General features: G+C 72.2%; 54 protein-coding genes and 1 pseudogene (1 of these 55 running past the window's edge). 25 read left to right on the top strand and 30 right to left on the bottom strand.

Going from position 1 to position 57,253, the window contains the following annotated elements:
• Positions 1-33: 33 nt before the first annotated feature.
• Both L6E12_RS22280 and L6E12_RS22275 read right to left on the bottom strand, forming a co-directional pair.
• Complete coding sequence (locus L6E12_RS22280; RefSeq protein WP_236229852.1) at positions 34-555, bottom strand: hypothetical protein; 522 nt, start codon at positions 553-555, stop codon at positions 34-36.
• A 60-nt stretch (positions 556-615) separates the two neighbouring features.
• A complete protein-coding gene (locus L6E12_RS22275) occupies positions 616-2,178 on the bottom strand; it encodes a deoxyguanosinetriphosphate triphosphohydrolase family protein (RefSeq protein ID WP_236229851.1) in 1,563 nt (520 codons plus the stop codon).
• A gap of 117 nt (positions 2,179-2,295) precedes the next feature.
• Between L6E12_RS22275 and L6E12_RS22270 the strand changes: the two genes are divergently transcribed.
• Positions 2,296-3,459: a lycopene cyclase family protein gene (locus L6E12_RS22270; RefSeq protein ID WP_236229850.1), complete on the top strand. Its 1,164-nt coding sequence runs from the start codon at positions 2,296-2,298 to the stop codon at positions 3,457-3,459.
• On the opposite strand, the gene mug is transcribed toward L6E12_RS22270, so the two are convergent.
• The 9 genes from mug to L6E12_RS22225 form a co-directional block, all read right to left on the bottom strand.
• A complete protein-coding gene (mug, locus tag L6E12_RS22265; protein ID WP_236229849.1) occupies positions 3,392-3,934 on the bottom strand; it encodes a G/U mismatch-specific DNA glycosylase in 543 nt (180 codons plus the stop codon). The genes L6E12_RS22270 and mug overlap by 68 nt on opposite strands.
• Positions 3,935-4,293: 359 nt before the next feature.
• Complete coding sequence (locus tag L6E12_RS22260) at positions 4,294-4,719, bottom strand: metal-sulfur cluster assembly factor (protein ID WP_181400134.1); 426 nt, start codon at positions 4,717-4,719, stop codon at positions 4,294-4,296.
• Positions 4,716-5,162 (bottom strand): Fe-S cluster assembly sulfur transfer protein SufU, encoded by a 447-nt coding sequence (gene sufU / locus L6E12_RS22255; RefSeq protein ID WP_236229848.1) that lies wholly within the window; start codon positions 5,160-5,162, stop codon positions 4,716-4,718. The genes L6E12_RS22260 and sufU overlap by 4 nt, the downstream gene beginning before the upstream one ends.
• Positions 5,163-6,458, bottom strand: a complete 1,296-nt coding sequence (locus L6E12_RS22250) for a cysteine desulfurase (protein ID WP_236229847.1) — start codon at positions 6,456-6,458, stop codon at positions 5,163-5,165. It lies immediately after the preceding gene.
• A gap of 51 nt (positions 6,459-6,509) precedes the next feature.
• Positions 6,510-7,283, bottom strand: coding sequence for a Fe-S cluster assembly ATPase SufC (gene sufC / locus L6E12_RS22245; protein WP_236229868.1), 774 nt, complete (start codon positions 7,281-7,283; stop codon positions 6,510-6,512).
• Positions 7,284-7,307: 24 nt separating this feature from the next.
• Positions 7,308-7,622, bottom strand: a complete 315-nt coding sequence (locus L6E12_RS22240) for a non-heme iron oxygenase ferredoxin subunit (protein ID WP_236229846.1) — start codon at positions 7,620-7,622, stop codon at positions 7,308-7,310.
• Complete coding sequence (sufD, locus tag L6E12_RS22235) at positions 7,619-8,779, bottom strand: Fe-S cluster assembly protein SufD (RefSeq protein WP_236229845.1); 1,161 nt, start codon at positions 8,777-8,779, stop codon at positions 7,619-7,621. Before sufD ends, L6E12_RS22240 begins: the two co-directional genes overlap by 4 nt.
• Entirely contained in the window at positions 8,780-10,228 is a 1,449-nt protein-coding gene (gene sufB, locus L6E12_RS22230) for a Fe-S cluster assembly protein SufB (protein WP_236229844.1), read from the bottom strand.
• A complete protein-coding gene (locus tag L6E12_RS22225) occupies positions 10,225-10,989 on the bottom strand; it encodes a helix-turn-helix transcriptional regulator (protein ID WP_374201925.1) in 765 nt (254 codons plus the stop codon). Before L6E12_RS22225 ends, sufB begins: the two co-directional genes overlap by 4 nt.
• 96 nt (positions 10,990-11,085) lie before the next feature.
• Here L6E12_RS22225 and mptB point away from each other — a divergent pair, with 96 nt between their 5' ends.
• From mptB to L6E12_RS22210, 3 genes are read left to right on the top strand one after another with little or no spacing between them, the layout of a single operon-like run.
• Positions 11,086-12,696 carry a polyprenol phosphomannose-dependent alpha 1,6 mannosyltransferase MptB gene (mptB, locus tag L6E12_RS22220; RefSeq protein ID WP_236229843.1) on the top strand — a complete coding sequence of 537 codons (1,611 nt, stop codon included), beginning with the start codon at positions 11,086-11,088 and terminating at the stop codon, positions 12,694-12,696.
• Positions 12,697-12,707: 11 nt separating this feature from the next.
• Positions 12,708-13,634, top strand: coding sequence for an ABC transporter ATP-binding protein (locus L6E12_RS22215; protein WP_236229842.1), 927 nt, complete (start codon positions 12,708-12,710; stop codon positions 13,632-13,634).
• Positions 13,635-13,687: 53 nt separating this feature from the next.
• Positions 13,688-14,404, top strand: a complete 717-nt coding sequence (locus tag L6E12_RS22210; protein ID WP_236229866.1) for an ABC transporter permease — start codon at positions 13,688-13,690, stop codon at positions 14,402-14,404.
• A gap of 200 nt (positions 14,405-14,604) precedes the next feature.
• Here the strand turns inward: L6E12_RS22210 and L6E12_RS22205 are convergent, their stop codons facing one another.
• The 5 genes and pseudogenes from L6E12_RS22205 to L6E12_RS22185 all read right to left on the bottom strand — a co-directional run bounded on the left by L6E12_RS22205 (position 14,605) and on the right by L6E12_RS22185 (position 18,614).
• A complete protein-coding gene (locus L6E12_RS22205; RefSeq protein ID WP_236229841.1) occupies positions 14,605-15,003 on the bottom strand; it encodes an NUDIX domain-containing protein in 399 nt (132 codons plus the stop codon).
• 27 nt (positions 15,004-15,030) lie between these two features.
• Positions 15,031-16,300, bottom strand: a pseudogene (locus tag L6E12_RS22200) (IS256 family transposase).
• A 197-nt stretch (positions 16,301-16,497) separates the two neighbouring features.
• A complete protein-coding gene (locus L6E12_RS22195; protein ID WP_236229840.1) occupies positions 16,498-17,589 on the bottom strand; it encodes an MAB_1171c family putative transporter in 1,092 nt (363 codons plus the stop codon).
• Positions 17,579-18,121: an ImmA/IrrE family metallo-endopeptidase gene (locus L6E12_RS22190; RefSeq protein WP_236229839.1), complete on the bottom strand. Its 543-nt coding sequence runs from the start codon at positions 18,119-18,121 to the stop codon at positions 17,579-17,581. The genes L6E12_RS22195 and L6E12_RS22190 overlap by 11 nt, the downstream gene beginning before the upstream one ends.
• Before the next feature lie 40 nt (positions 18,122-18,161).
• Positions 18,162-18,614: a helix-turn-helix domain-containing protein gene (locus L6E12_RS22185; protein ID WP_236229838.1), complete on the bottom strand. Its 453-nt coding sequence runs from the start codon at positions 18,612-18,614 to the stop codon at positions 18,162-18,164.
• 343 nt (positions 18,615-18,957) lie between these two features.
• On the opposite strand from L6E12_RS22185, the gene L6E12_RS22180 reads away from it, so the two are divergent.
• A complete protein-coding gene (locus L6E12_RS22180) occupies positions 18,958-19,923 on the top strand; it encodes a heme A synthase (protein ID WP_236229837.1) in 966 nt (321 codons plus the stop codon).
• On the opposite strand, the gene L6E12_RS22175 is transcribed toward L6E12_RS22180, so the two are convergent.
• Together L6E12_RS22175 and L6E12_RS22170 are read right to left on the bottom strand one after the other, a co-directional pair.
• Positions 19,894-22,629 carry a transcriptional regulator gene (locus L6E12_RS22175; protein WP_236229836.1) on the bottom strand — a complete coding sequence of 912 codons (2,736 nt, stop codon included), beginning with the start codon at positions 22,627-22,629 and terminating at the stop codon, positions 19,894-19,896. The two genes, L6E12_RS22180 and L6E12_RS22175, sit on opposite strands and share 30 nt — an antisense overlap.
• 45 nt (positions 22,630-22,674) lie before the next feature.
• Positions 22,675-22,941, bottom strand: a complete 267-nt coding sequence (locus tag L6E12_RS22170; RefSeq protein ID WP_236229865.1) for a hypothetical protein — start codon at positions 22,939-22,941, stop codon at positions 22,675-22,677.
• Between the two features lie 194 nt (positions 22,942-23,135).
• Between L6E12_RS22170 and L6E12_RS22165 the strand changes: the two genes are divergently transcribed.
• Entirely contained in the window at positions 23,136-24,107 is a 972-nt protein-coding gene (locus L6E12_RS22165) for a zinc-binding dehydrogenase (RefSeq protein ID WP_236229835.1), read from the top strand.
• Between the two features lie 448 nt (positions 24,108-24,555).
• On the opposite strand, the gene L6E12_RS22160 is transcribed toward L6E12_RS22165, so the two are convergent.
• Positions 24,556-24,963 (bottom strand): MarR family winged helix-turn-helix transcriptional regulator, encoded by a 408-nt coding sequence (locus tag L6E12_RS22160; RefSeq protein WP_236229834.1) that lies wholly within the window; start codon positions 24,961-24,963, stop codon positions 24,556-24,558.
• Between the two features lie 65 nt (positions 24,964-25,028).
• Positions 25,029-25,592, bottom strand: a complete 564-nt coding sequence (locus L6E12_RS22155; RefSeq protein ID WP_236229833.1) for an FKBP-type peptidyl-prolyl cis-trans isomerase — start codon at positions 25,590-25,592, stop codon at positions 25,029-25,031.
• 226 nt (positions 25,593-25,818) lie between these two features.
• Between L6E12_RS22155 and L6E12_RS22150 the strand changes: the two genes are divergently transcribed.
• From L6E12_RS22150 to L6E12_RS35490, 5 genes are all read left to right on the top strand, one after another.
• Positions 25,819-26,787 (top strand): hypothetical protein, encoded by a 969-nt coding sequence (locus tag L6E12_RS22150; RefSeq protein WP_236229864.1) that lies wholly within the window; start codon positions 25,819-25,821, stop codon positions 26,785-26,787.
• 34 nt (positions 26,788-26,821) lie between these two features.
• On the top strand, positions 26,822-27,415 hold the full coding sequence (locus L6E12_RS22145; protein WP_236229863.1) for a hypothetical protein: 594 nt from the start codon (positions 26,822-26,824) through the stop codon (positions 27,413-27,415).
• A 50-nt stretch (positions 27,416-27,465) separates the two neighbouring features.
• Entirely contained in the window at positions 27,466-28,104 is a 639-nt protein-coding gene (locus L6E12_RS22140; protein WP_236229832.1) for an HD family phosphohydrolase, read from the top strand.
• Positions 28,035-28,637 carry a GNAT family N-acetyltransferase gene (locus L6E12_RS22135; protein WP_236229831.1) on the top strand — a complete coding sequence of 201 codons (603 nt, stop codon included), beginning with the start codon at positions 28,035-28,037 and terminating at the stop codon, positions 28,635-28,637. The genes L6E12_RS22140 and L6E12_RS22135 overlap by 70 nt, the downstream gene beginning before the upstream one ends.
• A gap of 92 nt (positions 28,638-28,729) precedes the next feature.
• A complete protein-coding gene (locus L6E12_RS35490) occupies positions 28,730-29,476 on the top strand; it encodes an HNH endonuclease (protein ID WP_236229830.1) in 747 nt (248 codons plus the stop codon).
• Here the strand turns inward: L6E12_RS35490 and L6E12_RS22125 are convergent.
• A complete protein-coding gene (locus tag L6E12_RS22125) occupies positions 29,473-30,456 on the bottom strand; it encodes a heme o synthase (RefSeq protein WP_374201927.1) in 984 nt (327 codons plus the stop codon). The genes L6E12_RS35490 and L6E12_RS22125 overlap by 4 nt on opposite strands.
• 282 nt (positions 30,457-30,738) lie before the next feature.
• Here L6E12_RS22125 and tkt point away from each other — a divergent pair, with 282 nt between their 5' ends.
• The 8 genes from tkt to L6E12_RS22085 all read left to right on the top strand — a co-directional run bounded on the left by tkt (position 30,739) and on the right by L6E12_RS22085 (position 41,625).
• A complete protein-coding gene (gene tkt / locus L6E12_RS22120; RefSeq protein WP_236229828.1) occupies positions 30,739-32,859 on the top strand; it encodes a transketolase in 2,121 nt (706 codons plus the stop codon).
• Positions 32,856-33,962 (top strand): transaldolase, encoded by a 1,107-nt coding sequence (tal, locus tag L6E12_RS22115; protein ID WP_236229827.1) that lies wholly within the window; start codon positions 32,856-32,858, stop codon positions 33,960-33,962. The genes tkt and tal overlap by 4 nt, the downstream gene beginning before the upstream one ends.
• Positions 33,963-34,036: 74 nt before the next feature.
• Complete coding sequence (locus tag L6E12_RS22110; RefSeq protein ID WP_236229826.1) at positions 34,037-35,665, top strand: glucose-6-phosphate isomerase; 1,629 nt, start codon at positions 34,037-34,039, stop codon at positions 35,663-35,665.
• A complete protein-coding gene (gene zwf / locus L6E12_RS22105) occupies positions 35,662-37,197 on the top strand; it encodes a glucose-6-phosphate dehydrogenase (RefSeq protein ID WP_236229825.1) in 1,536 nt (511 codons plus the stop codon). The genes L6E12_RS22110 and zwf overlap by 4 nt, the downstream gene beginning before the upstream one ends.
• Positions 37,194-38,297 (top strand): glucose-6-phosphate dehydrogenase assembly protein OpcA, encoded by a 1,104-nt coding sequence (gene opcA / locus L6E12_RS22100; RefSeq protein ID WP_236229824.1) that lies wholly within the window; start codon positions 37,194-37,196, stop codon positions 38,295-38,297. Before zwf ends, opcA begins: the two co-directional genes overlap by 4 nt.
• Positions 38,294-39,022 carry a 6-phosphogluconolactonase gene (pgl, locus tag L6E12_RS22095; protein ID WP_236229823.1) on the top strand — a complete coding sequence of 243 codons (729 nt, stop codon included), beginning with the start codon at positions 38,294-38,296 and terminating at the stop codon, positions 39,020-39,022. Before opcA ends, pgl begins: the two co-directional genes overlap by 4 nt.
• A gap of 191 nt (positions 39,023-39,213) precedes the next feature.
• Positions 39,214-40,056, top strand: a complete 843-nt coding sequence (locus L6E12_RS22090; RefSeq protein WP_236229822.1) for an ATP-grasp domain-containing protein — start codon at positions 39,214-39,216, stop codon at positions 40,054-40,056.
• A 42-nt stretch (positions 40,057-40,098) separates the two neighbouring features.
• The gene (locus L6E12_RS22085) at positions 40,099-41,625 is read left to right on the top strand and encodes a hypothetical protein (RefSeq protein ID WP_236229821.1); all 1,527 of its coding nucleotides are present in this window, start codon (positions 40,099-40,101) and stop codon (positions 41,623-41,625) included.
• Positions 41,626-41,637: 12 nt separating this feature from the next.
• Here L6E12_RS22085 and L6E12_RS22080 read toward each other — a convergent pair whose 3' ends face one another.
• The gene (locus L6E12_RS22080) at positions 41,638-42,816 is read right to left on the bottom strand and encodes an MFS transporter (protein WP_236229820.1); all 1,179 of its coding nucleotides are present in this window, start codon (positions 42,814-42,816) and stop codon (positions 41,638-41,640) included.
• 96 nt (positions 42,817-42,912) lie between these two features.
• Between L6E12_RS22080 and L6E12_RS22075 the strand changes: the two genes are divergently transcribed.
• Positions 42,913-43,221, top strand: coding sequence for a helix-turn-helix transcriptional regulator (locus tag L6E12_RS22075; RefSeq protein ID WP_236229819.1), 309 nt, complete (start codon positions 42,913-42,915; stop codon positions 43,219-43,221).
• A gap of 10 nt (positions 43,222-43,231) precedes the next feature.
• On the opposite strand, the gene L6E12_RS22070 is transcribed toward L6E12_RS22075, so the two are convergent.
• Positions 43,232-44,494: an MFS transporter gene (locus L6E12_RS22070; protein ID WP_236229818.1), complete on the bottom strand. Its 1,263-nt coding sequence runs from the start codon at positions 44,492-44,494 to the stop codon at positions 43,232-43,234.
• 115 nt (positions 44,495-44,609) lie between these two features.
• Positions 44,610-45,434: an alpha/beta fold hydrolase gene (locus L6E12_RS22065; RefSeq protein ID WP_236229817.1), complete on the bottom strand. Its 825-nt coding sequence runs from the start codon at positions 45,432-45,434 to the stop codon at positions 44,610-44,612.
• A 66-nt stretch (positions 45,435-45,500) separates the two neighbouring features.
• Here L6E12_RS22065 and L6E12_RS22060 point away from each other — a divergent pair, with 66 nt between their 5' ends.
• A complete protein-coding gene (locus L6E12_RS22060) occupies positions 45,501-46,496 on the top strand; it encodes a sigma-70 family RNA polymerase sigma factor (protein ID WP_236229816.1) in 996 nt (331 codons plus the stop codon).
• 10 nt (positions 46,497-46,506) lie between these two features.
• On the opposite strand, the gene pabB is transcribed toward L6E12_RS22060, so the two are convergent.
• Positions 46,507-48,558 carry an aminodeoxychorismate synthase component I gene (gene pabB, locus L6E12_RS22055; RefSeq protein ID WP_236229815.1) on the bottom strand — a complete coding sequence of 684 codons (2,052 nt, stop codon included), beginning with the start codon at positions 48,556-48,558 and terminating at the stop codon, positions 46,507-46,509.
• A gap of 136 nt (positions 48,559-48,694) precedes the next feature.
• Here pabB and L6E12_RS22050 point away from each other — a divergent pair, with 136 nt between their 5' ends.
• Positions 48,695-50,089: a sensor histidine kinase gene (locus L6E12_RS22050; RefSeq protein ID WP_236229814.1), complete on the top strand. Its 1,395-nt coding sequence runs from the start codon at positions 48,695-48,697 to the stop codon at positions 50,087-50,089.
• A 63-nt stretch (positions 50,090-50,152) separates the two neighbouring features.
• Here the strand turns inward: L6E12_RS22050 and L6E12_RS22045 are convergent, their stop codons facing one another.
• Entirely contained in the window at positions 50,153-50,494 is a 342-nt protein-coding gene (locus L6E12_RS22045) for an RNA polymerase-binding protein RbpA (RefSeq protein ID WP_035287678.1), read from the bottom strand.
• A 90-nt stretch (positions 50,495-50,584) separates the two neighbouring features.
• Entirely contained in the window at positions 50,585-50,824 is a 240-nt protein-coding gene (gene secG, locus L6E12_RS22040) for a preprotein translocase subunit SecG (protein WP_035287676.1), read from the bottom strand.
• A gap of 246 nt (positions 50,825-51,070) precedes the next feature.
• On the opposite strand from secG, the gene L6E12_RS22035 reads away from it, so the two are divergent.
• The 3 genes from L6E12_RS22035 (at position 51,071) to L6E12_RS22025 (ending at position 55,079) form a co-directional block, all read left to right on the top strand.
• On the top strand, positions 51,071-52,207 hold the full coding sequence (locus L6E12_RS22035) for a beta-1,3-glucanase family protein (RefSeq protein WP_236229813.1): 1,137 nt from the start codon (positions 51,071-51,073) through the stop codon (positions 52,205-52,207).
• Positions 52,208-52,400: 193 nt separating this feature from the next.
• Positions 52,401-53,759 carry a helix-turn-helix domain-containing protein gene (locus tag L6E12_RS22030; RefSeq protein ID WP_236229812.1) on the top strand — a complete coding sequence of 453 codons (1,359 nt, stop codon included), beginning with the start codon at positions 52,401-52,403 and terminating at the stop codon, positions 53,757-53,759.
• Between the two features lie 9 nt (positions 53,760-53,768).
• Complete coding sequence (locus tag L6E12_RS22025) at positions 53,769-55,079, top strand: serine hydrolase (protein ID WP_236229811.1); 1,311 nt, start codon at positions 53,769-53,771, stop codon at positions 55,077-55,079.
• A 52-nt stretch (positions 55,080-55,131) separates the two neighbouring features.
• Here L6E12_RS22025 and tpiA read toward each other — a convergent pair whose 3' ends face one another.
• The 3 genes in view from tpiA to gap are tightly spaced (at most 11 nt apart) and all read right to left on the bottom strand, a layout consistent with a single transcriptional unit that may run on beyond the window.
• Positions 55,132-55,917, bottom strand: coding sequence for a triose-phosphate isomerase (gene tpiA, locus L6E12_RS22020; RefSeq protein WP_236229810.1), 786 nt, complete (start codon positions 55,915-55,917; stop codon positions 55,132-55,134).
• Entirely contained in the window at positions 55,917-57,104 is a 1,188-nt protein-coding gene (pgk, locus tag L6E12_RS22015) for a phosphoglycerate kinase (RefSeq protein WP_236229809.1), read from the bottom strand. The genes tpiA and pgk overlap by 1 nt, the downstream gene beginning before the upstream one ends.
• 11 nt (positions 57,105-57,115) lie before the next feature.
• Positions 57,116-57,253: the 3' portion of a type I glyceraldehyde-3-phosphate dehydrogenase gene (gene gap / locus L6E12_RS22010; RefSeq protein WP_236229808.1), read on the bottom strand. The gene runs 867 nt beyond the window's last position; 138 of the gene's 1,005 nt are visible here — the last part of the coding sequence; its start codon lies beyond the right edge, outside the window — the gene reads right to left on this strand; it ends in the stop codon at positions 57,116-57,118.

Here is a 57,253-nt window from a genome sequence, read left to right as displayed (position 1 = left end):
TGCGGGCGGGGTGTGGCGGGGCGGGGTGTGGGGTCAGCCGGTGGTGGTGCTGGGAGCAGTGGAGGGTGGGGCGGTCGGGGTGCCCTGGCGGGGTGGGCGGGCCGGGCCTTGGCCGCCGCGGTCACCCGGGCGGTCGAAGCGGCCGGGGCCGCGGTCGCCGGGGCCCCGGTTGTCCTGGCTCCGCTCGTGGCGGGCGTGGCCGCCGTGCCTGCCGTGGTCGTCGCCCGCGGCGCCGATGGCGAAGCCCGCGATGCCGCCGACGAGCAGCAGGGTCGCGCTGAGCAGGGCGGCGACCAGGAGGCTGACGGTGCGCGGCGGCGTGGAGCCCGTCGCCGTGGTCGTCGGCGGTGCTGCGGCCGGGAAGAACGCCTGCTGGGCGGTGGGGCCCGGGGCAGGTGTGCCGGGTCGGGCGGCACCGGGCTGGGCGGAGTCCGGCCGGGTCGGGCCGGGCTCGGCACCGCCGGGCGTGGCGGAACCGGGCTCGGTGGGGGTGGGGACCGGGAGCGGTGGGGTGGGGTCGGACCGCTCGGGGCCGGGGTTCGGGGTGTCGGCCATGTCCCATGGTGCGCTTCGGGGTTGTGTGGTCTCCGTATCGGGGGCGTGGTGGGGGGCGGATCAGAGGACGAAGGTGTCGGACCAGGGTTGGGCGGTGCGGCCGGAGAGGGCCTCCAGGAGGGAGGCCGCCTGGCCGTCGGTGAGGGAGGCGACGAAGTCGATGACCGCTCGGCCCCTGGCCAGGGCCAGGACGCCGGAGCGGCCCGCGGGGGCCTCGCCGGTGGCGCCGATGAGGGTTTCCGGGCGGTCGGCGGCCAGGGCGCTGTACTCGGCGTGGGCCAGCTCCACCAGGTCGTTGAGGCGGCGGGGGAGGCGGTCGGCCTCGAAGCGGTCGTCGAGCCACTGGTCGAGGGCCTCGACGAGCTTGGTCAGGAGGCGGGCCTGGCCGCGCTGGTAGAGGGCGAGGTCGGGGCGGAGGAGGACGAAGCGGCGGTGCACGAACTTGAGGACCTGCACCTCGTGCCACTGGGTGCGGCCGAGCAGGACGTGGCCGGAGCGGGTCGGGGGATCCGGTAGGACGTGCATCCCGGCGACCAGGCGCGCGGTCCAGCCCGAGGAGAAGCGGCCGAAGGCCTGCTCGGCGTCGACCGAGCCGTCGAACGGGACGGCCAGGAGGGAATCGACCAGTTCGGCCCGGACCCTGGACACGGCCTCGCCGAACGCGTCGTCGTCGACCATCCAGCCGTCGCGGGCGTGCAGGCGCCTGCGCAGGACCTCCAGGGAGCGGCCGGGGCGGCGCTCGTCGGAGTGCAGGGCCGCGTCGTCGAGGGCGGCGAAGCCCGCGCGGTCGGCCTCCCACTGGCCCAGTTCGGCGGAGACCGGGGCGTGCTGCAGGACGCCGATGCGGTGGAAGTCCTCCAGGTCGTGGATGGCGTAGGCGATGTCGTCGGCGTTGTCCATCACCGATGCCTCGACGGTCTGCTGCCAGTCGGGGACGCGCCCGGCGAACGGGAGGCGGGCGCCCGCGTGGTCGTCGAGCTCGGTGACGTAGACGGAGAACTTGCTCGACCCCGTGCCAGGGGCGTCCTTGGGCTCGGCGGCGCCGCGCGGCGGGTCGGGCAGGGCACTGGGGTGCGGCGGCGCCCCGACCAGGCGGGCCCACGGGTACTTGAGCACCGCCGCGCGCACCGCCGCGGTGAGGTCGAGGCCCGCGGCGCGGGGACCGCGGGTGTCGGTGGTGGTGATGATCCGGAAGCTCTGGGCGTTGCCCTCGAAGCCGTCGGGGAGCGCGAACCGGTGCCGGGCGATGCGGTCGAGGACCTGCTCGCCGAGGTGCCCGAACGGCGGGTGCCCCAGGTCGTGCGCCAGCGCCGCGGCCTCCACCACGTCCGGGTCGCAGCCGCCCAGCTTGTCCAGCAGCGGGACCAGGTCGGCGTCCGCGGCCAGCCGCTCGGCGATGGCCCTGGCGACCTGGGCCACCTTGAGGCTGTGGGTGAGCCGGTTGTGCAGCAGGCCCGACCCGCTGACGCTGACCACCTGCGTCACCCCGCCCAGCCGGGCGAAGAACGGTGAGGCGACGATGCGGTCGCGGTCGGCGCGGTACGGGCTGGCGGCGAGGTCGGCCGCGCCCGCGCCGCGGTCGCGGCGGGCTTCCCTGGCCGGGGTGTCGGCTGGTTCGGACATGCCGCAGAGCTTAGGGCGCGGCACCGACACGGGTCGGGAACTGTCCACAGGCCCTCGGTGCCCCCCGGTCCGGGGGCGGGATCGGCGGCGGCGGCCGGGGTGTGGTCGGATCGGGGCATGGACGTCGTGGTGGTGGGATCGGGTCCGGCGGGGTGGGCCGTGGCCGACGCCTGCGGCAGGCGCGGGCTGGAGGTGGCGCTGGTGGCGCCCGCTCCGCTGACGCCGTGGCCCGCGACCTACGGGATGTGGGCCGAGCAGGCCGCGGTGCTGCCCGACGGCGCCGCGACGACGGCCGCCACCGGCGTGCGCGCGGCCGGGCGGCTCCTCGACCAGGGGTACGTCGTCCTCGACAACGCCGCCACGCAGGCCGCCTACGCGCGCGGGTCCGTGACCCCCGTCGCCGACCGGGTCGCCTCGGCCGACCACGGGCCGCGCGGGTCCACGGTGGTGCTCGCGTCCGGGCGCAGGCTGGCGTGCCGGGTCGCGGTGGACGCCAGCGGCGCGCTGCGGGTGCTCTCGGGTGGACGGCCCGGTGGCCACCGCGCGGAGCAGACCGCCCACGGACTCGTGTTCCCGGCCGAGGCGGTCGCCGGTCTGGTCCCGCCGGGGCAGGCGGTCTTCATGGACGACTGGTCCACACAGGACGGCCTGGCCACCTTCCTCTACGCCGTCCCGCTCCCGGGAGGACGGACCCTCGTGGAGGAGACCTCCCTCGTCGCCAAGCCCGGGGTGCCCGTGGAGCGGTTGCGGCAGCGGCTGATCGCCCGCCTGCGCGCCGCCGGGGTGGACCCGGGGACCGCGACGGCGGCGGAGAACGTCCGCTTCCCCATGGACCTCCCCCGGCCCCGGACCGTCGCCATCGGCGCCGCCGCGGGCATGGTCCACCCGGCCACCGGCTACAGCGTCGCCGATTCCCTCGCCGTGGCGCCCCGGCTGGCCGACGCGATCGCCGCGGGCGGGACGGGGAGGGACGTGGTGTGGACACCGGCCGCCCGGGCCGTGCACGCCCTGCGCGCGCACGGCGCCCGGGTGCTGCGGTCGCTGCCCGCCGCCGCGCTGCCGGAGTTCTTCGACGCCTTCTTCGCGCTGCCCACCGAGGCGCGCCTGCCGTACCTGACCGGGCGGGAGGACCTCGCGGGGACGGCCGGGGCGATGACCGAGCTGTTCCGGGCGGCGCCGTGGCGGTTGCGGGCGGCGATGGCGGTGGGCGGGTTCACCGGAGCGCTTCGCGGAGCAGCCGGAACTCCGCCGCCAGCGCCTCCAGTTGGTAGTGGGCGTTGAGCCCGCTCGGGTTCGGCAGCACCCAGACCCCCGCGTCGCCGATCGTGGTGTCCTGGCGGCCGATCGTCGCCTTGGGCACGCCGAAGGCCGTCCGGTAGGCGGTGATCCCGACCACGGCCAGCATCCCGGGCCGGTACCTCCGGACCACCTCGACCAGCCGCTTCCCGCCCGCGCGCAACTCCTCGTCGGACAGTTCGTCGGCACGCGCGGTCGCTCGCGCCACCAGGTTGGTCAGCCCCAGGCCGAACGAGGTCAGTTCCTGCTGCTCGGCGGGCCGCAGCAGCCGGGGGGTGAAGCCGGAGGCGTGCAGGGCGGGCCAGAAGCGGTTGCCCGGCCGGGCGAAGTGGTGACCGGTGAAGCCGGAGTACAGGCCGGGGTTGATGCCACAGAACAGGACGTCCAGGTCGGGGGCGAGGACGTCCGGGATGGTGCGGTCGTGGGCGGCGGCGAGTTCGTCGCGAGTGGGTCTGGGCACGCACCCATGGGAGCAGAAGTCGATCACGGCTGCCACCGGGTGGGCCGGACTGGTCCGAACCTGTCGTCCGCCGACGAACGGGTCACCCCACCGGCGGGACACCTTTTGTCATGAAAAGGCAATCCACGCGGCGGCCGCTTCCTTTGCTTCCCGGCCACCGCTTCGCCCCCACTCCCCCATGTGGATTCCGAGCATCCCCCGCCCCCGGTTCCCACGCCGCCCCCTACGCAGGTTCCCGCTCCGGCTCTCCGCACCGACGTCTGGACCGGTTCGACGATCTGGTTATCTTTATAGTGAATAGATCATGGTTGATATATGGTCAGAAGAAAAGCCCCGGGGCGTACCCGAGGCGTTTCCTGTCAGACGGTGAAGCCGAGGGCGCGCAACTGCTCGCGCCCGTCGTCGGTGATCTTCTCCGGGCCCCACGGCGGCATCCAGATCCAGTTGATCCGGAAGTCGTCGACGACCCCGGACCCGCTCAGCGCGACCCGGGTCTGCTCCTCGATCACGTCGCTGAGCGGGCACGCGGCCGACGTCAGCGTCATGTCCAGGGTGGCGGTGTTGTCGTCCTCGACCCGGATGTCGTACACCAGGCCCAAGTCGACGACGTTGATGCCGACCTCGGGGTCGACCACGTCGCGCATGGCCTCCTCGACGTCCTCCACCGAGGCCACGTCGGCGCGCGGGGCGGCGACCTGGTCGGTCATCCCGGCGGCGCCGCGCACGACCTCCTCCGCGGAGACCTCGGGCACCGTGTCCGTGTCCTGCGTGCTCTGCTCGGTCATGCTCGACCCTCCCCTTCGGCGCGGACGACCGCGTCCTTGAACGCCATCCAGCCCAGCAGCGCGCACTTGACGCGCGCCGGGTACTTGGCGACACCGGCGAAGGCGATGCCGTCCTCCAGCACGTCCTCGTCCGGCTCGACCTTGCCGCGCCCCTGCATCAGTTCCACGAACGCGTCGAGCTTCTTGAACGCCTCCCCCACCGGCTTGCCGACCACCAGGTCGGTCAGCACCGACGTCGAAGCCTGGCTGATCGAGCAGCCCTGCCCGTCGTAGGAGACGTCGGCGACCTGCTCGCCGTCGAGCCGCACCCGCAGCGTGACCTCGTCCCCGCAGGTCGGGTTGACCTGGAAGGACTCGGCGTCGTACGGGTCGCGCAGGCCGCGGCCGTGCGGGTTCTTGTAGTGGTCCAGGATGATCTCCTGGTACAGCGACTCCATCTGCACCTAGACCACCCCGAAGAACCGCTGGACCTCGCGCACCCCGGCGAGGAACGCCTCGACGTCGGCGAGGTCGTTGTAGACGTAGAAGCTGGCCCGCACGGACGCCGGGACGCCCAGGCGCCGGTGCAGCGGCCACGCGCAGTGGTGGCCCACCCGCACCGCCACACCCTGGTCGTCGAGGACCTGCCCGACGTCGTGCGGGTGCACCCCGTCGACGACGAACGCCACGGCCCCGCCCCTGTCGGTCGCGGTGCCCGCGGCGTCCAGCGCCGGGCCGAGGACCCGGATGCCCGGGATCTCGGCCAGACCGGCCAGGGTCGCCACGGTCAGGTCGTGCTCGTGCCGGGAGACCTGCGCCATGTCCAACGCGGACAGGTAGTCCACGGCCGCGCCGAGGGCCACCGCCTGCGAGGTCATCGGCGTGCCCGCCTCGAACCGCTGCGGCGGCGCGGCGAAGGTGCTGGCCTCCATCCGGACCGTCTCGATCATCGAGCCGCCGGTCAGGAACGGCGGCAGCGCGGCCAGCAGCTCGCGGCGCCCGTAGAGCACGCCGAGGCCGTACGGGCCGAGCATCTTGTGGCTGGAGAAGACCGCGAAGTCCACGTCCAGGGCCCGCAGGTCGACCGGCTGGTGCGGCACCGACTGGCAGGCGTCGAGCAGCGTGAGGGCGCCGACGGCCTTGGCCCGCGCGACGATCGGCGCGGGCGGGTTGACCGTGCCGAGCACGTTCGACTGGTGGGTGAACGCCACCAGCTTCGTGCGCTCGTTGACGATCCCGTCGAGGTCGGACAGGTCGAGCCTGCCCTCGTCGGTCACCGGGAACCAGCGCAGGGTCGCCCCGGTGCGCTGCGCGAGCTGCTGCCAGGGCACCAGGTTCGCGTGGTGCTCCATCTCGGTGGTGACGATCTCGTCGCCGGGGCCGAGGGCGAACCGCGCCGCCTCCGGCCCGGAGGTGGCCGCGTTGCCCATGGCGTAGGCGACCAGGTTGACGCCCTCGGTGGCGTTCTTGGTGAACACCAGCTCGTCGGCGTCGGTGCCGACGAACGCGGCGATGCGCGCCCGGGCGGCCTCGTAGGCGTCGGTGGCCTCCTCGGCGAGCTGGTGCGCGCCGCGGTGGACCGCCGAGTTGTGCTGTTCGAGGAACTCGCGCTCGGCGTCGAGGACCTGCCTCGGTCGCTGCGAGGTGGCGCCGGAGTCCAGGTACACCAGGCGCTTGCCCTCGCGGACGGTGCGGCCCAGGATCGGGAAGTCGGCGCGGAGGGCGTCGACGTCCAGCGGTGCGGAGACTGTGGTGGTCACCTGACCGGCACCTCCTTGTCTGTCAGTTCGGGTGGCTACTCGGGTGCAACGTCAGGAGGCGGTCGTGGCTTCCTGGATCGCGGCGTACTTGACGTAGCCCTCGTTCTCCAGGACGTCGGCCAGCTCGGCGCCGCCGGACTCGACGATGCGCCCACCGGCGAAGACGTGCACGAAGTCCGGGGTGATGTGGCGCAGGATGCGGGTGTAGTGCGTGATCAGCAGCACACCGGTCTCCCCGGAGGCCTTGTACCGGTTCACGCCCTCGGACACCACGCGCAGCGCGTCGACGTCGAGGCCGGAGTCGGTCTCGTCCAGGATGGCGATCTTCGGCTGGAGCAGCGCGAGCTGCAGGATCTCGTGGCGCTTCTTCTCACCGCCGGAGAAGCCCTCGTTGACCGAGCGCTCGGAGAAGGCCGGGTCGATCTCCAGCTCGCCCATCTGCTGCTTGACCTCCTTGACCCAGGTCCGCAGCTTGGGGGCCTCGCCGCGGACCGCGGTGGCGGCGGTGCGCAGGAAGTTCGACATCGACACGCCGGGGACCTCGACCGGGTACTGCATGGCCAGGAACAGGCCGGCGCGGGCGCGCTCGTCGACGGACATGGCGAGCACGTCCTCACCGTCGAGGGTGATCGTGCCCGAGGTCACCTCGTACTTGGGGTGGCCCGCGACCGCGTAGGACAGCGTCGACTTGCCGGACCCGTTGGGGCCCATGATCGCGTGCGTCTCGCCCGCCTTCACGGTGAGGTCGACGCCCTTGAGGATCTCCTTGGGACCGTCCTCGGTGGCGACCGAGACGTGCAGGTCCTTGATCTCCAGGGTGGCCATTCTCTTCATCTCTCCAGTGGTGGTTCAGTTCAGGGTGGTCGTGACGTCGACCGACACGTCGTCACCTTCGACGGTGACCGGGAAGACCTCGACCGGGTCGGTGGCCGGTGGGGAGGACGGGGCGCCGGTGCGCAGGTCGAAGCACGACCCGTGCAACCAGCACTCCAGGCCCTTGCGGGTCAGCTCGCCCTCCGACAGCGACACCTCGGCGTGGCTGCACGAGTCGCGCAGCGCGTGCACCTGCTCGCCCCGGCGCACCAGCACCACGGGCACGTCGTCGACCTCGACGGCGAACGGCTTGCCGTCGTCGAGGTCGGTCAACGCACACGCGCGGATCATGCGCCGACGGCTTCCAGCTCCGCCTCGATCGCCGCTTCCAGGCGCTCGCGCACCTCGGGGACGGCGATCTTGTGGATCAGCTCGTGGAAGAAGCCGCGCACGACCAGGCGCCGGGCCTGGCCCTCGGGGATGCCGCGGGCCTGCAGGTAGAACAGTTGCTCGTCGTCGAAGCGGCCGGTCGCGCTGGCGTGGCCCGCGGAGACGATCTCGCCGGTCTCGATCTCCAGGTTCGGCACCGAGTCGGCGCGGCACCCGTCGGTGAGCAGCAGGTTGCGGTTGAGCTCGTAGGTCTGGGTGCCCTCGGCGACCGCGCGGATGAGCACGTCGCCGATCCAGACGGTGTGCGCGCCCTCACCTTGGAGAGCACCCTTGTACGTCACGTTCGACGTGCAGTTCTCCTGGTTGTGGTCGACGAAGGTGCGGTGCTCGAAGTGCTGGCCCGCGTCGGCGAAGTACACACCGGACAGGTCGACCTCGGCGCCCTTGTCGGCGAACTTCGCGGTCGGCGAGACCCGCACGACGTCGCCGCCCAGGGTGACCACGGTGTGCTTGAACACCGCGTCGCGGCCGATCTGCGCGTGGTGCGCGGAGACGTGCACCGCGTCGTCGGCCCAGTCCTGGATGGACACCACGGCGAGCTTGGCGCCGTCGGCCAGCACGAACTCCACGTTGTCGGCGTAGACCCCGGAACCCCGGTGGTCGAGGACGACCGTGGCCTCGGCGAACTGCTCCGCGCGGATCTGCAGGTGCCCGTAGGCGACCTGGCCCGCGCCGGGGCCGGTGATCGTGACCGAGACCGGCGCCGAGGCGACGGCCTCCTTGGTCACGGTCAGCACGGTGGCCTCGGTGAACGAGCTGTAGGCCTGCGCGGCGATCCGGTCGGCCGGGACACCGCCCGCGCCGAGGCGGGCGTCGTCGCGACCGACCGTCTCGTGGGTCACCTCGGCCGGGGTGTCGACCTCGATCACCGCGGAGCCGGTCGCCGCGGTACCGGTGTGCAGCCCGGCGAGGCGCTTCATCGGGGTGAAGCGCCAGATCTCCTCCCGGCCGGTGGGCACCTCGAACGCGTTGACGTCGTAGGAGGTGAACCACTCGGCCCGGGAGGACTCCGGGACGACAGCCCCGTGGGAGTGGGGCTTCTGAACAGACGCGGTCATTTAACCGACCGCTCCTTCCATCTGGAGCTCGATGAGACGGTTGAGTTCGAGGGCGTACTCCATGGGGAGCTCGCGCGCGATGGGCTCGACGAACCCGCGCACGATCATCGCCATGGCCTCGTCCTCGGTCAGGCCGCGCGACATCAGGTAGAAGAGCTGGTCGTCGCTGACCTTGGACACGGTGGCCTCGTGGCCCATCGACACGTCGTCCTCGCGGATGTCGACGTACGGGTAGGTGTCCGAGCGGCTGATCTGGTCGACCAGCAGCGCGTCGCACTTGACCGTGGACTTCGAGTGGTGCGCCCGCTTGTTGACCTGGACCAGGCCGCGGTAGGAGGTCCGGCCGCCGCCGCGCGCCACCGACTTGGAGATGATCGTCGAGGACGTGTGCGGTGCCATGTGGACCATCTTGGCACCCGCGTCCTGGTGCTGGCCCTCGCCCGCGAAGGCGATGGAGAGCACCTCGCCCTTGGCGTGCTCGCCCATCAGGAACACGGCCGGGTACTTCATGGTGACCTTGGAGCCGATGTTGCCGTCGATCCACTCCATGGTCGCGCCCTCTTCGGCCTTGGCGCGCTTGGTGACCAGGTTGTAGACGTTGTTCGACCAGTTCTGGATGGTCGTGTAGCGGCAGCGGCCGCCCTTCTTGACGATGATCTCCACGACCGCGGAGTGCAGCGAGTCCGAGGAGTAGATCGGCGCGGTGCAGCCCTCGACGTAGTGCACGTAGGCACCCTCGTCGACGATGATCAGCGTGCGCTCGAACTGGCCCATGTTCTCGGTGTTGATCCGGAAGTAGGCCTGCAGCGGGATCTCGACGTGCACGCCCTTGGGGACGTAGATGAACGAGCCGCCGGACCAGGTGGCACCGTTGAGCGCGGAGAACTTGTTGTCCCCGTGCGGGATCACCGAGCCGTAGTACTCCTCGAACAGCTCCGGGTGCTCGCGCAGCGCGGTGTCGGTGTCGAGGAAGATGACACCCTGCTTCTCGAGCTCCTCGTTGATCTTGTGGTAGACCACCTCGGACTCGTACTGGGCGGCGACACCGGAGACCAGGCGGGCCTTCTCCGCCTCCGGGATGCCCAGCTTGTCGTAGGTGTTCTTGATGTCCTCGGGCAGGTCCTCCCAGCTCGCGGCCTGCTTCTCGGTGGAGCGCACGAAGTACTTGATGTTGTCGAAGTCGATCCCGGAGAGGTCAGAACCCCACGTCGGCATCGGCTTCTTGTCGAAGAGGCGCAGCGCCTTGAGGCGCGACTCGAGCATCCACTCGGGTTCGCTCTTCTTCGCGGAGATGTCCCGCACGACGGCTTCCGAGAGGCCGCGCTTGGCGCTCGCGCCAGCGAAGTCCGAGTCGGCCCAGCCGTACTCGTAGCGCCCGAGTGAGTCCAGGGTCTGCTCCTGGGTCATCGGGGTCGCTGTGGTGGTTCGCTGCTCGGCAGCGGCAGTCATAGGGACTTCCCTCCATCCGGAACTTCTCGAGCTGTGGTGCGCCGCGCGCGCTGCTGGTCCGGCACGTGCGGGACGTGCGTGGTGCACGCCGCGTCGCCGTTGGCGATGGTCGCCAACCGCTGCACGTGCGTACCGAGCAGGTCCGCGAACACCGCCGTCTCGACCTCGCACAGCTGCGGGAACTCCGCGGCGACGTGCGCGACCGGGCAGTGGTGCTGGCAGAGCTGCTCACCGATGCCGACGCTGCGCGTCGAGGCGGCGTAGCCCTCGCGCGTCAGCGCCGTGGCCAGGGCCTCCGCGCGGGCCGCGGGGTCCTCGAACGCGGTGACGGCCTCGCGGTGCGGGTCGACCAGGGTGGCCACCCGGCGCTCGGCGAACGCCCGCACCGCCTGCTCCCCGCCGGACTCGGCGAGGAACCGGAGGGCGGAGATCGCCAGGTCGTCGTAGGCGTGGCCGAACCGGGCGCGCCCGGACTCGGTCAGCAGGAAGAGCTTGGCCGGGCGTCCGCGGCCCCGCTGGCCGCGGCGGGGGGCGTCACGGGTGTACGCCTCCCCGTCCGCCACCAGGGCGTCCAGGTGCCTGCGGACGGCGGTCGGGCTCAGCCCCAGCGCCTCGGCGATCGCGGCCGCCGTGACCTCCCCGCGCTCCAGCAGCAGTCGGGCCACACCGTGCCTGGTGCGACCGTCGACCTGCTGACCTGCGCCGACGGGACCGGGGACGGTCACCCCCGGGGCGGGCTGAGCGGGTTCGGTCTTTTTCACAACACAAGTGTGTCTTATTTCCCGGAGGCCCGCAAAGGCACCCCCCGATCGCGTGACCGGCCTCACCCTCGCGGCCGCCCCGCTACCCTTCGCCACGTGGTGGCAGCGGACACGCAGGAGCAGGCGGAGCGCGGTCGCGCACCGGGGGAATCGGCACCGCTGGACCGGGTGGAGCGCGCGCAACTGGACACGGTGCGCCGGTTCGGCACGGTGGGCTCGCTGCTGCTGACCATCGGTTCGCTCGGCGCGGGGGCGGCCCCGGTGTTCAACCCGGTGTTCCGGCTGCCGGTGCTGGGGCTGTTCAGCCGGATGACGACGGTGGCGCTGGCGTTCGCGTTCACCGGCGTGTTCATGATCGTGCTGGCCTGGCTGGCGCTGGGGCGGCTGTCGCGGCCGGGGCGGGCGCGGGCGGTGTCGGTGCCGCAGATGGGCCGCACCCTGGCGATGTGGATCACCCCGCTGGTGTTCACCGTGCCCAGCTTCAGCCGCGACGTCTACAGCTACCTGGCGCAGAGCGAGATCGTGAACCTCGGCCAGGACCCGTACACCGTCGGCCCGGCGCAGGCGCTCGGGCTGAACAACCCGCTGACCCTGGGCGTGCCGACGATGTGGCGGGAGACCCCGTCGCCGTACGGCCCGCTGTTCCTGACCCTGGGCAAGGCGGTGAGCTGGCTCACCGGGGACCACGTGGTGATGGGCGTGGCCGCGCACCGGCTGATCGCCCTCGTCGGGCTGGCGATGATCGTGTGGGCGCTGCCCCGGCTGGCCCGCCGGTTCGGGGTGAGCCCGGTCAGCGCGCTGTGGCTGGGCGCGGCCAACCCGCTGGTGCTGTTCCACCTGGTCGTCGGCGTGCACAACGAGGCGCTGGCGATCGGGCTGATGCTCGTCGGGTTCGAGCTGGCGCTGCGGAACATGCCCAGGGTGACCCCGGACGGGCCGTTCCCGCCGTGGCAGCGCGGCGAGCTGCTCTGGTACGCGATCGGCGCGGCGGTGATCACCCTCGGCGCGGCGGTGAAGATCCCGGCGGCGCTGGCCCTGGGGTTCCTCGGGGTGATGATCGCCCGGCGGATGGGCGGCCGGTGGTCGCACCTGTTCGCCACGGCGGGCGGGCTGTTCGTGGTGTTCGCCGTGGTGCTCAGCGCCTGCTCGTTCGGCAGCGGCCTGGGCTACGGCTGGGTGGCCACTCTGAACACCGCCTCGACGATCAAGAGCTGGATGGCGCCGATGACCGCGCTGGGCTTCGGCGCGGGCGGGCTGGGCGTGCTGCTGGGCCTGGGCAACCACATCGAGGCGGCGATCACCGTCAGCCGGGCCGTCGGCGGGGTCCTCGGGCCGCTGCTGGCGGCGAAGCTGCTGCTGGACTCGTTCCGCTGGCGGCTGCGCCCGCTGACCGGGCTGGGCGTCGGGATGGGCGCGGTGCTGGTCCTCGGCGCCACCGTGCAGCCCTGGTACCTGCTGTGGGCGGCGGTCCCGCTGGCCGCCGCGGCGGGCAACACCAAGTTCCGCACCGCGGCCACGATCATCAGCGCCGGGCTGGCGGTCGCGCTGGCGCCGACCGGGCAGACCTTCGACGGCCGGGTGTTCGTGCTGCCCTACGCCATCATCGGCGCCGTCGTGGTGACGGTGGTCGCCGTGGTGGTGGTCCGCAGGCGGATCCCGCGCAGCGAGTGGCTGCCCGGGCGGCGGGTGACGGCAACCACGCCCTAGGCTGCACAGTCGTGAGCGCCCCCGCCGTCGAGGTGTCCGACCTGGTCAAGAGATACGGGTCCACCACAGCCGTGGACGGTCTGTCGCTGCGGGTCGAGCGCGGCACGGTCCTGGGGCTGCTCGGCCCCAACGGCGCGGGCAAGACGACCACGGTGGAGACCTGCGAGGGCTTCCTGCGGGCGGACTCGGGCACCGTGCGGGTGCTCGGCCTCGACCCGGTCGCCGACGCGGCGGCGCTGCGGCCCCGGATCGGCGTGATGCCCCAGGGCGGCGGCGCGTACCCCGGCGTGCGGGCGGCGGAGATGCTGGACCTGGTCGCCGCGTGCGCGGCGAACCCGCTCGACCCCGCCTGGCTGATCGACGTGCTGGGCCTGTCCGGCGCGGTGAAAACCCCGTACAAGCGGCTCTCCGGCGGCCAGCAGCAGCGGCTGTCACTGGCCTGCGCCCTGGTCGGCCGCCCGGAGCTGGTGTTCCTCGACGAGCCGACCGCGGGGATGGACCCGCAGGCCCGGCGCCTGGTGTGGGACCTGGTCGCGGCGCTGCGCGCGGACGGCGTCAGCGTGCTGCTCACCACGCACCTGATGGAGGAGGCCGAGTCGCTGGCCGACCGGGTGGTGATCATCGACCACGGCCGGGTGGTGGCCGACGGCACACCCGGCGAGCTGACCGCCGAGCGCCCCGACGACCAGCGGCTGCGGTTCCGCGCCAAGTCGGGCATGGACACCGCGCTGCTGCTGGCCGCGCTGCCGGAGGGCTGCCGGGTCACCGAGCCCACCGCGGGCGGCTACCTCGTCACCGGCACCGTCGACCCGCAGGTGGTCTCGACGGTGACCGCGTGGTGCGCCCAGCAGGGGGTGCTGGCCGAGGAGCTGAACGTCGGTCGGCGCAGCCTGGAGGACGTCTTCCTGGAGCTGACCGGACGGGAGCTGCGGTCGTGACCTTCCCCGCGGGCACCTTCACCCCCGCACCCGGCCGCGGCCGGACCGGGCGGATGCTGCTGGTCCACGCGCGCACCGAGGCGGTGCTGACGCTGCGCAACGGCGAGCAGGTGCTGCTGACCCTGCTGATCCCGCTGGCGCTGCTGGTGGGCCTGAGCCTGCTCGACGTCATCACCATGCCCGCCCCCCGGGTCGACTCGGTGACCCCGCGGGTGTTCGCCCTGGCGATCATGTCCTCGGCGTTCACCGGGCAGGCCATCGCACTGGGCTTCGACCGCCGCTACGGCGTGCTCAAGCGGCTGGCGGCGACCGCGCTGCCCCGGTGGCTGCTGGTGGCCGGGCGGGTCGCGGCGGCGCTGGCGGTCGTGGTGGTGCAGTTGGTGGTGCTGGGCGCGGTGGCGCTGGCGCTGGGCTGGTCGCCGTCGGCGGCGGGTCTGGGGTGGACGGTGCTGCTGGTGGTGCTGGGGACGTTGACCTTCGGGGCGCTGGGGGTGCTGCTGGGGGGTGCGCTCAAGGCTGAGGTCGTGCTGGCGCTGGCCAACGTGATCTGGTTCGTGCTGCTGCTCGCCGGTGGGATCGTGCTGCGGGTTGACGCGCTGCCCGGGGGGATGGCCGCTGTGGTGCGGTTGTTGCCTTCCGGGGCGTTGACGGAGGGGTTCACGCAGGCCCTGGTCGACGGGGTCGCGCCGTCGTGGTGGGTGTGGGTGACGTTGGCGGTGTGGGGTGCTGTGGGCGGGGTTGTCGCGACTCGGACGACGAAGCTGGTCTGAGCCGCGTGCTTCGGCTCAAGAGCCCGGGGGTTTTGTTCTGGGTACCCGGGGTGGGCCGATGCTCGGCCGTGACCGGGCTTCAAAGCGCCGGGATTTTGTCGCTGGTGCCCGGTGCCCGGGTGGGTGGATCTGCTTAGCCGGGCCGGCGGTTGCGAGGAGCATTGTCAATAGTTGTGGATCATGTTTGTCGGATGCCTGTGTCAGGCGAGTTGGCCGGTCTGGTACAGGTGGTCGAAGATGAGTTGGTCGACGGGGGATACGCGGTCGCGGTCGGCGTAGGTCAGCCAGATGAGTTCTTCGATCTCGCTGCTGGGGGTCAGGGTTCCTTGGTAGTCGGCGCTGTAGCAGGTCATCCGCACTGCGACGCCGGTTGCGTGGCCGTGTGCTTGGGCGTGGAAGGTGCCGACGTGCACCGCGCTGGCGGGTGCGATGGCGACGGCGAGTTCTTCGTGGATCTCCCGGATGAGGGTCTGGATATCGGTCTCGTCGGGTTCGCGTTTGCCGCCAGGGATGTAGTACACGTCCTTACCGCGTGACCGTGTGCTGAGGATCTTGCCGGATTCCAGCCGAATCCACGCGATCTTGTCGATAGCCGTCATGGTTTCCTTCCACTCGGTGGGGTTGGTTCAGGCTGCGTGTTCGTCAGGGCGTTCGACGAGTTGCCCGTCGGTGAAGGTGGCGCCGGCTCGGACGAGCGCGACGAGCTGCGGTGCGTTGACCGCGCGCCAGCGGGCTTGGGCTGACTCGATGAGTTTGACCGCCATCGCCAGCCCGGCAGCTCGGGAACCGGAACCTTTCGTGATCTTGGTGCGGTGCCGCACGGTGGCGGAGGTCGACTCGATGGGGTTGGTGGTCCGCAGGTGGATCCAGTGTTCGGCGGGGTAGTCGAAGAACGCGAGCAACTCGTCAAGGTCGTCGGTAATCTTGGCGACCGCTTTGGGAAACTTCGCACCATGGGCGGCGACGAACACCTTGGCCGCGTCCAGGGTGTGTCGCTTGTTCTCGGCATTCCAGATCTCCGCCAGGGCCTTCTTCGCCCCAGGGTGCGCGGACTTGGGCAGCGCGGCCAGCACGTTGCCGATCTTATGGAACCAGCATCGCTGCTCCCGGGCTTCCGGGAACACCTCGCGCAGGGCGCCCCAGAACCCGAGCGCACCGTCGCCGACCGCCAGGACCGGGGCACGCATCCCCCGTCGAGCGCAGTCACGCAGCAGATCCGCCCACGACTCGGCAGACTCGCGATACCCATCGGCCAGTGCGATGAGTTCCTTGCGGCCGTCAGCACGCACCCCCGATCATCACCAGCAGGCACAGCTTGTGCTCCTCCAGACGGATGTTGACGTGGATACCATCGGCCCAGAGATAAATATAGTCGACTTCGGACAGATTACGCTCAGAGAAGGCATGCTGCTCAGCCTTCCATTGCTCGGTCAACCTGGTGATCACCGAGGCGGATAGGCCCTTCGCGGAGCCGAGGAACTGGCCCAGCGCGGGCACGAAATCCCCCGAGGATAGACCGTGCAGGTACAGCAGCGGCAGCACCTCGGTGAGCTTCGGGGTCTTGCGCGCCCAAGGCGGCAGGATCGCCGAAGCTCACCGCTTCCACTCGCCCGTGTCGGGGTCGATGCGCTTGTCGTTCACCCGCGGCGCGGTGACCTCGATGGCGCCGGCGCTGGTCAACACTTCACGCGGCTGGTGGTACCCATTACGCACGGCCAGCCGGTGTCCACGCTCGTCGCGCTCGCCGATGAATTGGGCAATGTAGGCGTCGACCTCAGCCTGCAGGGCCTCGGTCAGCATCTGCCGGGCGCCTTTCCGCACGAGCTGATCAATCAACGACGAACCATCCGAAGGACGGTCATCGCCAGCAGCAGGGTCAGGGACTACGGTCAGCATCGGGACGTACCTTCCCCACCAGCGTTGCAGCGCCGGTCTTGCTTGGAGCCTTCAACCGATCACTGGGAAGGTACGGCCTCTCCCAGCCGATCCACAGGTCTCCAGCATTGCTCGGTTGCGAGGGTGGTCGGCGGCTGCGCACCGTGGGGTTCCGCGTGGCTGGTTGATGGGCCGGCGGTTTCTTTGGAGGCGGGTTCCTAGCGCCAGTTGCCCACTGCGGCGACTGATTCCAGCCACCCGACCTCGGCGGCGAGGTCCGTTGTGCCCCGGTGGGTTTCCGGGGCCGGGGTGGGGTGGGGGTCGGCGCCGTCGAGTTTGGCGCGCAGGGCGGTGCGGAGGGATTCGGCCTCAGCGGTGGCGGACAGTTCGCCCGGGGTCGGGTCGCGGTAGGGGCGCAGGGCGGCTCGGCCGTCCCAGATTTCGATGACCCGGCGGTAGAGGCGGTATTCCATGTGCCACCACGGGGTGGGTGAGCGCAGTTCGATGGTGGGGGTGGCGGTGCGCAGGGCGTGCCAGAGCGGGGTGAGGCGGCGGTAGGAGCGGTAGTGGGCGAGCCAGGTTCGGGCGGCGTCGACGCGGGGACCCCAGGCGGGGAGGGTGATGCCGACGATCGCTGTGCTCAGGCCGATGGCGAGCAGGGTCAGTTCGGGGAAGGTCTGGTTCCACGGTGGTGGGGTGCCGAAGCGGCCGCCGAGGATGAAGCAGGCGCGGTGGCCCGCCCAGGCGACGCAGCACCAGCCGCCGGTGGTGAGCAGCCAGAGGCCCCGGCGCAGCCAGCGGCGGTCGGCGATGCGGGCCCAGTGGGCGGTGAGGCGGGTGTTGACCAGCAGGCAGCCCGCCACGCCGAGGACGAACAGCAGGTTCGCCGCCGCCGTCCACGGTTGCCGCCCCCAGTCGACCCGGCCCCAGTCCGGGGATTCGACCTGGGTGGCGACCAGCCAGGCCGCCAGCAGCACAGCCATGCCGGTGCCGGTCAGGGCGGCCCGGGAGCGCAGGGCGGTGGGCACGCGGTGGGGTGGGTGGGTGGAGTGCACGAAGAACGCCTGCAACGCGAAGGTGCCCCCGACGACCAGTTCGTGCTGCACGATCCAGCCCGCGCCGGGCAGGACCGCGTCGAGCAGGCCGCCCACGGTGCGCAGGCCCAGGGCCAGGGCCAGCAGGAGGGCCAGCAGGGCCGACCACAGCGCCCAGTGGCCCGGTCGCGGGGCGCGCAGCAGGTCGGCGGCCTTGTAGGCGACGGCGAGGCCGACGACCGCGATCACCGCCAGGTGCAGTGCCTCAGCCGACACCGCCGCCCCCGTCGGCGCGGCGTTCCATGACCTCGGCGAACCGGTCGACCACGGCGGCCTCGGTGGGGTCCAGCGCCCGCCGGTCGGGGACGAGCCTGCGGTCGGCCAAGCGCCAGATCAGCGACGCGGCCACCTCGGCCTGCTGCTCCAGGACGTCGTCGTAGCCCGCGCGGTGCAGCACGCCCATGCGCCGCAGCAGGTCCGGGGACACGTCCGGGGTGAGTTCCGGGCCCAGGCCGGTGCCGCCGTGGCCGAGCAGGATGTGGCCCAGCTCGTGGCAGACGATGTGCTCGGCGCGCAGCGGTGGGCTGTCGGCGTCGTGCACGATGACGTCGACCGTGGGGCCGCTGAGCCAGGCGCCGTCCGGGGAGCCCGGGGGCATGACCATCGGCAGCACGTGGATCGGCCTGCCGCGGTGCGCGGCGACCCTGGCGCAGAACTCCCCCAGGTCCCACGGCCGCGGCACGCCGACCTCGGCCAGCAGTTCCCGCACCCGCCTGCGCAGCCTGCGGTGCTCGGCCAGGCCCCTCACGGTGCCGCCGCCGTGCTGTCGCCGCGCTGTCGCGGTGCCCTCACCTCGGCTCGGGCTTCCCGCTCTCGGCCCTGCGCTCCGGGCGCGCGTGCGCGCGCTCGATCTCGCACACCCGGTTGGCCATCTCCAGGATCGCCGCCCGCCCCGCCTCCGACAGCTCCCCGGCGCGCATCGCGATCGCCCGCACCTGCGCGTCGCGCCAGGCGGCGACCAGGTCGAGCTGCTCGTCGACGCGGGCGGACTCGGCGTCGTCGGAGAAGTAGCCCAGGGGCACGCCGAAGAACCTGGCCAGCGCCGACAGGTGCCGGAAGCTCGGGTTGTCCCTGGTGCCGCGGCGCCAGGCCGAGATCGCGCTGTGCGAGATGTCGACCGACTGCTCGGCGCGGATCGAGGCGGCGATCTCCTCGTTGGTGAACGGGCCCCGCCCGGCCGGGTGGACCGTGGCCACCAACCGGTTCAACTTCGCGGACAGCCCCAGATCCCCGTGGTCCATCTCCCCCACCTCACGGCGAATGGTTTTCGACACCTGTCGAAAACACGCACCGGTCGTTGCACTACTGTTGAAACCCTGCGCAGGCGGAGTATATGTTCACCACGCCTGGGGAAACGCTACCGCCGGACGGGTCGTGGGGGGAGTGACCCGTCCGGCGGTAGCCCACGGGAAGGCGATGGGGGAGTTCGCCCTCCGACGACCGAGTGTAGTCCGACATGATCATCGCGTGGAGCACTTCCGCGAAGATGGACACACTTTCGCCGGTTCACCCGGCGATGAGAGCCACGGCACGCTAGAGCGGCCCATCGGCGGGTTCTCAGCCACACCCACCTACCATCGGCCCGTGGCGCTGGAGACACTGAAGAACCGCATCGATCGGCTCCCCGGGGCGAGCGTGCGCACGCAGCGCGCGGTGGCGGTCGGGGTGCTCCTGACCCAGGCGCTGATCGCGGTCGCGGGCTCCGTCGTCCGGGTCACCGGGTCCGGCCTGGGGTGCAGCACCTGGCCGGAGTGCCAGCCGGGCAGCATGGTGCCGGTCGACCACCCCGAGTTCGCCGCGCTGCACCAGTGGATCGAGTTCGGCAACCGGCTGCTGACCGGGGTGGTGGGCATCATCGCCTTCGCCGCGTTCGCCCTGGCCTACCTCGACCGCCCGCGCCGCCGCCGCTACGTGCGCCTCGGCTTCATCATGCCCGCGGGCGTGGTCGTGCAGGCGGTCATCGGCGGCATGACGGTCCGCTTCGACCTGCTCTGGTGGACCGTCGCGGTGCACTTCCTCGCCTCGGCGCTGATGGTGTGGCTGGCGACGCTGTTCCTGCACTCCATCGACGAGGGCGACGGCCCGCCGGTGCACCGCGGCCTGGCCCCGCTGCGCGGGCTGCTGCCGCTGATGGTGGTCGTGCTCGTCGGGATGCTCATCGCGGGCACGATGGTCACCGGCGCGGGCCCGCACGCGGGCGACCCGAACACCCCGCGGCTCGCGCTGCCGGTGGACACCCTGGCCCACGTGCACGCCGCGTTCCTCTACGTCTTCCTGGGCATGCTGGTCGCCGTCGGCGTGATGATCAAGGCCGACGCGGACGCCCCCCCGGTGCTGTGGCGGCGGTTCCTGCTGCTGACCGCGGTGGTGCTGGCCCAGGGCCTGCTCGGCTTCGTGCAGTACTGGACCGGCGTCCCGGAGCTGCTGGTGTCGCTGCACGTCCTCGGCGCCACGGCGGTCATCGCGGCGACGGCCAGCCTGTGGGCGGGCACGCGCGAGCGCCCGCTGGTGCGCCCGGGGTCAGACCGGGTCCTGGTCACCCGCGGCTGAGGTCCCGCCGCCGGGTGGCGGCACCGCGGGCAGGCTCCACGCGGTGCGGAACGCGCTGATGGTGAGCCAGGCCAGGCGGGCGTTGACCGGGAAGAACTGGCGGACCGAGGTCAGCGTGTCGAACGACGCGTCGCCCCTGCCGTCGCGGCCGGTGTTGAGGTCGTGCTCGCTGAAACCGCGGCCGAAGACCTCCAGCACGGTGGCCAGGTAGTACAGGTAGCCGAGCATCTCCAGTTGGAGGCGGGCGAGCGCGGGGCTCGCGGCGCCGTCCGGGATGGGCGGGTGCGCCGCGGCGGAGAGCAGGGTGGCGGGCTCGGTCGAGGTGTGCGCGTCGACGTGGCGGACCAAGTCGGCGGTCAGGGTGTCGTCGTGGGCGCCGTGGGCGACGACGGTCCGCAGGCTGGAGACCTTGCCGTGCAGGTCGGCGGCAACCAGGCGGGCGCAGACCTCGGCCAGGTCACCGGGTTCGGCGGTGACCTCGCGGGCGACCCGCACCAGTTCCCGGGGCAGGCCGCCGGAGAGGCAGTGGCACAGGCAGACGAAGGGCTCGGGCAATCCCAGGATGCGGCCGGTCAGGATGGCCCGGGTGTCCTCCAGCCGCAGGAACTCCAGCCGGACGATCACGTCGAACGCGCTGTCGAAGGCGTCGCGCAGGGACAGCCCGCGGCGCTCGAAGGTGGCCAGCGCGTCCTCGGAGACCGAGACCAGGAACAGGAAGCCGGGCACGTCCAGGGTGAACAGCGCCTTGACCTCGTTGACGAAGTCCTGGGCCTGCTCCGGGGACAGGATCTTGTCGAGTTCGTCGAGGATGATCACCACCGACGGGGTGGCGGTGGTGGGCACCGCGGCCGCGCACTCGACGGTCAGCCGCAGGAACTCGGCGAAGTCGTGGGTGATCTGCGGGTAGCTGCGCGGCTGCCGGGTCAACTCCCGCGACGACGTGCGGGTGCCCTCCGCGCCGAACACCACGCCCACCTTCCCCGACCAGCCGGACGTGTGCTTCTGCTGGAAGTGGATGCCCTCCAGGGTGTCCCGCGCGTAGGCGCGGAGGCCCCGCAGGTCGACCGGCGTGGGCGGCGGACCGGCGTGCGCGGGCCGGGGCAGCCGGACGACCGCGGCGAACACGCTCAGCGCCCCGAGCACGATCACCAGCGGCAGCCACCCGCTCGCCAGCCACGCCCCCAGGCTCGGCCGGTTGCCCCCGCCCAGCGCCGCCGCGGCGAACCCGGCGGCCAGCCACACGAGCACCAGCGCCACGACCACCGCGGGCCCGCGCCACCGGGCCAGGCGCTCGGACCACCGCCCCCGGTCCGACTCGACCTGGCTGTCGCAGAACCGGATGACCTCCCCGCACAGCCTGGCGTAGAGGTGCAGCACGAACTCGCGGGCGTCGTAGCGCACCGGCACGTTCTCCAGCAGGGCGATGTGCTGCTGGCCCGGCCGCAGGAACTTGCCCGCCTGGAACGCCGCGAGCAGGGTGGACTTCCCCGCGCCGCGCGGCCCCGCCATGCCGATGGCACCACCGCTGATGCCCTCGGTCATCCGCCGCAGGCGGGTGAAGGCCGTTGTGGTCACGACCCGGTCCAACGGCCGCATGTGGGCGAGCCCCCGGCGGTCGAGCGCGGGCAGGACCGTGCTGAACGGCGGGTCCACCACCTGGGTGAGGTGCCGCGCGGCGGTCGAGAGGACGGCTTGGCGCACCTCGCTCAGCCACGCCGCGTCCGCTCTGTCGACGTCGCGGGCCAAGTCCCGCAACTGCGTGTCCCACCCGGAGGCCGACCGCAGGCGGTTGGCGGAGGCGCTGGTGAACGCGCGCACGGCGGCGGGCAGAGCCGCGATCAGGACGATCGCCGTGATGGCGTGGACCCCGAGGACCCTCCCCCACTCCGGCCACGACGGGGTGATGACCCCGGACAGGACGGGGAAGCCCAGCGCGACCGCGACGGCGTACGCCGCACAGCCCCGGGTGAAGGCCCCCTTCGGCAGCAGCCCGGTCCTGGGCTGCCCCTGGGGCGGGGTGGTGACGGTCAGTGCGGCCGCGAAGATCAGGAAGAGGGTGATCAAGCCCGACACCACCCACAGCGCCACGCTGAGCAGCCGACCGAGCGCCTCGACGGACGGGGGCCCCAAGCGCCAGAGCAGCAGCAGGTACGCGGTGGCGAGCCCGGCGGCGAACGGGACCGCGACACCGTCGCGGACGGGTTCACCGAGGAGGTACCTGCCCGCCCTGGCCACGGCGCGGTGCCCCACCCGCAGTGCGACGACAGCGGCGGCGCAGGCACCGATCCACAGCAGGAAGTCCGCGGAGACCAGCGGTGACAGCCGGATCACGTGCCAGAACAGCAGCGCGCCCGCCGTTCCCGACCAGAAGGCGAGCCCGAGGTCGGCGTACCCGGCACCCCGGCGCACCGCGCCACCGGTCGGCCACGGGTCCTTGTGCTCGGCCAGCCGCCGCCGGGCCTGGCGCAGGTCTGAGATGGCCGGGTTGGTGACCCGCAGCAGGTCGGCTTCCTCAGCCAGCGTCTTTCGCCGGGTTTCCGCGACCACCCGGTCCCGGTCAGCAGGGAGCAGCTTGGCGATCTCCCCGGCGAGGAACGGATCGCGCAGCACGCCCGTGACCACGTCCGGGAGCCTGCGGCGCAGTTCGTCCAGCAGGGGGTCCTCGGCGTGGTCCGCGGGGGTCACATCCGGTGGTGATCCGGTCACAGCCGGATCGTAGGGGGATCACCCGCCCGAGCGGGCGGGTTCGCCTCAGCCGCGGGCGCGGCCGCCCATCTTGACGCGGTGCGCGTGCCCGATCTTGGCCGCCTCGACGGTCTCGCGGTCCCACTCGGCGGCTTCGAGGTCCCTGACCTTCTCGACGAGCCGCTCGCCCAGCGCGGGGCTGGGGACGAGCACGTCGCCCATCGCGCCGTCGTGGCCGACCAGGACCACCCGGGCGCCCTTGCGGCCGATGTTCTCGACCACGGCGCGGGCGGGCTTGCCGTGCTTGGCCACGAAGGCCGCGGCGGCCTTCACGGCCTTCGGCGGGACCGAGGGCTCCCGGTCGGCGGTCTTGTCGTCAGCGGTCTTCTCGTCAGCCACCCGACAGAGCGTAGGCCCTGCGCGACCGGGCCACCTGTCGACCGTGAGCGGGGCCACTGGAGCATCCTGGGCGGGGCGGGCGGAGTTCGCCCCGCGTGATGAACACCCGTCCCGAGAGGAGCAAAACCGTGCCGAAGGCCGTGCTGGTGACCGAGAACGGTGGCCCGGAGGTCCTGCGCCACACCGAGGTGGACGAGCGCTCCCCCGGCGCGGGCGAGGTGCTGGTGGCCGTCGCGGCGGCCGGGGTGAACTTCATCGACACCTACCAGCGCTCCGGCCTGTACCCGATCCCCTGCCCGTTTGTCCTCGGCCAGGAGGGCGCGGGCACGGTGACAGCCGTGGGCGACGGGGTCACCGGCGTGGCCGTCGGGGACCGGGTCGCCTGGGCGGGCCCACTGGGCGGGTACGCCGAACAGGCCGTGGTCCCCGCCACGGCGGTCGTACCGGTGCCCGAGGGCGTCGACGACGAGACCGCCGCCGCGGCGATGCTCCAAGGGCTCACCGCCCACTACCTGGTCACCTCCACCTACCCGATCCAGCCCGACGACACGGTGCTCGTGCACGCGGCGGCGGGCGGGGTCGGCCTGCTGCTGGTGCAACTGGCCAAGGCCCGCGGCGGCCGGGTGATCGCCACGGTGTCCACCGAGGAGAAGGCCGACCTGGCCCGAGCCGCAGGCGCCGACGAGGTCATCCGCTACACCGAAGAGGACTTCGCCACCCGCACCCGAGCCCTGACCGACGGCACCGGCGTCGCAGCGGTCTACGACGGAGTGGGCAAGACCACGTTCGACGGGAGCCTGTCGGTGCTGCGCCCACGCGGAACCCTGGCCCTGTTCGGCGCCTCCAGCGGCCCGGTCCCCCCGGTCGACCCGCAGCGGCTCAACCACGCCGGTTCGGTCTTCCTCACCCGCCCCACGCTGGCCCACCACATCGCCACACCGGAAGAACTGCGGTGGCGCACCGGCGACCTGTTCACCGCGATCACAGCGGGCACCCTCGACATCCGCATCGGCCACCGCTACCCCCTGGCCGACGCCGCCCAAGCCCACGCCGACCTGGAAGGCAGGCGCACCACCGGCAAACTCCTCCTGCTGCCCTGACCTCGGCCACGCACACACGGTCACCCTGCCGACCACCCCCCAAACCGCAAGCCCGGCGGCAGCCACCCACAACCCCACCGTGCGCAGCCGCCCGACCACCCCACCAATTGGCGGCCGAGCGGCCCGCCACACCGAACCGCACTGTGCGCAGCCGGCGACCACCCCAAAAACCGGCGGCCCGGCTACGGAAATGCCCGGGTGGGTGGATGTGCTTGGGTGGGGGAAGCGATCATGTGCAAGCCTGCCTGGGCTGTGGGGCATCCCTTCAGCCCCACTCGGTCACACTGGGCACATGATCGCTGTAGGGGCCCCGCCCAAGCGGATCCACCCACCCGGGCACCACAGCAAAAATCCCGGCCCTTGAAACCACGGCACGGCCGAACAGATCCACCCACCCGGGCACCAGCGACAAACGACCGGCGCTGTGAACCACAGGCACGGCCGAGCACTACCGCGGCCCCTGCTCCGAACCCGCCTGCCCGCCACGCCCCAGCGCCTGCACCAACGCCACCAACTGCTGCCGGAACGCCTCGTAATCCACCAGCGCACCCAGTACCGCGGGATCCTCCCGCTCAGCCCGCACCGCCTCGGCGTGCACAGCACGACCGGACTCGGTGAGCGTCACCAGCATCCGCCGCCGGTCGGCACCGTCGACCACCCGGTCGACGAACCCGGCCCGGGTCAGCCGGTCGACCGTGCGGCTCATGGTCTGGTCGGTGACCCGCGCCCCGCGGGCCAGCGCCCGTTGCGACTGCGGGCCGCCGCCCAGCAGGTGCAGCGCGATCAGGCCCGCGTGGGTCAGCCCGCGCTCGGCCAGTGCCCGCTCCCAGGAGCCTTCGACCAGCCGGGCGGCCACCGACAGCAGCCGTCCGGTCGGCCAGGACGCGACCGCGTCGTCGGTCGCGCCCGCCGCCTCCGGGATCAGGAGACAGCCACCGCGTCGACCACGAAGACCAGGGTCTCGTTGGGCTTGATGCCGCGGCCGCCTTGGCCGTAGCCCTTCTCCGGCGGGATGACCAGCAGCCTGCGGCCGCCTTCCTTCATGCCGATGACGCCCTCGTTCCAGCCGTCGATGACCTGGGCCTGGCCCACGTTCTCCAGCGGGAACGTCTCGCCGCGGTCCCAGGAGTTGTCCAGTTCGACCTTGTCCGACCAGGTGACCAGCACGTAGTGGGTCTGCATGGTCACCCCGGCGGTGACGTCCTTGCCGGTGCCGACGGTGAGGTCCTTGCTGAGCAGTTCCTTCGGCGGCGAGCAGGTGTCCGGGACGGTGATCGTCGGCTTCGACCCCACCTGGCCGCCGATCGGGATCTGGTCGACGGTGCACGCGGGCAGGTTGCTCGCAGGTGCGCTCGTGGTGGTGGTCGTCGTCTTGCCGATCGTGACCCCGCCTGCCGAACCGGGGGAAGTCTGGTCCGAGGACCCGCAGGCGGACAGACCGGCGGCCAGGGCCGCCGCGAGCACGATCTTGCCGAGGTTCCGCATGGTCGAGCAGTGTAGATACCGGCCGGTACGGGTCAACCGGGCGACTGGCGGTGAACTCTCACCCGAATTACGCATTTTCCCGTCAGCAACTGGCGCGTAGAGTGACCTTCCGCACCTTTTCCGTGACTTCCCCCCGCCCAACACCCTGCCCTCTCCCCGGGGCCCCAGGAGGTGGCTTGCCGTGCCCGCGGACGCCGGACGGCTCCGCACCCACGCGATCCAGGAGATGTTCTGGACCCGAACCGGGTTGCTGCTGTCGGTCCTGCTCGTCGTGTCCGGCCTGTCCACGTGGGCAGCCGGCTCGGTCGACGCCGGGACACCGAAGAACCTGCTCACCGCACTGGGGACCGGGACGTTCGTCTCGGCGGTGATCGGGTTCGGCCAGACGCTGATCACCGCCTCCGCCGCGCAGCGGGCGATGGTCACCCCGCTGGTCGAGGAGAGCCGCAAGGCCCTGCGCGAGCTGTCGGACGAGTACCGCTCGCTGAACGCGGAGTTCTTCCCCACGCACGTGTTCGAGGCGACCACCGACCCGGACCCGGCGTTCAACGCCCTGATGATGCGCGACCTGGGTGCCACCCGGCAGTTCCTCTTCCGCGGGTTCTCCGGCCGCTACGCCGCGGTGCGGCTGCTGCTGGCGCACGCCGAGTGGGAGGTGCGCGCGGTGGTCGCCGACCCGCGCGCCCGCGGCTCGGTCACCGGCCGGGCGCGGCACAAGCTGCGGCACAAGGGGGCCGACGCCGACTACGAGACCGAGTACGAGCGGGTGCAGGAGGCGCTGCACGAGGAGATCCGCATCGGGCTGGTCGGGCTGTTCCTGGCCCGCGGCCGGTGCACGTCCATCGAGGTGACCGCGGTGGCCGACCCGCCGCTGGACCGGCTGGAGATGTTCGACGACAGCGTGTGGGTGACGCTGTACAGCTCGGTGGCGGGCTCGCAGTCGCTCTACCCGCGGTCGCTGCGGTTCTCCGAGGGGTCGTTCCTCTACGACATGCAGCGCGCCGAGTTCGCCCGGCTGCACGCCACCGACGGCGCGCGGTTCGTGATCACACCGGAGACCACCCGGGACGAGTTCCTGGCGCACTTCGCCGCGGTCACCGGGGAACAGCCCACCGAGGAGCGGTTCCGGGAGCTGGCCGAGCGCTTCCACGCGTTCCGCCGCGACTTCGCCGCCAAAGCCGAGTTGGGAGGCTGACCCCGTGCCGGACCTGTCCGACCTCGCCGCGCGGATGCGCGCCGCGGACCTGGGCCACCAGCGGTGGACGGCCGCGCACGAACAGGTGCTGTCCTGGGCCGACGGCCCCGGGCTGCGCTCGGTGCTGCGCAGCCACCTGCTGGGGATGGCCCCGGCCCACGCGGCGGCGCTGATCGCCCGCTCCCGGGAGACCACCACCCACTTCGCCTGGTGCCTGCGCGACCGCACAGCCGAGCCGTTCTCGTTCTGGCTGCACGAGTACAAGCCGCAGCAGGACTGGCGGGCGGGCTACGCCGACTCGGTGCACAACCACCGCTACCACTTCTGCACGGTCATCCTCTCCGGCGGCTACCGCCACGAGCGCTTCCGCGCGACGGTCGACGAGCACACCGGCCTGATCACCGGCGCGGAGCTGACCAGCCGCGCCGACTGCCTGCCCGGCGAGTCGGGGGTGCTGACCGCCGAGCAGTTCCACCGCATCCCGACCGCCCTGGACTCGACGATGACGTTCCTGGTCAAGTCGCGCCCGGTCCGCGCCTGGAGCCTGTCCTACGACCCCGCCACCGGCATCGGCCACCGGCACACCCCGGTCGAGTCGCGGTTGGCCGAACTGACCAGCCTGCTCTGAGCAGCGGCTTACCATCACCCCACCCACGGCCTATGGGAGGGGTACTACCGATGTCCATCGCACGCTCGACGATCGAACTGGTGGAGAAGCAGGTCAGGGACCTGTGCACGCACTACGCCCGCAACCTGCCGTTCCACGGCTGGCACCACGTCAGCTTCGTCCGGGACAAGGCGGTCGAGTTCGCCGACCTCAACGGCTCGGACACCCCGGTGGTGGAGACCGCGGCACTGGTCCACGACGTGAACTACCTGGTCCGCCGCAACTCCCCCGCCGCGGCGGGCAGCGGCCTGCGCCGCGACATCCTGGACTCCGCGGGCGTCACCCCCGACCTCGTCGAGTGGATCGACGCACTGGTCGACGAGGCGGAGATGGCCAACCGCCACCGCGGCATCTCGCTGGAGGCCCAGGCCCTCTCGGACGCGGACACGCTGTTCAAGGCCCTGCCGGTGACCCCGGTGGTGCTCGCGCACAAGTACCTCGCCGAGAACGGCATCGGCCTGCGCGAACTGGCGAACAAGATCGTCGGGGAGCAGCACGCCCCGCACGAGGAGGGTTTCTACTTCTACTCCCCCGAAGCGGCGGCGGCGTACTCCCGCTGGGCCACGGCTAACCTGGAACTGTGGCACTGCATCAAGGAATCCCTCGACGACCCCACAGTGGAACGCCTCCTGACGGCAGTGGCGTCCTGACCGTCCGCGACTACCACCCGTCGGACGAGGAATCCTGGCTGCGCTGCCGAGTCCTGTCCTTCCTCCACACGTCCTACTACGACGACGTCCTCACCCGGAAGCCGCCGGTGGACGTGTCCCTGGTCGCGGTGGACGGCGACGAGGTGGTCGGGGTGCTCGACGCCGCGATCCGCGCTCCCCTGGCCACCATCGAGACGATCGCCGTCCACCCCGACCACCAGCGCTCGGGCCTGGGCACCCGCCTGCTGGCGGAGGCCATCCCCCGCGCCAGGGCCCTGGGCGCCACCCGGCTGGACGCCTGGACGCGGGAGGACCCGCAGGCACTGGGCTGGTACACCCGCTCGGGCTTCACCACCGGGGACATGTACCTGCACGTCCACACCCGGGACGGGGAGGCGGACGACGTGCTGACCACTCCCCCGGGCGTGGGGTTGGTGAGCGCGTTCCTGCACTCGCACCTGCGGGAAGAGGAGCGGATGCGGGAGAGGTTCAGCCGCGTCTACCGCTGCACCCAGTTCATCATGACCATCTAGCCCTCTGTTGATCTTCCTCTCTGGATCACCCGAAAGGGGTACCCAGATCGAGGGAACATCCTAGGCTCCGCGTGACGGAGGGAGCCGGGACGGTGGCGACAGGAAATGCCCCTCGCAACCCATCGTGGGCGTGGGAGGAACTGGTCCTGGCCTGTGACCTGGTCATGGCCAACCGGTGGCACGAACTCGACAGCGGCGACAAGCGCGTGATCGAACTGTCGCACCTGTTGCAACGCCTGCCCATCCACGCAGCCGAACTCCGGACCGCCACCTTCCGCAGTCCCCACAGCGTGCGCCGCAAGATGGCGGACATCGCCACCCACCACCCGGACGATGTGCGCAAGCCCACCAACGGCGGCAAGCTCGACCTCGAAGTGCTGGAAGCCTTCATCTCCCGCCCGACCGAGATGCACGCACTCGCCCAGCGCCTCCGCAGCGGTGAGCGCGCAGGCGAGTTCAAAAACCTCCCGCCTGCGGACCCCGACGCCTTCGGCGACCCCGGCGGCACCAGTGAGGGGCGGCTGCTCGAACGCGTGCACCGGCGACGGGAACGCGACCCGGCGCTGCGCAGGCAGAAGGAGAAGCAGGTCCTGGCGCGGCACGGGCGGCTGCGGTGCGAGGTGTGCGACTTCGACTTCGCCGAGGTCTACGGCCCGCACGGGGCCGGGTACTTCGAGTGCCACCACGTCGTCCCGCTGCACGTGTCCGGGGAGACGAAGACCCAGCTCGACGACCTCGCGGTGCTGTGCGCCAACTGCCACCGGATGATCCACCGCCGCCGGGAGTGGCTGACCCCGGCCGCGCTGCGGCGCTTGGTCCGGGATCGACGGGCGGGCTAGAAGGGCAGGCCCAAGACCGGCAGGGACAGGGCGGAGTCGACCGCGAGGGCCACGAAGACCAGGGTCAGGTACGAGTTGCTCAGGTGGAACAGCTTCATCGGGTTGTTCGGCTCGCCCTTGCGGACCGCGCTGTTGAGCCTGTGCGCGAACACCAGGAACCACGCGCCCGCCAGCAGCGCGAACGCCGCGTACACCCAGCCGGTGGCGGGGAGCAGGAGCAGGGTCCAGGCGACCATCACCCAGGAGTAGATGACGATCTGCTTCGCCACCTGCTGCGGCGTGGCCACGACCGGGAGCATGGGGACACCCGCGGCGGCGTAGTCGTCGCGGAACTTCATCGCCAGGGCCCAGAAGTGCGGGGGGGTCCAGAAGAAGATGACGCCGAACATGACCAGGGCGGGCCAGGCTACGTCGCCGGTGACCGCCGACCAGCCGATGACGACCGGCATGCAGCCCGCGGCGCCGCCCCAGACGATGTTCTGCGCGGTGCGGCGCTTGAGGATCATCGTGTAGACGAGGACGTAGAACAGGATGGCGCCGACGGCCATGGCCGCGGCGAGCAGGTTCGTCGTCGTCCACAGCCAGGCGAAGGAGAGCACGCCCAGGACCACGCCGAAGATCAGGGCCGAGCGGGTCGGGACCGCGTGCTGGGCCAGGGGGCGGGACTTGGTCCGCTTCATGACCGCGTCGATGTCGGCGTCGACCACGCAGTTGAGGGCGTTGGCGCTGCCCGCGGCCATCGAGCCGCCGACGAGGGTGGTCAGCACCAGCCACGGCGAGGGGATGCCGCGGGCGGCGAGCATCATCGCCGGGACGGTGGTGACCAGGAGCAGTTCGATGATGCGCGGCTTGGTCAGCGCGACGTACGCCTTCACCACCGACAGGGTGGTGCGCGGCGGCTGCTCGGCACGCGGGTCGACGGGCACGGGGGTCACCGACGACATCGCGCTCCTCAGGTGGTGGGTACCCGCCACGACCAGGTGTAACGCCGGTCACGACGAGTGCGTCCGCACCGCGGCGACGACCGCGGCACCGGGCAAATGTTAACCGCGCGGTTATCGGGTACCCCTGCCGGGTGGTCCGGTGTGGCCCGCTTTCGGTCGGAGATCACATCCGATCCGCGGGCGGACTACGCTTACCCGTGGACCAGGGATGAACTGCGGGTCGAACCTTGTCACCCGCCTGCGGGATCGATCTAGAACCCGATGCGGAAGACTGGGCGCCACGACCCGCCGAGACTGTGGAAGTGGGAGCCGAAGTCCGTGTCCGTCAGCAGTGAAGTGCCCAGCGACCTGTCCGAACTCACCCGCGCGTCGGTGCCGGATGACTGGTCGGATCTCGACAAGCGGGCCGTCGACACCATCCGCGTCCTCGCCGCCGACGCCGTGCAGAAGGTCGGCAACGGCCACCCCGGCACGGCGATGAGCCTCGCGCCGCTCGCCTACACCCTCTACCAGCGCATCATGCGCCACGACCCGGCCGCGCCGCACTGGATCGGCCGCGACCGGTTCGTGCTGTCCTGCGGGCACTCCAGCCTCACGCAGTACCTGCAGCTCTTCACCTCCGGCTACGGCCTGGAGATCGAGGACATCAAGGCGCTGCGGACGTGGGGCTCGAAGACCCCGGGGCACCCGGAGTACAAGCACACCGACGGCGTGGAGATCACCACCGGGCCGCTGGGCCAGGGCCTGGCCTCCGCGGTCGGCATGGCGATGGCCGCGCGCCGCGAGCGCGGCCTGTTCGACCCGGACGCCGCGCCGGGTGAGAGCGTGTTCGACCACTTCGTCTACGTCATCGCCTCCGACGGCGACATCGAGGAGGGCGTCACCTCCGAGGCCTCGTCCATCGCGGGCCGCCAGGAGCTGGGCAACCTCGTCGTGTTCTACGACGACAACAAGATCTCCATCGAGGACGACACCGCGATCGCCCTGTCGGAGGACGTGGCCGCGCGCTACGAGGCCTACGGCTGGCACGTGCAGGTGGTCGAGGGCGGCGAGAACGTCACCGGCATCCTGGCCGCGGCCGAGGCGGCGAAGGCCGAGACCACCCGGCCGTCGTTCATCCTGCTGCGCACGGTGATCGGCTTCCCGGCGCCGAACCTGATGAACACCGGCAAGGCGCACGGCTCGGCCCTCGGCGACGACGAGGTGGCCGCGGTCAAGAAGATCCTCGGCTTCGACCCGGAGAAGACCTTCGAGGTCGACCCGGCCGTCCTGGCGCACACCCGCTCGGTCGGCGACCGGGGCAAGGCCGCCCGCACCGAGTGGGAGGCGGCGTTCGACAAGTGGGCCGCGGCCAACCCGGAGCGCAAGGCCCTGCTGGACCGGGCGAGCGCCTACGAGCTGCCCGAGGGCTTCGCCGAGGCGCTGCCGAGCTGGGAGCCCGACGCCAAGGGCGTGGCGACCCGCAAGGCCTCCGGCGAGGTGCTCAACGCGATCGGCGGCCTGCTGCCGGAGCTGTGGGGCGGCTCGGCCGACCTGGCCGAGAGCAACAACACCACGATCAAGGGCGCGGACTCGTTCGGCCCCACGTCGTCGGCGACCGCGCACTGGAACGCCAACCCCTACGGCCGGACGCTGCACTTCGGCATCCGCGAGCACGCCATGGGCTCGATCCTCAACGGCATCGTGCTGCACGGCCCGACCCGGCCCTACGGCGGCACGTTCCTGGTGTTCTCCGACTACATGCGCCCGGCGGTGCGGCTCGCCGCGCTGATGGGCCTGCCGGTCACCTACGTGTGGACGCACGACTCCATCGGCCTGGGCGAGGACGGCCCGACGCACCAGCCGATCGAGCACCTGGCCGCGCTGCGCGCCATCCCGAACCTGGTGGTGCTGCGCCCCGGCGACGCGAACGAGACCGCCGCGGCGTGGAAGGCGACGCTGGAGCAGCACCAGCAGCCGGTCGGCCTGGCGCTGACCCGGCAGAACCTGCCGGTGCTGGAGGGCACGAAGGAGAAGGCCGCCGAGGGCGTCGCCAAGGGCGGGTACGTGCTGGCCGACGCCAGCGACGGCAACCCCAGGGTGGTGCTGATCGGCACCGGTTCGGAGTTGCAGATCGCGGTCGAGGCGCGCGCGGTGCTGGAGGCCGACGGCATCCCGACCCGCGTGGTGTCGATGCCCGCCGTCGAGTGGTTCGACGCGCAGAACCTCGACTACCGGGACTCGGTGCTGCCGGGTTCGGTCAAGGCCAGGGTCGCGGTGGAGGCGGGCATCGCCCAGCCGTGGCACCGGTTCGTCGGCGACGCGGGCGAGGTCGTCTCGATCGACCACTTCGGCGCCTCGGCCGACTACCAGACCCTGTACCGCGAGTTCGGACTGACCACGGAGGCCGTCGTGGACGCGGCGCGCCGCTCGCTCGAAGCGACTGGAGGATCCCAGTGACCGACAACCTGAAGAAGCTCTCCGACGCCGGTGTCTCGATCTGGCTGGACGACCTGTCCCGCGAGCGGATCAAGTCGGGCAACCTGGCCGAGCTGATCCGCGACAAGCACGTCGTCGGGGTGACCACCAACCCGACGATCTTCGCGAGTGCGCTGGCCGACGGCGAGGCCTACGACGAGCAGGTGCGCGAGCTGGCCGCCCGCGGCGCGACGCTGGACCAGGCGGTGCGCGAGCTGACCACCACCGACGTGCGCAACGCCTGCGACCTGTTCCGCGACGTGCACGCCGCCACCGACGGCGTGGACGGGCGGGTGTCCATCGAGGTCAGCCCGACCATCTCGGCGGACTCCGAGGCCACCTCCGCCGAGGCGCAGGAGCTGTGGAAGACCGTCGACCGGCCGAACCTGCTGATCAAGATCCCGGCGACGGTCGAGGGCCTGTCCTCGATCACCGCGACCCTGGCCGAGGGCATCAGCGTCAACGTCACGCTGATCTTCTCCGTGGAGCGCTACCGCGCGGTCATGGGCGCCTACCTCGACGGCCTGGAGCAGGCCAAGGCCAACGGCCACGACCTGAGCACGATCCACTCGGTGGCGTCGTTCTTCGTGTCCCGGGTGGACTCCGAGGTCGACAAGCGGCTCGACGCGATCGGCACCGACGAGGCCAAGGCGCTGCGCGGCAAGGCGGCCGTGGCCAATGCCCGGCTCGCCTACGCCGCGTTCGAGGAGGCGTTCTCCGGTGAGCGCTGGGAGGCGCTGGCCGCGCAGGGCGCGCGCAAGCAGCGCCCGCTGTGGGCCTCCACCGGGGTGAAGAACCCGGACTACTCGCCCACGATGTACGTCGACGAGCTGGTCGTGGCCGACACGGTCAACACGATGCCGGAGAAGACCCTGCACGCGGTGGCCGAACACGGCAAGATCACCGGTGACGCGGTCACCGGCAAGGCCGCCGAGGCCCAGGAGGTCTACGACAAGCTCAGCGCCGTCGGGATCGACGTGGACGACGTCTACAAGTCCCTTGAGGTCGAGGGCGTGGAGAAGTTCGAGAAGTCCTGGCAGGAACTGCTCGACTCCGTCAAGGGTCAGTTGGACAGCGCCAAGTAGGACAGCGGAAGAACAGCGGGCAAACACAGTGCCCGTCTGAACAAGAGGAATCAGGGAGAGGGCTGACGCCACACATGGCAGAGCACCCCGGAGATGTCGCAGTAACCCTGCTCGACCAGCGGCTCGCCGAGGAGGCGACGCCGTTGGTGGCTGGGCTGGTCACCGATCAGGTGGCGTCCAAGCTCACCGCGCAGGACCCCACCCTGTGGGGACCGGAGGCGGAGTCCGAGGCGGCCATCCGGCTGTCCTGGACCACGCTGCACGACTCCTCCCGCCCCCTGCTGGCCGAGATCGACGCCCTCCGCGCGGAACTGCGCGCGGAGGGCGTCGACCGGGTCGTGCTGGCGGGCATGGGCGGGTCGTCGCTGGCCCCCGAGGTCATCACGGGCACGGCGGGCGTCCCGCTGGTCGTGCTCGACACCACCGACCCCGGCCAGGTGGCCGACGCGCTGGCCGGTGAGCTGTCGCGAACGGTGATCGTGGTGTCGTCAAAGTCGGGGTCCACAGTGGAGACCGACAGCCACCGCCGGATCTTCGAGAAGGCGTTCGCCGCCGAGGGCATCGACGCGGCGAGCCGGATCGTGGTCGTCACCGACCCCGGCTCCCCGCTGGAGGAGTCGTCGGTGGCGGCCGGGTACCGCCGGGTCTTCCAGGCCGACCCGCACGTGGGCGGCCGGTACTCGGCGCTGACCGCGTTCGGGCTGGTGCCCGCCGGGCTGGCGGGCGCGGACGTGGCCGGACTGCTCGACGAGGCCGCCGCGGCGGCGGAGAAGCTGTCGGTGGACTCCCCCGACAACCCCGGCTTGGTGCTGGGCGCGGCGCTGGCCGCCGCGCACGCGCGCGGCGCGGAGAAGGTCGTGCTGGCCGACACCGGGTCCGCGGTGAAGGGCTTCGGCGACTGGGCCGAGCAACTGGTGGCCGAGTCCACCGGCAAGAACGGCACCGGCCTGCTGCCGGTCGTCGTCGACGGCCCGGACGCCGCGGGCTTCCACGACGCGGGCTCCGACGCCACCGCCGTGGCGATCGGCCCGGCCGCGGGTGCGGCGCGGATCGCCACCGAGGGCAGCCTCGGCGGCCTGATGCTGCTGTGGGAGTACGCCACCGCGGTCGCGGGCAGGCTGCTGGGCATCAACCCGTTCGACCAGCCGGACGTGGAGGCGGCGAAGAAGGCCGCCCGCGCCCTGCTGGACTCCACCGGGGACGAGCAGGACGACGAGCCCGCCCTGGTGGACGGCCCGGTCGAGGTGTACGCCTCCGAGGGCCTGCTGCCGGAGGGCACGGGCACCGTCGCCGACGCCGTGCACGCGCTGCTGTCCGCCGCGCCCGCGGGCGGGTACGTGTCGGTGCAGGCCTACCTGGACCGGCTCGACGACGCCTCGGCGGTGCTGCTGCGCACCGAGATCGCCCGCAAGTCCGGGTTGCAGACCACCTTCGGGTGGGGGCCGCGGTTCCTGCACTCCACCGGGCAGTACCACAAGGGCGGGCACCAGAACGGTGTCTTCCTGCAGGTCACCGGCGTGGTGGAGCAGGACCTGGAGGTCCCCGACCGCCCGTACACCCTCGGCGTGCTCCAGCACGCGCAGGCACTCGGCGACGGGCAGGTGCTCGTCGAGCACGGCAGGCCGGTGCTGCGGCTGCACTTCACCGACCGGGCCGCGGGCCTGGCGCACCTCGTCGCGGCCCTGGCGGAGGTGCGCGGGTGAGCCAGCGGACGTGGAACAACCCGCTGCGCGACGAGCGGGACAAGCGGCTGCCGCGGATCGCCGGGCCGTGCGGCCTGGTGATCTTCGGCGTGACCGGTGACCTGTCGCGCAAGAAGCTGATGCCCGCGATCTACGACCTGGCCAACCGCGGTCTGCTGCCGCCGGGCTTCTCGCTCGTCGGCTTCGCCCGCCGCGACTGGGCCGACCAGGACTTCGGCCAGGTCGTGTACGAGGCGGTCAAGAAGCACGCCCGCACCCCGTTCCGCGAGGCGGTCTGGGACCGCCTCGCCGAGGGCTTCCGGTTCGTGCAGGGCTCCTTCGACGACGACGCGGCGTTCGACAAGCTCGCCGCCACCGTCAAGGAACTCGACGAGCTGCGCGGCACCAGCGGCAACCACGCGTTCTACCTGTCCATCCCGCCGGGGGCGTTCCCGGTGGTGACCAAGCAGCTCGCCCGCTCCGGCCTGGCGAAGGCGAACAACCCGGAGGAGTGGCGCCGGGTCGTCATCGAGAAGCCGTTCGGCCACGACCTGGCCAGCGCGCACCAGCTCAACAAGGTGGTCAACGCGGTCTTCCCCGAGGAGTCGGTGTTCCGCATCGACCACTACCTCGGCAAGGAGACGGTGCAGAACCTGCTGGCGCTGCGCTTCGCCAACCAGCTCTTCGAGCCGATCTGGAACGCCAACTACGTCGACCACGTGCAGATCACCATGGCCGAGGACATCGGCCTCGGCGGGCGCGCGGGCTACTACGACGGCATCGGCGCGGCCCGCGACGTGATCCAGAACCACCTGCTGCAACTGCTGGCGCTCACCGCCATGGAGGAGCCGGTCTCCTTCCGGCCGGGCGCGCTGCGCACCGAGAAGATCAAGGTGCTGGAGGCGACCAAGCCGGTCGGGCCGTTCGGCGAGACCACCGCGCGCGGGCAGTACGCGGGCGGCTGGCAGGGCGGGCAGAAGGTCCCGGGGCTGTTGCAGGAGGAGGGCTTCTCCAAGAACTCCACCACCGAGACCTACGCGGCCATCACGCTGGAGGTCAACACCCGGCGCTGGGCGGGGGTGCCGTTCTACCTGCGCACCGGCAAGCGCCTGGGCCGCCGGGTCACCGAGATCGCGGTGGTCTTCAAGCGCGCCCCGCACCTGCCCTTCGACGCCACCGCGACCGAGGAGCTGGGGCAGAACGCCCTGGTGGTGCGGGTGCAGCCGGACGAGGGCATGACCCTGCGGTTCGGCTCCAAGGTGCCGGGCAACGCGATGGAGGTGCGCGACGTGTCGATGGACTTCTCCTACGGGCACGCGTTCACCGAGGCGTCCCCGGAGGCCTACGAGCGGCTGATCCTCGACGTGCTGCTCGGCGAGCCCTCCCTGTTCCCGGTGAACAAGGAGGTCGAGCTGTCCTGGGAGATCCTGGAGCCGGTGCTCAAGCACTGGAAGTCGGCGGGCAAGCCGGACAGCTACCCCGCGGGCACGTGGGGACCGGACTCCGCGGACAAGATGTTGGCCCGCGACGGCAGGCACTGGAGGCGACCGTGATCGTAGACCTTCCCTCGACGACGACCGCCCAGATCAACTCCAAGCTCCTGCACGTGCGCGAGCTGGGCGGGGCGACCACGCTGGGCCGGGTGCTGACCCTGGTCATCGTCACCGACGACGGCGAGCGCACCGAGGACGCGATCGACGCGGCCAACGACGCCAGCCGCGAGCACCCGTGCCGGGTGATCGTGGTGGCCCGCGGCGCCAAGCGGGCCGCGGCCCGACTGGACGCGCAGATCCGCGTCGGCGGCGACGCGGGCGCCTCCGAGGTCATCGTGCTGCGGCTCTACGGCGCGCTGGCCGACGAGGGCGCGAGCTGCGTGATCCCGATGCTGCTCCCGGACGCCCCGGTGGTGGCGTGGTGGCCGTTCGAGGCGCCCGCCAAGCCCGCCGAGGACCCGATCGGGCGGCTGGCGCAGCGGCGGATCACCGACTCGGCCACCGACAAGAACCCGATCAAGGCCCTGGAGGTGCGCCAGCGGTACTACTCCGACGGCGACACCGACCTGGCCTGGACCCGGCTGACCCTGTGGCGGGCGGTGCTGGCGGCGTCGATGGACCTGCCGCCGTTCGAGAAGGTCACCGCGGCCGCGGTGACCGGCGAGGGCGACTCGCCGTCGACAGACCTGCTCGCGGGCTGGCTGGCGCACACGCTGCGGGTGCCGGTGAAGCGGGTCAAGGCCACCGACGGCGAGGGCATCATCTCGGTGGTGCTGGAGCGCAAGTCCGGTTCGATCGAGCTGACCCGCCCGGACGGCAAGGTCGGAACGCTGACCCAGCCGGGGCAGCCCGCCCGCCGGGTGGCGCTGCAGCGCCGCGAGGTGCGCGACTGCCTGGCCGAGGAGCTGCGCAGGCTGGACCCGGACGAGATCTACGAGGACACCCTCAAGGGGCTGACCAAGATCGTCCGGGCGCGGGCGTCGGCGCGCACCCGACCGGCCACGGAGCGGGCCGCGGAGGCGCCGCCCGCCGACCCGAAGCCGTCGGCGGCGCGGGCCCACCAGGTCTCGCAGTCCAAGGCGAAGACCGGCGACGCCGAGGCGAAGGCGACCCCGCGGCGCGCGGCGACCACCCGCGCCAAGGCGAAGGCGTCGTCGTGACCGGCGGCACCGAGGTCGTCGTCTTCCCCGAAGCCGAGGACCTCACGGCGACGGTCGCGACCAGGTTGCTGGCCGCGGTGGCCGCCGCCCAGGCCGCGAAGGGCACGGCGTCGCTGGTGCTGACCGGTGGCCGCACCGGCATCGCCGTCCTGGAGGCCGTCCGCACGGCGGCGTCGGCGGTGGACTGGTCCACTGTGGACATCTACTGGGGCGACGAGCGCTTCCTGCCCGCGGGCAACCCGGAGCGCAACGAGACCCAGGCCCGCGCGGCCCTGCTCGACCACGTCCCGGTCGACCAGGCCAGGGTCCACCCGATGGCCCCCTCCGACGGCAGGTTCGGCGACGACCCGGACGCCGCTGCCGCCGCGTACGCGGAACTGCTGGGCGAGTCCCCGGAGTTCGACGTGCTGCTGGTCGGCGTCGGCGAGGAGGGGCACACGCTGTCGGTGTTCCCGGACTCCCCCGCCGTGCACTCGACGGACGTCGTGGTGGCGGTGCGGGACTGCCCGAAGCCGCCGCCCACGCGGGTCAGCCTGACCCTGTCGACCGCGCGGCTGGCGTCGCAGGTGTGGTTGATGACCACCGGGGCGGCCAAGGCGGAGGCCGTGGGGAAGGCGTTGGCGGGGGTGCCGGAGGCGGAGATCCCCGCGGCCGGTGCTCGGGGACGGGATGCGACGGTGTGGTTCCTCGACGAGGCGGCTGCCGCCGAGGTGAAGCAGGACTGAGGTTGTGTTGTGAAGCGGGGGCCGGGGTTTTCCCTGGCCCCCGCTCTGCGTTCTGTGCTTTGAAAGCGCTGGGACTTTGGTGGTGGTTCACGGGTGGGTGGGTGGTCGGCCGCCGGTCGGTGGGGTGGTCGGCGGCTGCGGCTGGTGCGATTCAGGGTGGTCGGTCGGGGGCCATGGGGCACGATGGGGGCATGATCCTGCTGGTCCCCGCCGACGTGCTGCACCCCCGCCGTGTTGATGAGCACTTCGCTCCGGAGGCTAAGGCGGCTCGTGCGGTCGGGCTGGAGGTGGCCCTCGTCGACCACGATGCGCTTGCTCGGCCCGGTGGGGCGGAGGAGGCGGTGCGCCGGGTGCGTGGGTCGGGTTCGGCCGTCTACCGGGGTTGGATGCTCACCGCGGATCGGTACGCGGACTTCGCCGAGGCGCTGCTGCGGCGGGGTGTGGTGGTGCGGACGAGCGCGGAGCAGTACCGGCGGGCGCACGAACTGCCCGAGTGGTACGCCGACCTCGCCGAGGTCACGCCGCGGTCAGTGTGGACGGTGGGCGCCGACCGGGGTGCGTTCGACCGGGCGCGGGTGGAGCTGGGCGGGGGACCTGCGGTGCTGCGCGACTACTGCAAGTCGATGAAGCACCACTGGGACGAGGCCGCGTACATCCCGGACCTGGCCGACGCGGACGCGGCCTGGGCGGTGGCGGCTCGGTTCCGCGAGTTGCGCGACGAGGACATGGTCGGCGGGTTCGTGCTGCGCCGGTTCGAGGAGTTGGCCGCCGCCGAGGTGCGCACCTGGTGGGTCGACGGTGAGTGCCTTCTGGTGGGGGCGCACCCGGACACCCCGGACGAACTCCCCGCCGGGTTCGACCTCGGTGGTGCCGGGCCCCTGGTCGCGGGGTTGGGGGTGCCGTTCGTCACCGCCGACTTCGCGCGGCGGGCCGATGGGGTGTGGCGGTTGGTCGAGGTGGGTGACGGTCAGGTCAGCGACCGGCCCCGCACCCTCGGACCTGACGAGTTTCTGAGCGCGCTGGCAAAACGATGAGTCCGCTCAGGAGGCCGTGATCGACCGGCTACGCTCGGACCAGTGCACCGGTTGTCTGTGGCGGTTTCCACCGCGGTCGTCATGCTGTTCGGGATCGTGCTCACCCTCGGCCTGTTCGGGAGCACTCCCACCGGTGCCGGGGACAACGGGGACGGTGTTCGCCTGTACTGCGGTGCGGGGCTGCTCCCGGACACCCCCACCAAGGGGTCCAACTGGCTCGGCGGCGTGGTCGTCGACTTCGACCGCGGGGAGGCGTGCCCGCAGCCGCAGCCGTCGTCGGCGCTGCCCGCGCTGCGCCTGGCCGCGGCGGGTGAGGACCCGTTCTCGCTGACCCGCCTGGGGTGGGTCTACGCGATCGCGGTCGCCCTGGTCACCGGGGTGGCGGTCTGGGCGGTGACCAAGCGCGGTCTGGCGTGGGCGCTGGTGCTGCTGCCCGCCGCCGTGCCGCTGCTCAACGTCGACTTCACCCGGTTCTTCGTGTCCACGTTCACCGAGCCCCCCGGCCTGGTGGGCGCCTACGCGCTGCTGTGCGGCCTGGCGGTCGCGGTCGTCACCGACCCGGGGAACCGGGTGGAGCGGGCGGTCGCGCTGGTGCTGGTGGGGGCGGGCGGACTGGTGGCGGGGACGGCGAAGCCGTCGTTCGCGCCGGTGCTGGCCGTGGCGGTGCTGGTGTGCGCGGTCGTGCGGTTCGGCGCGCGCGGGTGGAAGAGCCGGATCGCGGGGCCCGTCGTGGCCGTCGCCGCGGCGGTGGCGGCGGTCGGTCCGCTGACCGCCACGCTGCAGTGGCAGGACAGTTCCTACACCGGTGTCAACACCTTCAACCTCGTCTACACCGTTGTGCTCGAAGAGATCCCCGGTGCCACCGCTGAGCTGGGGATCACCCCCGAGGCCCAGTCCTACGCGGGGAACGCCTACTTCCCCAACGGTCCCGGCGGTGTGCCCGGCGCCGACGAACTCATCCCCAAGAGCAGCGAGTACCGCACCCAGGCGTGGAAGGTCCTCGCCGCCCACCCCGGCGCGGCGTTGACCGCGCTGTCGGTCGGCGTGGTGGCCACCGAGAGCCGCGACCTCGCCTACCTCCCGTCGCGGACGTGGTCGCCGGGGGTGGAGCGCGAACCGTTGCCCCCCACGGTGACCGGCAGCCAGGGCGCGGACCGGGAGAGCCTGCGCGCGTGGCTGTCGTCGGTGGTGCTGCCGTGGAAGCCGTGGGCGGTCGCGGTCCTCGGTCTGCTCGCGGGTGTGTTCGCGCTGTTCCGACGCGCGAACCGGGCGCTCACGGTCCTGTGCCGCACCGCGGGCGCCGCCGCCCTGACCGGCTTGGGCGTGGTCGCCCTCGCGATCCTCGGCGACGGGTACTTCGAGGTCGCCAAGCACGTCTGGCTCGCCGCCTACCTGTTCGACGTGACCCTCCTGGCGCTGGTCGGCGCCGCGGTGGTCGCCGTCGTCACCGCCGTGCGCCGCCGCTCCGCGTCCGACACGCCCGACGAATCCGACGCGGTCGAGGCGCCGGGCGCGGAGCCGGTCCCCGCGGGTGGCGGGAACGGCAGGCCCGCGAACGGGGTCGCCTGACCGGGAGCGGGGTCAGGCGGCCACCGGTTCGAGCGGCGCCACCACCTCCGCGCGGCGGGACGCGCGGGCGGCCAACAGCAGCAGCACGAGGCCCAGCGCGCCGACGACCGCGGCGATCGGGGCCAGGGCGAGGATGCCCGCGGTCCCGATGACGAAGCCGCCGAACAGGCCGGACAGGCCGACGCCGAGGTAGATGGCGGAGGCGTTGACCGACAGGAGCAGGCCGCTGTCCGAAGGGGACAGTTCGATCAGCCAGTTCTGGATCGGCGGGTTCACCGACCAGGTCACCAGCCCCCACGCGAACAGCGCGATGCCCGCCCCCGCGGTGGTCGTGGCGGTGAGGGGCAGCGTCGCGAGCACGACGGTGAAGGCGGTGAACACGACCAGCAGCGGGCGCCTGCTGCCGAAGCGGTCGGTGAGCCTGCCGCTGAGGCTGTTGCCGACCGCGCCGCCGAGGCCGTAGACGAGCAGCAGCACGCTGAGGGTGGTGCCGCTGACGCCCGCGGTGGCCGCGAGCAGCGGGGCGATGAAGGTGAACACGGCGAACGCCGCGAGGCAGCCCGCCACCGTCATGCCGAGCACGAGCTGCGCGCGCGGGTCGGCCGCGGCGGCCAGGCGGGCGCGGATCGGCACGTGCGGGGGCGCGGCCACCCGGGGCATGCCGATCCAGGTGGCCGCCGCCGCCAGCGCGGACACGCCCGCGACCAGGGCGAACACCCCGCGGTAGCCGATCGGGTCGCCGAGCAGGCTGCCCGCGGGCACACCGATGATCAGGGCGAAGGTGAGCCCGCCGAACACGGTGGCGACCGCGCGGCCGCGGTGGTCCGGCGGGGAGAGGACGGTGGCGACGTTCGTGGCGACGGGGGTGAACACCGCCGCGCCGAGCGCGCTGACGACCCGGGCGACGAGCAGCAGCGCGTAGTTCGGGGCCAGTGCGGCGAGCAGGTTGCCCAGTGCGCTCAGCCCCAGGGCCGCGACCAGCAGGGTGCGCCGCTCCCAGCGGCCGGTGGCGGTGGCCAGCAGCGGGGACGCGATGGCGTAGGCGATGGCGAACACGGTCACCAGCTGGCCCGCGGTGGCGGTGGAGACGTCGAGTTCGCGGCTCACGGCGGGCAGCACGCCGGAGACGATGTACCCGCTGGAGCCGACGGTGAAGGCACCGACGGCGAGCAGGTGGATGCGGGCGGACATGGCACTCCCGGGGACGGCTGGTCGATCCGAACTTGGTACGACGGGGATCGTAGTACGTCTCTGGTCGAACTACGATGAATTTCGTATCATGGACGGGTGACCGAGGAGTTGCCGCACCCGGAGCGGGCCGAGATCCGGATCGAGGCCGTGCTGCACGCGCTGGCCGACCCGATGCGGCTGACGATCGTGCGCGAGCTGTCCACGCTGCCCGAGGGCACCCCGTGCGGCACCATCGAACTGCCGATCAGCAAGTCGACCCGCACCCACCACATCCGCACGCTGCGCGAGGCGGGCGTCGTCCGGGTCCGCCCCGAGGGCACCGCCCGCGTCACCACCCTGCGCCGCGACGACCTCGACGCCCTCTACCCCGGCCTGCTCGACGGCATCCTCAACGCCCCGCACTGACCCCGCGGGGTCAGGCCCGCGTGGCCTCCGGTTCCGCGGCGGGGAAGTCGCGCAGGGAGCGCAGTGGTGAGAAGAACAGCCACAGCGGCGCCAGCAGCCCGCCGACAGCGGTGACCCACAGCGCCGCGCGCAGCCCGGTCGCGGTGGCGAGCGCGCCGCCGAGGAGCCCGGCGAGCGGGACGACCCCCCACACGAGGAACCGCACGGTGGCGTTCATGCGGCCCAGCAGGTGGTCGGGGCACAGCCGCTGCCGGAAGCTGACCTGGATGACGTTGTAGACCACCACGCCGAACGAACCCGCGAACGAGCCCACCGCGAACAAGGCCAGCCCGGGGCCGGACGCGGTCAGCGGGATCAGCAGCCCCGAGGCGGCGCCGAGGACGGCGGACCCGAGCATCGCGCGCACCTGCCCGAAGCGGCGGGCCACGCGCGCCACCAGGAACGCCCCCGCCACGGCCCCGATCCCGCCCGCGGACAGCAGCAGCCCGACCGCCCCCGCGGACTGGCCGAGGTCGCGCACCAGGAACACGACGACCAGGGCATTGCGCGCGGCCAGGAACAGGACCGCGGTCATGGAGTTGAGGGTGATGGTGCGCAGGGTGGCGTGCCGCCAGACGAACGACACGCCCTCGGCCAGGTCGCAGCGGAGGCTGGACCGGGCCCGTTGGGGCCGTGGGGGTTCGACCGCCTCGACCCTCGACAGCCACGCCGCCGACCACAGGAAGCTCAGCGCGTCGACCGCCAGCGCGAGGGGCGCGGTGAGCCACTGGACCAGCCCGCCCGCCGCGGACGGGCCCACGACCGAGGCGACCGTGCGGCTCGCCTCCAGCTTGGCGTTGCCGTCGACCACCTGGTCCCGGCCCACCAGGGACGGCAGGTACGACTGGTGCGCGACGTCGAAGAAGACGCTGCACAGGCCCGTGAGGAAGACCGCCAGGTAGAGGTGCGGCAGGGTCAGCGCGCCCGCGAGCGCGGCCACCGGGATGGACCCGAGGACCGCCGCGGCCGCGAGGTCCGCGGTGATCAGGACCGGTCGGCGGCGCAGGCGGTCGCACCACACGCCCGCCGGGAGACCGACGAGCAGGAAGCCCAACGCCCGCACCCCGCTCAGCAGCGCCACCTCGAACGTCGAGGCGTCGAGCACGACCACCGCCACCAGCGGAACGGCGACGACACTGACCTGCCCGCCCAACTGGCTGAGGGTGTCGGCGGTCCACACCCGCCGGAAGTCGGCGTTGTTGACGAACAAGCCAGAAGAAAACTTGAGTCGCACCAACTCAAGGTGGCATCGCCGATGATCACCTGTCAACCCGCGGGGTCCTCGGGGTGGCCCGTCGACCGGTGGACGCCCGTGGTGCCGCTCCCCCGGCGGCACCACGGGCGGTGCGTCAGCCCGCGATGACCTCGCGCAGCCGGGCGGCGAAGGCGGTCGGGTCCTCGGCGAAGCCCACGTGCCCGCCCGGGAAGTACGTCGGGGTCGTGGACAGCGCGGCGGCCAGCGCCAGGGAGGTCCGCTCGCAGAGCTCGCCGGTGGAGTCCTCGCCGAGACCGACAAGCAGGCGGACCGGGCTCGCCCGCAGGGCGTCGAGGTCGGGGACCCAGGCGGTGGTGGGGCGCAGCATGTGATTGTTCTGGTAGTCCGCGTCCGCCGCCTCCTGCGGGGTGCGGGGACCCCCGAACATCTCGACGATGAACTCCTCCGGCAGGTCCAGGTTGGCCAGGGCCACGAACTTGCGGCCCGCGGCGAGCGGGTCGCCCGCCCGGTGCGTGGCGATGATGTCCTCGGTCCTGGCGCGCAGGTCCTCGTGGTCGTCGAGGAGGCGGGTGAGCGGGGGCTCGTGCGCGATGACCACCCGGCACAGCCCCGGTTCGGCCTGGGCCAGCGCCAGCGCGCTGACCGCGCCGCCGCTGGAGCCGAGGACCACGGCGGGACCGGCGTCGGCGTGGCGGATGAGGCGGGCGAGGTCGTCGGCGCGCTGCTCGGGGGTGGAGTCCCGGTCGGGGTCGTCCAGGCGGCTGCGGTTGATGCCGCGGGGGTCGGTGGTGAGCACCGTGTGGTCGGGGGCGAGCAGGTCGGCCAGCCCGGCGAACGGGTGGGCGTCCATCGGGGCGCCGACCAGGACGACGAGGGGGCCGCAGCCGCGGCGCTCGTGGTACAGCTCGCCGTCGGGTACGCGCAGTGTCGAGCCGGTCACGGTGGTGGTGTCGTTCATGTGAGCCTCCTGGGAAACCTGCTGTGCACCAGGTGTGACCGGCCCGGTCGGGCAGAATCATCGGTCATGGGCGACCTGGTCGAGATCGATGATCTGGCGCGCGCCCGCGATGGCGATGACACCGCGTTCACCCGCCTCGTCGAACCGCTGCGCCGCGAGCTGCACGCGCACTGCTACCGGATGCTGGGCTCCACCCACGACGCCGAGGACGCCTTGCAGGACGCGCTGGTGCGGGCCTGGCGCGGGCTCACCGGGTTCACCGGCCGGGGCACGCTGCGGTCCTGGTTGTACACCGTGGCGACGCGCACCTGCCTGGACACCGCGCGGTCGCGCGGTCGCCGCGCCCTGCCGGTGGACCTGGGGCCGTCGAGCACCCACGCCGTCCTCGGCGACACCCCGCTGACCGAGGTGGCCTGGCTCGAACCGTTCGCCGACGAGCCGGGCGCGGCCTACGAGCAGCGCGAGACCGTGGAGCTGGCGTTCGTCGCCGCGGTGCAGCACCTGCCCGCCAACCAGCGGGCGGCGCTGCTGCTGTTCGAGGTGCTCGGCTTCTCCGCCGCCGAGATCGCCGGGGTCATGGACACCTCCACCGCCTCGGTGAACTCCGCGCTGCAACGGGCCCGCAAGGTCGTGGCCGAGCGGGTCCCGGTGCCCAGCCAGCAGCAGACCCTGCGGGTGATCGGCGACGTGCGGCTGCGCGAGGTCGTCACCGGGTACGCCACCGCCCTGGAGCGCGGCGACGCGGACGCCCTGGTGGCGCTGCTGACCGAGGACGTCACCTGGTCGATGCCGCCGCTGCCGCACTGGTACCGGGGGCTGGACGCGGTGGTGGACTTCGCCACGCGCGTCCCGCTGAGCACCTGCGGCTCCTGGCGGCACGTCCCGGTCACGGCCAACGGCCAGGCCGCGGTGGCCGCCTACCTGCGCGACGACACCGCCGCGGAGCACACGGCCTGGGCGATCAACGTGCTGACCCTGCGCGGCGACCGGATCGCCGAGGTCACCTCGTTCATCGGCGCAGCCCACTTCGCCGCGTTCGGGCTGCCCACCGCGCTGCCCTGACCCGCGGGGGTCACGGGGCGGGCACCCGGCCGGGGAAGACCGTGCCGAGCAGGTCGAGCATGGTGGTGGCCTTGACCGCGGTCTCCTCGAACTCCTCGTCCGGGTCGGACAGTGCGGTGACCGCGCCGCCGACGCCGAAGGACACCTCGCCAGGGCGGACCACCAGCGTGCGGATCACCACGCTGAGGTCCACCGCGCCGGTGGTGGCGAAGTAGCCGATGGCACCGGAGTAGACCCCCCGCGGGCCGCCTTCGAGCCGGTCGAGGATCTCCATCGTGCGCTCCTTGGGCGCCCCGGTCATCGAGCCGCCCGGGAACGCCGCGCGCACGCAGTCCACCGCGGACCGGTCCGGGGCCAGCCGGGCGCGCACCGTGCTGACCAGCTGGTGGACGGTCGCGTACGTCTCCACCTCGAACAGGCCGGGCACGCTCACCGACCCCGTCTCGGCGGTGACCCCCAGGTCGTTGCGCACCAGGTCCACGATCATCAGGTTCTCGGCCCGGTCCTTCTCCGAGGCGGCCAGCTCCGCGCGCAGGGCGGCGTCGGCCTCGGGGGTGGCGCCGCGCGGGCGGGTGCCCTTGATCGGGCGCGACTCCACCGCCCCGGCGGCGGTGATCGACAGGAACCGCTCCGGCGACGTGCTCAGCACCGACAACGGCCCGAACCGCAGCAGCGCGCCGAACGGCGCCGGGCTGGCCCGGCGCAGGTGCCGGTAGGCGGTCCACACGTCGGTGTCGGCAGCGGCGGTGAGCTGGTTGGTCAGGCAGACCTCGTAGCTCTCGCCGCGGTCGATCGCGGCGTGGCACTCGGCGATCATGGCCAGGTAGGCGGCCCGGTCGTGCCGGGCGGTCAGCGGCCCGGTCGGGACCAGCCCGGTGCCCTCCGGCCCGGCCGCGCGGGGGCGGCGGGCCAGGGCGGCGAGGCGGGCGGCGGTGTCGGTCTGCCACCGCTCGTCCCCGGCGAAGGCCAGCAGGTGCAGCTCGCCGGTGCCGTGGTCGACGGCCACGGCCCGGTCGGCGAAGACGAGCTGGGCGTCCGGGTCGCGGGCGGGGTGGGCGCGGGCGCCGCCGCACTCGGCCTTCAGCTCGTAGCCGAGGTGGCCGACCCAGCCGAGGGCGAAGCCGAACGGCAGGTCCGGGGCGTGCGCGCGGTGCGCGGCCAGGTCGCGGTCGAGCCAGTCGAAGAAGGGGCCCGCCACCACCTCGACCCGGCCGTCCGCGTCGGTGACCCGGACCAGGCCGGTGCCGACGTCGGCCGCGGCGGTCCTGGCCAGGGGGCCGCTCGCGTCGCCGAGGAAGGAGAAGCCGCCGCCCGCCGCGCTGTCGAGCCAGAACGCGTGCGGGGAGTCGCGGTACAGCTCGGCGAAGACCTCCTCGGCGGTGACCGGCAGCGTCAGCCGCTCGACCACCACCCGCCGCGGCGGTGCGGGCGCGGGGGGCGGCTGCGGGCGCGCCACCGCGACGGCGGTCTCCCTCGGGTGCTCCTCGCGCCAGGCCAGGGACAGGCGGTGGAAGTTGGCCAGCAGCTCGGGCCCGTGCTCGGTGCAGATCGACTCCGGGTGGAACTGCACGCCCCAGGCGGGGCGGTGCCGGTGCCGCACGCCCATCAGCACCCCGTCGTCGCTCCAGGCGGTGGCCTCCAGGTCGGCGGGCACGTCGTGGACGGACAGCGAGTGGTAGCGCACCACCCCGGTCGGCGACGGGATGCCCGCGAACAGGTCGCGGCCGTCGTGGCGCACGGCCGAGAGCCTGCCGTGGCGCACCTCCGGCGCCGGTCCCACCCGCGCCCCCGCGAGCAGGCACAGGCCCTGGTGGCCCAGGCACACGCCGAGCAGCGGCTGCCGGGCCAGCTCCAGCACCGCCCGGCTCAGGCCCAGGTCGCGCGGGGTGGCGGGGTGACCGGGACCGGGGCCGACGACGACGTTGTCGAAGTCGGCGAGCCGGGCCGGGTCCCACGGTTCGCCGTGGCGCAGGACCGTCGGCCGCACCCCGTCGAGGACGGCCAGCGCCTGCACCAGGTTGTGCGTGAACGAGTCGTGGTTGTCGACGACCAGGGTGCGCACCGAGCCCCTCCCGCTGAACGGCAACTGTGGATTTGCTGACGCACAGTTGTGTGTAACCCGACGTCCCCCCGCCTGGCGTCCTTGCTCTTGATTGGTGACGAGACCGAGCAGCACGTCGCGCCGCAGGAGGCGAGCCATGCCACAGCGACAGAGCGGACCCGCCCGGGGCGACCGTGATGCTACCGTCCCCGAACCGGTGCCCGAGCAGCGCGCGGGCGCCCACGACCGGTCTGAGCTGCACGGACAGCCCGGCAGCACCGAGAGCACAGTGGACCGGGCCACCCCCGGGACCGCTGCCGAACGAGGAGGTGCGGCCCTGGTCGCGCACGCGGTCACCCCGGACGTCCTCGGCCCCTCCGAACAGCAGGGCGGCCCCGCCGACCTGCTGCCCCGGATCGCGCTGCGCTGGCCGCGCTGGCCCGCCGCGCTGCGGGCCAACCGGGTGCTGCGCGGTCTGCTCGGCGACCTGCTGGCGATGGTCGTCGCGGCACTGGACGTGTGGCTGGTGATCCCGCCGGACGCACCGCCGTGGTCGATCTGGCTGTCCTGGCTGGCGGTGCCCGCGATGCTGCTGCGCAGGCACGTGCCGTTCGTGGCGCTGCTCGTCGCCATCCCCGGCTTCTTCTACGGCTGGGCCCAGCTCGCGGCCATGATCGCGCTGGGCACGCTGGCCAGGCTGGACAAGGCCCGCTGGCGCACCTGGGTCGGCGCGGTGCTGGTCTGGGTGTCGCGGTTCGTGGTGTGGCCGTGGGCGGACTTCGTCGCCACGACCTGGCGCGAGCACATCCTCGACGCCATCTACGGCGTCCTCGTGGCCGGGATGCCGCTGGCGATCGGGCTGCTGGTGACCATGCGCTCGGAGCTGTTCGCCCGGATCCGGCAGCTCGACCGCAGCCGGGAGCGGGAGAAGCGGCTGTACGCGGCGACGGTGCGCTCGGCGGAGCGGGCGAAGCTGGCCAGGGAGATGCACGACGTGGTGTCGCACCAGGTCACGCTGATCGCCATGCAGGCGGGCGCGCTCCAGGTCGGGGCCGGGGACGACGAGACCCGCGAGGGCGCGGAGACCATCCGCCTGCTGAGCACCCGCACCCTGGAGGAGCTGCGCGAGCTGGTCGGCGTGCTGCGCTCCGGCGGGGACGAGGTGGACGCCCAGCCGGGCCTGGAGGAGGTCGGCGACCTGGTCGTCGACGGCGACGTCAAGATCAACGTGGCCATCGACGCCTCACCGGAGCAACTGCCCGGGCCGGTCTCGCGCGCGGCGTACCGGACGGTGCAGGAGGCGCTGACCAACGTCCGCAAGCACGCGTCGGGCTCGCGCGCCTCGGTCCGGGTGCGCACCTCGGGCGAGGCGCTGCTGGTCGAGGTGCACAACGACCGCCCCCGGCGCCGCCGCGGCCCGGGGCTGCCCTCGGGCGGGCACGGCCTGCTCGGGCTGCGCGAGCGGGCCACCCTGCTCGGCGGCACCTTCGACGCGGGCCCCACCGCCGAGGGCGGTTTCCGCGTCCGCGCCACCTACCCGCTGGTCGGCTGAGCGGGCCGGAACGCACGAGACCCCGCTCCCGGGATCCGGGGAGCGGGGTCTGGCGCGTGGTGCTTACAGCTCGCGCTTGGCGCGCAGCTTGGCGAGGGCTTCGGCGAGGATGGCCTCGCCGTCCTCGTCGGAGCGACGCTCCTTCACGTACGCCAGGTGCGTCTTGTAGGGCTCGTTGCGCGGCGCCTTGGGCGGCGCCTGCTCGTCCAGCCCGCCGGGGAGACCGCACCGTGGGCAGTCCCACGACTCGGGCCGCTCGGCTTCCAGGGCGAACGAGGGACGGGACTCGTGCCCGTTCGCGCACCAGTAGGACACCCGCTGACGGGGCGCCGACTCACCGCGCTCGGACTCACCCATCGGACCAGCACCGACCCGGGTGCCCCGGATCGCGTTGCCACCGGCCATTGATGTTCACACCCCCACCGCGTGATTCGACCCGGCGCCATGCCCACGCCGGATCACGGAAAACGAAACGCCCCCATGGTGGGGGCGCACTCAGGAAACCTTGACCAGCAGCCCGAGGCCGACGACGCAGATGATCCAGATCGAGCCCACGAACAGGGTGATCCGGTCCAGGTTCTTCTCGACGACGCTCGAACCGGAGAGGCTCGACTGCATCCCACCCCCGAACAGCGAGGAGAGGCCGCCACCCCGACCGCGATGCAGCAGCACCAGCAGGATCAGCAGCAGGCTGGTGACGATGAGCGCGATCTGCAGGATCAGAACAGCAGTCATTTCATCCTCGCTGTCGAGACGGTGGAGAACACAGGCTACCTGGTGACCGCGCCGAGTTCGACCACCGCCCCACAACGGAAGTCCCGCAGTTCCGCCACCCTTTTGCCGCCGGTGCCGAAGCCCGTGCGGACGCACGTGCACCACCTGGGTGGTCTGGACCATTCGGGCGAATTTGTTGTGATTCGGAACAAACTGGGCCGATACTCGGAGCACCCCGCACCCGTCGTCCACCAAGGGAGTCGGCCGATGATCACCCGGAGGACCCTCCTCGGCGGCCTCGCCGCCGCAGCCGCCACCGCCCCGTTCGCGGGCTCCGCGCTCGCGTCCGCCACACCCCGCGCGTCCCTCGCCCTGACCCTGGTCAACAACACCGGCGCCCACGCGGGCAAGACCCTGTGGGCCTACGTCGTCGGCACCAACCTCGCCACCGGCAGGCAGTCCCGCGTCACCGCCGACGGCGCCCTGCTCCCGGTCTCCACCGCCGACAACGGCGGCGACGGCTACACCGACTACTCGATCGCGGTCAACGGCAGCCGCACCATCCCCCTGCCGCAGGGCATGTCCGGCCGGATCTACCTCTCGGTCGGCGACAAGCTCAAGTTCCGCGCCAACCCCGGCGACGCCCTGGCGTACCCGGCGGGCTGGGTCAGCACCGACCCGAACTACCGAGTCCTGCACGACTGCGTGGAGTTCACCTACGACGGTTCGGGCATGCACTGCAACACCACGATGGTCGACATGCTGTCGGTGCCGATGTCCATCGACCTCGTGGGCAACCGCACCCAGTCGGCCGGGCGGCTCGTCGCGGGCGGCCGATCCCGGGTCTTCCAGTCGATGCGCGCCCAGTCGGGCTTCTCGAACCTGGTGATCGACGACCTCCGGGTCATCGCCCCCGGCCACGGCCTGGACGCGGGCCGCTTCTCCGGCACCTACCTGGCAGGCCACATCGACGAGGTCTGGTCCCGCTACCGAGGCCAGAACATGGTGGTCAACGCCAACAACACCACCTTCACCGGCCGCGTCCAAGGGGACCTGTTCGTGTTCGACCGGGGGGTGCGGGCATTCGCCAAGCCCTCCACCCGAGACGTCCTCTTCTGCGACGGCACCCTCGCCGCCCCGAACGACGGGGTCACCGGCCCGGTGGCGGCGGTACTGGGCGCCGGACTCAACCGGGGCATCCTGCTCAACACCCCCCAACAACCGGTCACCGACGCCGGGTCGTACTACCGGATCGCCCAGTGCAACCACTACTCGCGGATCATGCACGAGAACACAGTGGACAGAAAGGCCTACGGCTTCGCCTTCGACGACGTGTGCGAACACGCCCCGTACATCGAAGACGGCGCCCCCAGGACGATGACGGTCACCGCCACGCCCTTCTGAAGCTGAGGTGGGCGGGGGGCCGGGCGCTCCCCCGCCCACTCTCCAAGCCCACGGCAGCAGGTGGGGAGTTTGTGGGGCGCAGGTGCGGTGGGGACGCACGGCGCATATCGGCTGTTACCTTCGACTCGCGGGAAGGAGGCAGCCGGGAATGACTCGGTTTCGGCGGCGGGCAGGGTTGTCGACGGCGCGGAAGGTGGCGGGGTACACGCAGGAAAGCCTCGCCGAGGCGTTGGGGGTGGACCGGACGACCGTGGCGACGTGGGAGTCCGGAGAACACGAGCCGCTGCCGCACATGCGGCCGTTGTTGGCCGGGGCGCTCGGTGTCGATGTAGCGGAAATCGACAGCCTGATCAACGAGACCGACCCCCTGCCACCACCGCGCGGTGGCGCCCCGGCCTCTGGGCGGGGGCATGACGTTGAGGAGCAGGTGCGTCACAGCCAGGAAGAGTGGTTGCGGGTCCGGCAGGCGCCCGGGGCACGCGGACGTGAGCTGACCGAACTGGCCGCCTGGCTCTACCCCGAGTCCGAGCGCGCGCCCGGTGGTCACGTACTCACCGGGCCGGGGTGGCTGACCGAAACCCCGATGCCATTCGACGCCGTCGACCTGGAGTGGGCCGACGACAGCCCACCCCACACGCTGCCCGCGCCTGCAGTGCTCGACAGCCTGCTCCCCCGCACCGAAAACGGGACCCGTTACTCCGACTACGGCCGGGCGGTGCGCGACCTGGTCCGGCCCCGGCTGCTGGAGAACCGGCTCAGCTACCGGCTCACCGGGATCACCTCCCGAGTAGGCGGCTTGGGCCTGCGGTTCGGCCGGACGACGTTCTTCGAGGTCTTCAACCTCAAGCAACTGGTGGCCCACGAGTTCAAGCGGGCATGGCTCCTCGCCGGGCGCGAGATTCCGCGGCTGGACGACCTGCCGCTGCGGACAGCGATCGGGAGTCCCTTCGACCCGAGCGCCCTCCTGATGTCACCGGGGATCACCACCCTCACCATCCGGCGGGGCGAGGAGGCGACTTTCGTCCTGCACGAGCGCGACAGCGGCAAGGTGGCCGATGGTGGCGGGCTGTGCCACCCGATGCCCGCTGGCGAGTTCCAGCCGTCCTCCGCCGCCCCGGCCGACGTGGTGAACGACTTCTCGTTGTGGCGCAACATCATGCGGGAGTTCTCCGAGGAGTTCCTGGGCAACCCGGAGCACGACGGCGGCGGGTCGCGGCCGATCGACTACGGGCGCGACGAGCCGTTCCGCCGCTTCGAGGAGGCCCGGGCGGCCGGGGGCCTGCGGCTGTGGCACCTCGGGCTGGTGGTCGAGCCGCTGGAACTCGGGGTGCAGCAGCTCACCGTGGCCGTGCTCGACGCGCCGGTGTTCGACCGGCTGTTCGCGGGGATGGTGGCGGTCAACGACGAGGGGCGGGTCGTCGGGCGGGACGGCAGGCACATCCCGTTCACGGCCGAGGCGATCCGCCGCCTGGACCCCCGGATGTCGGCGAGCGGGCTGACGCTGCTGCACCGGGCGTGGCGGGCTCGGGATGTGTTGCTGGCTCGCCCCTAGGCTGGCGGGATGGGGTGGAACCTGAGCGAGTTGATAGCGAAGCACGACGTGCCGGGCGCGCAGGTCGCCGTGTTGGCCGACGGGGAGGTCCGGGACGAGGCCGCGGGGGTGTTGAGCCTGCGCACGCGGGTCGAGGTCACGGGCGACTCGGTGTTCAAGATCGGGTCGATCACCAAGGTCTGGACGGCCACGCTCGTCCAGCAGTTGGTGGACGACGGTGTCCTGGACCTCGACCGCGCCCTTCGCGACTACATCCCCGGCTTCCGGCTGAGCGACCCGGCCGCCACCGAATCCCTGACCGCCCGTCACCTGCTCACCCACACCGGCGGCATCGACGGCAACCACTTCACCGACACCGGCCGCAACGACGACGCGATCGAGCGGTTCGTGGCCACCCTCGCCGACGCGGAGCACCCCTTCCCGCCTGGCACCGTCTTCTCCTACTCCAACAGCGGGTTCGCGGTGCTCGGCAGGCTGGTGGAGGTGTTGCGCGGCAAGCCTTTCCACGACGTACTCCGCGAGCGGCTGGTGGCACCGCTGGGGCTGCGCACCGTCGCCACCGACGCGGAGGAGGCGATCCTGCACCGCGCCGCCGTCGGTCACGTCGAGGCGGGTGGGGAGCTCGTGCCCACGACGACGTGGGCGGTGTCCTACTTCGCCGCGGCCAGTGGGTCGTACCTGGCGATCAGCGCGCGTGAGCTGGTGGAGTTCGTCCGCCTGCACCTCACCGACCGGAGGCTCGCGGTGCTGCGCGAACCCCAGCTCGACTCCGTGCCGGACTTCGGTGGCGGCATCCTCGGCTGGGGGCTCGGCTGGATGCTCCACCGCGACGGCGTCGTCGGGCACACCGGGGTTTCCAAGGGGCAGAAGGCGTTCCTGCGCGTCGCCCCCTCGGCCGGGGTGGCGGTTGCCGTGCTGACCAACAGCACGCGTGGCGAGCCGCTGGCCCACGAGGTCCTCAGTGCGGTGCTCGGGGACCTCGCGGGCGTCGAGACGACACCTCCACCTGTGCCGCCCGCGAACCCCGCCCCGATCGACGCCGACCGCATGTGCGGCACCTACCGCACCACCCTCTACGACACCACCCTGACCACCGACGGCGACCGCGCGTTCCTCGTCCAGCGCCCGCGCAACGACCTCGCCAGGTCCTTCCTCGGCAGGTCCGAGGACCGCTTCGAGGTCGTCCGCCTCGACGACAGCGCGATCATCACCGCCGAACCCCGGGCGGGCGCCCACCAGGTCCTGTCCCTGGTCGGCTCCGACGGGCACGGCCGCGCCCGCTTCCTGCACAACGGCGCCGCCGCCCACCGGGTCACCTGAAAGGCGCAGGGGCGCCGGGGAATCCCCGGCGCCCCTGACGACCGAACCGCGACTACGGCAGCGGACCGCCCGCAGCCAGGGCGCAGAGCTTGGTGAACTCGTCCGCCTGGAGGCTGGCGCCGCCGACGAGCGCGCCGTCGATGTCCTCCTGGGCGACCAGTTCGCCGATGCTGCCCGACTTCACCGAACCGCCGTAGAGGATGCGCACGGCCGAGGCGACCTCGTCGCCGTACTTCTCGGCGAGCTTGCCGCGCAGGGCCTTGCAGACCTCCTGGGCGTCGGTGGCGGTGGCGACCTTGCCGGTGCCGATGGCCCACACCGGTTCGTAGGCCACGACGACCTTGGACACCACGTCGGCCTTGAGGCCCTTGAGCCCGGCCACGAGCTGCTCGGTGCAGTGGTCGACGTGGCCGCCCGCCTCGCGGACCTCCAGCCGCTCGCCCAGGCACAGGATCGGGGCGATGCCGTGCTTGAGGGCCGCCTTCACCTTGGCGTTGACCAGCTCGTCGGTCTCGCCGTGGTACTCGCGGCGCTCCGAGTGGCCGACCGTCACGTACGAGCAGCCCAGCTTGGCCAGCATGGGTCCGGAGACCTCACCGGTGTAGGCGCCGGAGTCGTACCTCGACACGTCCTGGGCGCCGTAGCGCAGCAGGAGCTTGTCGCCGTCCACCATGGTCTGGATGGAGCGGATGTCGGTGAACGGCGGCAGCACGGCCACCTCCACCTTCGCGTAGTACTTCTCCGGCAGCGAGAACGCGATCTTCTGCACCAGGGCGATGGCCTCGAGGTGGTTGAGGTTCATCTTCCAGTTGCCCGCGATGAGCACCTGCCTGGCCATCACGCCTCCAGCACAGCGACGCCGGGGAGTTCCTTGCCCTCCAGGTACTCCAGCGACGCGCCGCCGCCGGTCGAGATGTGCGAGAAGCCGTCCTCGGGCAGGCCCAGCAGCCGCACCGCCGCCGCCGAGTCGCCGCCGCCGACGACCGAGTAGGCCGGGGAGTCGACGATGGCCTGGGCCACGCCGCGGGTGCCCTCGGCGAACGGGGCCAGCTCGAACACGCCCATCGGGCCGTTCCAGAACACGGTGCCCGCGCCCGCGATGACCTCCGAGTACCGCTCGACGGTGATCGGGCCGATGTCCAGGCCCTTCCACCCCTCGCGGATGTTGGCGGCGAGCACGGTGTGGGTGTTCGCCTCGGCGGAGAAGTCGTCGGCGATGACCACGTCGGCGGGCAGCAGGACCTTGCCGGGGTGCTCGGCCAGCAGCTTCTTGCAGGTGTCGATCATGTCGGCTTCCAGCAGCGAGTCGCCGACGCCGAGGCCCTCGGCGGCCAGGAAGGTGAAGCACATGCCGCCGCCGACGAGGATCGCGTCCACCTTCGGCAGCAGCGACTCGATCACGGCCAGCTTGTCCGACACCTTCGACCCGCCCAGCGCCACCACGTACGGGCGCCGGGGCTCGCCGGTGAGCTGCTTGAGCACCTCGACCTCGGCCAGCACCAGACCGCCCGCGTAGGCGGGGAGCCGGGTGGCGACGTCGTAGACCGAGGCCTGCTTGCGGTGCACCACACCGAAGCCGTCGGAGACGAACACGTCCGCCAGGGCTGCGTAGGCGTCGGCAAGCGCACCGCGCTCGGCCTCGTCCTTGCTGGTCTCGCCCGGTTCGAAGCGGACGTTCTCCAGCAGCAGCACCCCGCCGTCTGGCAGCTTGGCGACCTCGGTCCGCGCCGACTCGCCGACCACGTCGGCGGCCAGCACGACCGTGCTGCCGAGCAGGTCGGCCAGCCGCGCGGCGACCGGGGCCAGCGAGTACTTCTTGTCCGGGGTGCCCTTGGGGCGGCCCAGGTGCGCGGCCACCACGACCTTGGCGCCCGCGCCGGTGAGCGCGCGCAGCGTCGGCAGGGCGGCCTTGATCCGGCCGTCGTCGGTGATGGTGTCGCCGTCGAGGGGGACGTTGAGGTCGGCGCGCACGAGCACGCGCCGACCCGCCACACCCTCGGCGATCAGGTCGTCCAGGGTTTTCACTGTGGTCCGTCTCAGAGCTTGGAGGCGACGAGCGCGGTCAGGTCGGCGAGGCGGTTGGAGTAGCCCCACTCGTTGTCGTACCAGCCCACGACCTTCACCAGGTTGCCGGTGACCTTGGTCAGCGGCGCGTCGTAGATGCACGACGCCGG

The sequence above is a fragment of the Actinokineospora sp. PR83 genome (genome assembly GCF_021056305.1).
Lineage (GTDB): Bacteria > Actinomycetota > Actinomycetes > Mycobacteriales > Pseudonocardiaceae > Actinokineospora > Actinokineospora spheciospongiae.
This window is presented reverse-complemented; position numbering and strand designations above follow the sequence as displayed.

Coding starts and splice junctions, on each gene's coding strand:
- L6E12_RS22280 (WP_236229852.1), bottom strand. CDS start 555: ATGGCCGACACCCCGAACCCCGGCCCCGAGCGGTCCGACCCCACCCCA.
- L6E12_RS22275 (WP_236229851.1), bottom strand. CDS start 2,178: ATGTCCGAACCAGCCGACACCCCGGCCAGGGAAGCCCGCCGCGACCGC.
- L6E12_RS22270 (WP_236229850.1), top strand. CDS start 2,296: ATGGACGTCGTGGTGGTGGGATCGGGTCCGGCGGGGTGGGCCGTGGCC.
- L6E12_RS22260 (WP_181400134.1), bottom strand. CDS start 4,719: ATGACCGAGCAGAGCACGCAGGACACGGACACGGTGCCCGAGGTCTCC.
- sufC (WP_236229868.1), bottom strand. CDS start 7,283: ATGGCCACCCTGGAGATCAAGGACCTGCACGTCTCGGTCGCCACCGAG.
- L6E12_RS22240 (WP_236229846.1), bottom strand. CDS start 7,622: ATGATCCGCGCGTGTGCGTTGACCGACCTCGACGACGGCAAGCCGTTC.
- sufD (WP_236229845.1), bottom strand. CDS start 8,779: ATGACCGCGTCTGTTCAGAAGCCCCACTCCCACGGGGCTGTCGTCCCG.
- sufB (WP_236229844.1), bottom strand. CDS start 10,228: ATGACTGCCGCTGCCGAGCAGCGAACCACCACAGCGACCCCGATGACC.
- L6E12_RS22210 (WP_236229866.1), top strand. CDS start 13,688: ATGCTGCTGGTCCACGCGCGCACCGAGGCGGTGCTGACGCTGCGCAAC.
- L6E12_RS22205 (WP_236229841.1), bottom strand. CDS start 15,003: ATGACGGCTATCGACAAGATCGCGTGGATTCGGCTGGAATCCGGCAAG.
- L6E12_RS22185 (WP_236229838.1), bottom strand. CDS start 18,614: ATGGACCACGGGGATCTGGGGCTGTCCGCGAAGTTGAACCGGTTGGTG.
- L6E12_RS22155 (WP_236229833.1), bottom strand. CDS start 25,592: ATGCGGAACCTCGGCAAGATCGTGCTCGCGGCGGCCCTGGCCGCCGGT.
- L6E12_RS22150 (WP_236229864.1), top strand. CDS start 25,819: ATGTTCTGGACCCGAACCGGGTTGCTGCTGTCGGTCCTGCTCGTCGTG.
- L6E12_RS22145 (WP_236229863.1), top strand. CDS start 26,822: ATGCGCGCCGCGGACCTGGGCCACCAGCGGTGGACGGCCGCGCACGAA.
- L6E12_RS22140 (WP_236229832.1), top strand. CDS start 27,466: ATGTCCATCGCACGCTCGACGATCGAACTGGTGGAGAAGCAGGTCAGG.
- L6E12_RS22110 (WP_236229826.1), top strand. CDS start 34,037: ATGGCAGAGCACCCCGGAGATGTCGCAGTAACCCTGCTCGACCAGCGG.
- L6E12_RS22090 (WP_236229822.1), top strand. CDS start 39,214: ATGATCCTGCTGGTCCCCGCCGACGTGCTGCACCCCCGCCGTGTTGAT.
- L6E12_RS22080 (WP_236229820.1), bottom strand. CDS start 42,816: ATGTCCGCCCGCATCCACCTGCTCGCCGTCGGTGCCTTCACCGTCGGC.
- L6E12_RS22065 (WP_236229817.1), bottom strand. CDS start 45,434: ATGAACGACACCACCACCGTGACCGGCTCGACACTGCGCGTACCCGAC.
- L6E12_RS22060 (WP_236229816.1), top strand. CDS start 45,501: ATGGGCGACCTGGTCGAGATCGATGATCTGGCGCGCGCCCGCGATGGC.
- L6E12_RS22050 (WP_236229814.1), top strand. CDS start 48,695: ATGCCACAGCGACAGAGCGGACCCGCCCGGGGCGACCGTGATGCTACC.
- L6E12_RS22045 (WP_035287678.1), bottom strand. CDS start 50,494: ATGGCCGGTGGCAACGCGATCCGGGGCACCCGGGTCGGTGCTGGTCCG.
- secG (WP_035287676.1), bottom strand. CDS start 50,824: ATGACTGCTGTTCTGATCCTGCAGATCGCGCTCATCGTCACCAGCCTG.
- L6E12_RS22035 (WP_236229813.1), top strand. CDS start 51,071: ATGATCACCCGGAGGACCCTCCTCGGCGGCCTCGCCGCCGCAGCCGCC.
- L6E12_RS22025 (WP_236229811.1), top strand. CDS start 53,769: ATGGGGTGGAACCTGAGCGAGTTGATAGCGAAGCACGACGTGCCGGGC.
- tpiA (WP_236229810.1), bottom strand. CDS start 55,917: ATGGCCAGGCAGGTGCTCATCGCGGGCAACTGGAAGATGAACCTCAAC.